Genomic DNA, 57,671 nt, shown 5'->3' with positions numbered 1-57,671 from the left:
ATCTAAATCTTGCAATAACTCTTCTGCGTAATCTGTAATTTTAAGATAGTATTGATACATTTCTTTTTGTATCACTTCACTCTCACATCTCCAGCACTTTCCATCAATAACCTGTTCGTTAGCGAGTACAGTTAAATCTTTAGGACACCAATTTAATAGGGCTTTTTTGCGATAGACTAAATTTCTTTTCCACATTTTAATAAAAAATTCTTGCTCATATTTACTATATAAAGGGTCGCAAGTCTCTATAACACGTTTGTTAGAGAAGCTTAATCCAAGTGAGAACATTTCTTGTAGCATGGTTTTCATATTAGAATATGTCCAATCTTTTGGATGGATATGGTTTTTAATTGCGGCATTTTCGGCGGGCATACCAAAGGCATCAAAGCCGATTGGGTGTAAAACATTATAGCCATACATGCGATAGTAACGCGCAATCGCATCGCCTATGCAATAATTACGTACATGTCCCATGTGAATAGCTCCGCTTGGATAAGGAAACATTGAGAGGATATATTTTTTTGGTTTAGAGAAATCATTGCTTGGTTCAAAGGCTTTTGTATCCGTCCAAATCTTTTGCCATTTAGATTCTATTGTTTTAGGATTGTAGCTTTGTGTATCATTCATGTTGAATCCTTGTGTAAATTTAGTCGATTACTTGCAAGATAAACCTTATAAAAAGAGCGATTCTACTATATTTTAGCTATAAATTTCTCTTTATGGTAAGCCGTTTATAGTTTATTGTGCCGTTTATTATGTTGTAACCGATTTACAACCAGCAACACAATATTCCCCTAGAATCCAATTGAGTTTACTTATAAAGCAGGGTCAGCAAACTAAGATTCTTCATTGCCCTAAGCAGTCATTTTACCAATCGTAATACTCTATTTCATCAACTTTATGCTATGATAACGATTCAACACATTTTTAAATAAGGATTGAGCGATGAATGTATCCGAAATAAAAGAGATTATTGAACTTTTTAATACTTCCCAAATCCATTCATTAAAGTTAGAGCAAGATAATTTTTCTTTGAAACTTGACAAGAGCCAGAAATCAAAAGAGCATATTCAAGTTCAAGCGACACAAGTACAAGAAGTCCAAGCAATTCCCATTCAATCTACAAAACCTCCAACACAAGAATCAAAAAGCAATCAAGAATCTCTTCCATCTCCTGCAAATTACAATGCGGAGTTTATTACTTCGCCTATGGTAGGCACTTTCTATCGCTCGCCTAGCCCAGGTGCTGCTCCTTATGTTAGTATAGGCGATACAGTCAAGAAAGGGCAAACTATTGGAATCATAGAAGCAATGAAGATTATGAATGAAATTGAGGCGGAATTTGATTGTAAAATCATAGAAATTGAGGTTAATGATGCGCAACCAGTGGAGTTTGGCACGAAACTTGTAATGATTGAACGGGTATAGAGGTGCGCTAATGACAAAGAAAATACAAGAAGTCCAAAAGAAAAAAATACAACGAATTCTTATTGCCAATCGCGGCGAAATTGCTTTACGTGCTATTCGAACAATACAAGAGATGGGCAAGCAAGCTATTGCTATTCACTCTATCGCTGATAAAGATGTGCATTATCTTGAAGTTGCTGATGCGAAAGTTTGCATTGGTGGTGAAAAAAGCGGGGAAAGTTATCTCAATATTCCAGCTATTATGAGTGCGGCGGATCTGTTTGAAGCCGATGCTATTTTCCCCGGGTATGGATTCTTAAGTGAGAATCAAAATTTTGTTGAAATTTGCGAACATCATGGAATCGAATTTATTGGTCCAAGCAAAGAAGTTATGATGATAATGAGCGATAAATCCAAAGCAAAAGATTGCATGAAAGAAGCAGGCGTGCCAGTTATTATAGGGAGCGATGGTCCGTTAAGAAGCTATAAGGAAGCCTTGAGCGTTGCCGATAAGATTGGATATCCTGTGATTCTTAAGGCTGCTGCTGGTGGTGGTGGCAGAGGTATGCGAGTTGTTTCCGATAAAGGATTATTAAAGAATCTATATCTTGCCGCGGAGAGCGAAGCATTAAGTGCTTTTGGGGACGGTACAATCTATATGGAAAAATTTATCAATAAACCAAAGCATATTGAGGTGCAGATTCTTGCTGATAAGCATGGCAATGTTCTACACATTGGCGAGAGAGATTGCTCTATGCAGAGAAGACAACAAAAGCTTATTGAAGAAACCCCTGCTGTAATTTTAAATGATGAGGTGCGGCAAAGACTTTTAGAGACAGCCATTAAAGCAGCAAAACATATTAATTATGTGGGTGCTGGTACGTTTGAATTTCTCTTAGATTCCAATAATAAAGATTTTTATTTTATGGAGATGAATACGCGATTGCAAGTTGAGCACACTGTAAGTGAAATGGTCAGCGGACTCGACATCGTTGAATGGATGATACGTATTGCCGAAGGAGAAAAGTTGCCTAGTCAAGAATCTCTTACATTTAAAGGGCATAGCATTGAGTGCCGAATCACGGCAGAGGATCCTGAGAAGTTTTATCCTTGTCCGGGGAAAATTACTGAATGGATTGCACCTGGTGGAGCCAATGTGCGTTTAGATACGCATGCGTATGCGGGGTACACTGTGCCTATGTTCTATGATTCTATGATTGGTAAGCTTGTTGTATGGGGTGAAACAAGAAAACAAGCCATTGCGAGAATGAAGCGAGCTCTAAAAGAATTCTCTATACAGGGTATTAAAACAACAATTCCCTTTCATATTAAAATGATGGATAATGAAGATTTCAAGGATTCTAAGATTTATACAAAATATCTCGAGACTGAATATAAGTTGGGCTAATCTTTTACGCAGATGCTTTAATCTGTTTTTTATTTGATTTTCTTGATACTCTCTAGGGTAAGTTTATAGCAATAATACATTAATTTGATTTATTGTATGATTTGTTGGTTGGTTTGGTATTCTGTGTTTACATGTGGGTCAGAATTACCTTATAACAATCTCAAATTGGAATCATAGATTCGGCATATAGAGGGGCATTATGATGCAATATTCCTTGATACAATCCCGAGAAAAACAGGTTTTGCAAGCAACCAAGACGTATGGCACGCAAAAGAGGGATATATATATTTCAGTAGGGGATATTAATGGGATAGGTCTTGAACTCATCCTGCGCAATCATAGTTTTATAGTGCAATATTGCAATCCTATCTATTGTGTAAGTTTTGAGATTTTGCAACAAGCAAGTAAATTACTTAATATTTCTTTGCCTACTTCCATGCAGGTGCATACATTGGATTCTTCAGACATAACAATCATGCCTAGCCAAATCACCAAAGAAAGCGGCATGTATAGTTTTCAATCTTTTACATGTGCATTAGAGTTGAGTGTGAAACATAAGGTTGGATTAATCACTCTTCCAATCAATAAACGCTCTTGGAATCTTGCTGGTATTTCTTATGCTGGACATACGGAATATTTGCGAGAGAGATTCCAAAAAGGTGCGATTATGATGTTAGGCTGCAAGGAGCTTTTTGTTGCGTTATTTACAGATCATATTCCATTAAAAGATGTTCCAGCTAGGATTACTAAAGATTCTCTTAAGCAATTTTTTCATGATTTCTATGGTGCTCTTGTTTCACAGCAAATTTTTACTAGGCAATCTAGCGAATATTCTCAACAAACATTTGATAAGGGTAAATTGTATGGGGTAAAAAATATCCTAAAGTCACAGATTTTACATTCTAAATTGATAGCAAGGCTTTTGCGACCGTATAGAGATTCTGCTATGTTAGATTCTAAACATCATTTACACCAAGATTACGTCAAAGATATGTTACCTAACTATGGGAATATTGATAAGATAGCCGTTTTAGGGCTGAACCCCCATGCAGGAGATGGAGGTGTGTTAGGCAATGAGGACTTTCTTATTGGTGAATGTATTCAAGAAATTAATCAAGTATTGCAAAAAGAAATCTTTGTAGGACCGATTGCTCCAGATTCTGCTTTTATTCCACATAATAGACAAAAATATAGAATCTTTGTAGCTATGTATCATGATAGTGGATTGAGCGCGCTTAAAGCGTTGTATTTTTATAAGAGCATTAATATTAGTTTAAATTTGCCCATTTTGCGCGTGAGTCCAGATCATGGTACAGGCTTTGATATTGCGTATCGGAGAAAATCCGTTGTAGATTCTCGTAGTTATCTCGAAAGTGTTTATTTTATTGTGTCCCACATGTAATTATTACTTTCACATTGTTATTAAGTCGCGTTTTGTAAGGATTTACAAGAGAATCATAATAGATAGATGAATAGGGTAAGTCGAATTTATGTGTTCTATGTAGAATCATTTGTTATATTCTAATGCCTTTTAAGGTGCTTTTGTATTTGTTCTGTCTTTTGCGGAATGTTAGGAATAAGCGTTAGATTCAATGTAGTTTATTGGAATCACCACGATAAGGATTGATACGGTGTAAAGTTGTGGTTCTATGTTTGCTGTTTGTACTGTAATGGAGAGTGTTGAGAATTAATTTCTATGTTTATTGAAGTGTTGTTTTATTCTGATAAGTATTATGAATTGTGCTATACAAATATTTATTTGACAAATATTTGAAATAATGGAGCATTAGGAATAGAATTTGTAAGAGAATCATTGGCAGTTATGACATTCTATACTTCTGTCTATAATATCATTTTTGAGCTCAGGACTTTCACTTCGTAAATAATAAGTTGATTTCAAGCCGAGTTTCCAAGCAAGCATATAAATATCATGAAGCATTCTGCCATTTACCTCATCTATTTTTACAAAAATATTGAGGCTTTGTCCTTGATCAATCCATTTTTGACGCACAGCCGCCACTCGCACCAAGTCTTGTTGGTTGATATTGTAGGCAGATTTATAGTATTGCATTGTTTCAAGATTAAGGTTAGGTGCTACGACTTTAATCATACCGCTAAGATTTTCTTCAAACCATTTGATTTTATAAATAGGCTCGATAGTTTGCGTTGTTCCTACAAGAATGCTAATAGAGCTCGTAGGGGCTATTGCCATGAGATACCCGTTTCGTATTCCATTTTTCCTAACTTTATTTCGTAAGCCATTCCAATCAAAACTAGGCTTTCTGTTAGATATGGCTAACGTTTGGGAGTTTGCTTTGTCAATAGGAAAGATTCCTTTGCTCCAATTTGAACCATGATAGGACGGATAGACGCCCCTTTGTACTGCTAAGTCGCTACTTGCATTAATGACGTGATAGCTAATACATTCCATTATTTCATCAATTTTTTCTATATGCGCCTTGCTTCCCCAATGGATTTTCTGGGTGGCGAGCATTTCAGCTTCGCCCATGACACCCAAACCAATAGAGCGATTTTTAATGTTAGTTGCTTTTACTTTGCGATTAGGATAGAAGTTCAAATCGATGATATTATCTAAGAGTCGAATAGCGATAGGGACTACCCTTTGTATATCCTCTTTTGTATGGATGCGACTAAGATTAATACTTGCTAGATTGCAAACTGCTGTTTCTCCTTCTTTTTGCACCCGTTGTGTGCTAAAAATCTTTTTGCCTTGTATAAAGTCAATACTTGTTAGTTTATTTGCTTTTTTAGTGATTCCATTGTCAAGTTGTACTTCATCAAATTCTTCGTAGTGCTGCTTGCTACCGTCTTCAAATTCTATTTCGACAATATAGTGGCTAGGTTCTGTATTTTGGAAAATTTCCGTACATAAGTTTGAGCTCCTGATAATACCGTTGTGGCTATTGGGATTTGCCTTATTTGCATTGTCTTTGTAGCATAAAAAAGGCATACCGTTTTCAAAGCAGTTTGTCAGAATCTTCTTCCATAGTTCTTTTGCTGGCATTCTATCAACGACTAAATCTCTATTTTGTTCAAATTCAAGATACTTCTTCTTAAATTCATCACCATAAAGATTAGTAAGTTCTCTGCACTCATAGGGGTCAAAGAGAGACCACATACCGTTATTTTCTACTCTTTCCATAAAAACATCACATATCCATAGAGCTGGAAATAAGTCGTGAGTCCTCCTCCTTTCTTCGCCGCTATTTTTTCGTAAATCAATAAAGTCATTGACATCTCTGTGCCATATTTCTATGTAGGTCGCAATAGCACCTTTTCTTGTGCCTAGCTGATCAACTGCTATGGCAACATCATTGGTAATCTTTAAAAAAGGAATAATGCCGCCCGCTGCATTCTTGTGTCCATCGATAAAGCTGCCAAGCCCTCGAATTTGAGAGAAGTCCCAGCCAATCCCCCCACCGTATTTACTAAGTAATGCCATTTCTTTATAAGCATCAAAGATACCTTCGATATTATCTGGAGTACTACCAATGTAGCATGAGCTTAATTGATGTCTTGTAGTTCTAGCATTCGCAAGTGTGGGAGTTGCACACATAACTTCAAACTTAGAAATCATATCGTAGAATTTAATAGCCCATTCATTGCGATTTGTTTCATTTTGCGCTAAAAACATTGCAATAGCCATAAACATTTGCTGCGGCAGCTCGATTGGTTCATTGTTAGAATCTTTGAGCAAATATCTATCGTAAAGAGTTTTGATTCCTAAATAACTAAATTGCAAATCTCTGTCTGGAACTATTGTAGAGTTAAGCAAATCTAGATCATAGAGATCTTTTAATCCTTTGAGAATCTTTCCCTCTTTCTCTGCTATTTCGAAGTATTCTCTTAGATGATTGTAGCCTGTGAAATGACTTACTTTGTGATATAAATCATAAAGGAATAATCTTGCGGCGACAAAAGTCCAATTTGGACATTCAACATCAATCTTGTCCACAGCCGTTTTGATTAATGTTTGTTGGATTCCCACTGTAGTAATGCCATCTTGAAAATGTATCTTTGCATCAACTTCCAATTCGCTTTGACTTGTTCCTGATAAATTTTCTACTGCGCTTGAAGTGTGTTTTTGAATCTTGCTAATATCTAGCTCTTCTATGCGTCCATTTCGCTTAGTAACCGTTTTTACTTTCACAGCACACCCTTCAAATAAACTTTACAATTTCGTCTAAAGGCATACGCAATCTCTTGCTTTGTTGCATGGCTCTATATCCCAAGCATAATACAAGACTCACTTGTTCTTTAAAGGTATCTATTTTCAATAGAGATTCTATCTGCGCTTTGTCAAATCCTTCTATCATGCACGAATCGATACCCAAAAATGCTGCGTGATTCATTACTGTTGTTGCCATAATATAGGCTTGATGCGCACTCCAGAGTCCGAGTTTCTCAATATCGCTGATATATCCCAATTTTTCCAACTTTCTTTTGCCATATCTCTCTTCAGCATAATGTTTAATTTCTTCATTGCTTTTCACTCTTCTAGCAAATTTTTCTAGGATATAGTTAGTTTGTGGCAACATATCTACTTTTAGGGAAGTAAAAACAATGACTTCTGATGCTTGCGTGATTTGGTCTTGATTCCAGCAGGTTTCTTTAATACTCTTTCTCATGTTCTTTGTCTGTACAATAAGCATACGTGTAGGCTCTAAACCAAATGAGCTAGGACTTAGCCTAGCAGATTCCAAGAGAGAATGGAATACATTAGAAGGAATTTTTTTATTTTCATCAAACTTCTTACAGGCAAAGCGAAATCGCATAGCTTGTGAAAATTTGTCATGTTGTTCTGTATAAGATGTAGAATGATGTTGCATAAATAACTCCTTTTATTTTATAAAAATAGAGCGAGATTGTAATACATTTTAGCTTAAAAGAATTTGACTGATTCGTAAAGATTTAGATTTTTCTTAAAAACGTAAAAATCTAGTTAATTCTTTATCTTAAGTAACCAAGAAAATGTTATAATGAGGTAATCTCAAAATTAAGGATAGAATATGTCGAAAGTGGTTTCTTATTGTGTATTTTCAGGACTTTTTGCACTTGGTTTAGGCAGTTTATCGTTAGCTGCTAGTGATCCCGCTGCCATTATTGCTAAGCAATGTAAAACTTGTCATGGGGCAAAAATGGAAAAATCTTATCTTAATAAAACAGCGGTTGTTAACACTTTGAGTAGTGAAGAGATTAAAAAAGATATGCTTGAATATAAAGCAGGCACACTTAATCGATACAAAATGGGTAGTACGATGAAAGCACAAATGGCGAAATTAAGCGAAGAGGATATTGAAGCTTTAGCGAAGTACATTCCTACACTTAAATAATCCATATTGAAATTATAAACTTATGATTTGAGTATTGTCTTAATTTATTAGAATGATAATAGTTGAGTCATAAGTTTCTTTATAATAGCCGCAATTCATACTAGATTCCTCCAATTTAAATTACAATTTTTACTTCTAAGTTCTGTTCTGCAAGTTTATATATTACATTCCAATAAGGTTAGAATATGGATTATAACTATGTTATACAACAAGCAATTATTCCACAGCTAAAAATAACACAATTCAAAAAGCAAGAAATACCGCAAGACATGTTGGGTAGAACTTTGGCTTATAGTTGCTTTTTACCTCGACTATCAGATACGGCATATCTTTATCAAAACTTCCGTTATACGCAAGAGAATCGGTTACCACATAAAGCCCTATCTATTTCTTTGCAAGCCCTATCATTATTGTTGCAAGATTCGGTGATACAACAAACAATATTTGATTCTGCAAATCATGAGCAGATGCTCTGTGTTTTTTTGGAGAATACACCAATCAATTATCATGAAACAAATGACTACACAATGATTGATTCTATTGGAATATTGCGTCGACTTACACCATTATTTGTTGCACAGAGTGGAGTGATTATAGAAACTTATCAAGTTTTAGAATCTGCTATTGCTGGTGCTGATATGGTTGTTTTAGATTCGGTGTTTTTACGTGCTTATGCTCTCTTTGTGTGTCTTGCAAAGCCACATTTATCTGACTTGCAAGATTCTTATGATTCTATACATAGCAAAGAATCTATTTTATCTAATTTGCTTACTACTCACACGATTCTGCCTGAACACTATAAAGAACATAAGAAAATTCTTGAGAAAAACTTTAACGAACTTGTGGTAACCGCTATGAATCTGGGTTTAGTACCTATTGTGAAGATTCATACTCAAGAAGACTTGAAACTACTATTAAGTTTAAAGCACCCTATTGATTGTGTTATTACTCCTCCAAACTTTATCTCGCTTTTGCCAAATACCTATTTGCTTTTTAGCCATATCGCCTATTCCAATGCAACAAAAGAGAAGAGTACACAAGATAAAAATTACGAACTTTCGAAGTTTTGTCAAAGATATTCCGGTATAGATATGGTTATAGAATCTTTTTAAATGGTTAGATTTAAGATCACGAAGAATTAACAAAAACTCAATAAAATTCCTATTATTATAATCTAAAAATTAGTAATTAGGAATCTTATGAAAACCTTTAGTATTGTGCTAGTAGGACAACCAAATGTTGGGAAGAGTTCATTAATTAATGCCTTGAGCGGTGCAAAAATGCGCGTGGGTAATTTTAGTGGAGTAACTATTCAAAAAGCAGAAGCCAAACTTACCTATAAGGATTATCAAATCAATATTATTGATTTACCGGGCACATTTTCTCTTAATGGTTATACTATGGAGGAAAAGGTTTGTAAGGAATTTTTATCAAATGATACTTATGACATTATACTCAATGTTATAGATTCTACAAATTTAGAACGTAATCTCATTCTAACTCTGCAGCTCCAAGAATTTCAAAAGCAGCTCAAAAAACCGCTCTTTATTGCATTAAATATGATTGATGAGGCAGAGGCGGATGGATTAGAAATCAATTTACAAGCTCTTAGCCAGAGATTGGGATTGGGGGTTTGTGCGGTTTCTTCTACTAGAGAACAAAATCTCAATACGCTTTTAGAATCATTAATTGCCCTCTATGAAGAGCAAGAGAATGCCCCAGCACATACGAGTCGTAACTATTTACCGCATTCTGTGCGTTGGGGTGTTGTGGATTCCACAACCAATTCTCAAGGTGCTCTTAAACCTATTGCTATTACTAATCAGATTGCAAGTTATGCAAGAGAGCTTGCAAGTTCCGTACAAAAGCTATCAGAGCTGCGGGCACGTAGTACAGCAAAAATAGATTCTGTTTTATTGCATAAGCTTTGGAGTATCCCTATTTTTCTTTGTGCAATGTTTCTTGTTTTTCAAATTAGCTTTGTAGTGGGAAGTTTTTTTCAAGGGTTGATAGAAGATGCTGTAAGCGTTATAGTCGTATGGAGCAAAGAACAGATACCCAATGCCTTTATAGCCTCTCTTGTTGGCGATGGTATCATTAATGGTGTTGGCACAGTGGTGAGCTTCTTGCCTCTTATTGCGACATTATTTTTAGGATTAACTCTCCTTGAGGGGAGCGGCTATATGTCCAGAGTAGCTTTTATGCTTGATGGATTGTTTTTTCGTTTTGGCTTGCACGGTAGGAGTTTTATACCGCTTGTTATGGGGTTTGGCTGTTCTGTACCTGCATATATGGCGACAAGAACATTGCAGAATAGGAGAGATAAACTCCTTACACTTTTTATTATAGGTTTTATGAGTTGTAGTGCTCGTCTTCCTATTTATTTACTTTTTGTTGGTGCTTTTTTTGCCCCTCAATACGCGGCGATTGTCATGTTTAGTATTTATATGGGCGGCGTACTTATTGCTTTGCTTTTAGCATGGGTACTTAAAAAGCTTGTTTTTCGTGGAGAGAGCGAACCTTTTGTTATGGATATGCCACGATATAGAATGCCCACTCTCAAAGTGATATGGTTTAGCGTATGGAGTAGAAGCTATATGTTTTTGAAGAAAGCCGGCACAGTTATTTTAGCTGGTGCTATTCTTGTTTGGGTTTTGGCTACTTTTCCGCAGAGTGAGGAAATAGAGCAAGAATATGACGAAAAAATTGCAAACATAGAGAATCTTGATAAACATTTGGATACAAGCGAATCTTTTTTAGTGGATTTTCAGACAGATTCTCAACCAATGCTTACGGATAAACAATCCTTACAGAGCGAAGAAGCACAAAACCTAATTGCACGATTAGAAAAAGAAAGACAAGAAAGACAGCTAGAATATAGTTTTGCTGGACGTTTGGGGCAAGCTGTTTATCCTTTTTTCGCGCCATTAGGGTTTGATTGGCGGTTGTCTGTTTCTCTTATTACGGGTTTTGCAGCAAAAGAAATGGTTGTTACAACCTTAGGCGTTCTCTATGCTTTGGGAGATTCTGTTGAGAAAAATGAGGCAGAAAGTAAGGCATTACAGGAGATATTACGTTCGCATATTGCTTTACCGGGGGCGGTTGCTTTTATTTTGTTTATTATGCTTTATATTCCTTGTGTTGCAGCTAGCGCAACATTTGCCTATGAAAGTGGCAAGAAAATTTATCTCCTGTATCTTTTATTGTTTACGACATTAGTTGCTTATGTATTTGCATTTATCGGGCATGAGATTACTTCGTGGTTCATAGAATGACAACTAAAACAAATAAAGTTACAATGTTATGTGGGATAGATGAGGCAGGTCGAGGATGTGTTGCGGGTAGTTTGTTTATGGCAGCAGTGATTCTTCCTAGTGATTGTATAGCTGATTTTGCGTTATTGGGGATAAAGGACAGCAAGAAGTTAAGCTTTGCAATGCGCAATGAAATCGCACAGAAAATAATGACATATCTTAATTTACATCGGGGATTCTATAAAATTATTCAATATGATGCCAAGCAAATTGATAGTTTGGGATTAAAGCATTGTTTAAAAGAAAGTCTGCAAGAGCTCTATCATTTTGCAATACAAAAGGATTCGCACTCTATTATCTTTGATGGCAATACAAATTTTGGCATAACGAATGTGAGCACTTTAATTAAGGGAGATAGTCTTAATATTTTGATTGGTGCGGCTTCTATTCTTGCAAAGTTTTCTAAAGATAAAGAAATGCTTACATTACATGAGATTGTTCCACAATATGACTTTAAGAACAACAAAGGATATTTAACAAAAACACATAAGCAGAGAATCTTAAAATTTGGTTATTGTGATTTTCATCGCAAAAGCTACCGAATCTCTTTTGAATGAAAAATTATTGTGTTAATGCTAGGATAAGCTGCGTAAAGTCCTCGCTGTCATTGAGGCATTGACATACACGATAATCTTTAATTCCTACTGAACTAGCGAGCTCGCGATATTGCATGCAAAGCTCATAAAGTGTTTCGGAATTGTCAATGCTAAAGCTTAACGGATAAACTATAATATTTTTAGGGGCGTGTTGTTGAATAATATCTTGTGTATTTGGTTCTAACCATTTTACAGGTCCGACTTTAGACTGATAACTTAAAGCAATGTTTTGGAATCTTATTCCTCTCTTTTCAAGTGCTTGCTTTAGGGAATCTTTGCTTTGTTCGCATTCATATTGATAAGGATCGCCTTTTTTGATTCGGCTAATAGGGATAGAGTGCGCAGAAAGAATGAGTACAAAATCTTGCGGGTTTGCATTACTTAGATTAGTTTGTAAGGTATTAGCAATGGCGTCTATATAGAGTTTGTGGTTGTGATATCTCTCAACAATTGTTATACAGGGTTGAAAGGCAAGTTTCCTTAGTGAGTTCAGTGCGTCATTAAAAGAGGAAAGCGTCGTTGTAGTGCTGTATTGTGGATACATGCTAAACAATATAATATCAGAGATACCTTTATCTTGGATTTCCCTTAATACATCATAGCAAAACGGTGGAGAATAGCGCATAGCGTAAGTATACAAGGTAGATGGATTCCTTGCTTGCAGCTTTTGTGTAAGCGAAAAAGTGATTTTTGCAATGGGACTACCGCCACCTAAAGCCTCATAGATTTTTTTACTTTTTTCAATACGACTATTAACAATAATATTCCCCAATAACGAGCGAAATAATGTATTTTGAACGTTAAGAATACAAGGGTCAGCAAACATATTTTTAAGAAAACTAGAAACTTCTTGTAGACTATTTGGTCCTCCCATATTAAGCAGAATAACGGCATTTTTGTATTGCATACCAATCCTTATTGATTTATAAAGCCGAAATAATAATGCAAAAAGGTTAATTGATTTTTGAATAGACGGAGACTCTTTAAATGGTTGATTCTTGAAGATGCCATACTAATCGATGAGAAACTATTGTAGCAATAATTGGAAATTTCCTTATTAATACTATTGCCTACTTTCCTTTTGCTCTTTTGCGCATATTTGGCTCTAATATTTTTTTTCTTATTCTAATATTTTGCGGTGTAACTTCCAGAATTTCATCGTCTTCAATCCATTCTAATGCTCGCTCTAACGTTATATCTCTTGGCGGTACAAGCTTGATTGCTTCATCGGCTCCGCTACTACGCATATTTGTTAAATGCTTTGCCTTAATAGGATTGACATCAAGATCATTATCTCTGCTGTGTTCGCCAATAACCATACCTATATAGACTTTTGTTTGTGGAGTAATAAAGAGCACGCCTCGTTCTTGGATATTAAAGAGTGAAAATCCGGTTGCTTCACCATTTTCCATACTTACCAATGCGCCATTTTTACGTGATTCTACATTGCCGTTGAATGCACGAAATTCTAAAAAGCTGTGATTCATCACGCCTTCACCTTTAGTGTCGGTTAAGAATTCACTTCGATAACCAATCAATCCTCGTGCTGGAATCTCAAATTCTAACCTTGTATAGCCATCATTCATAGGATTCATTGCTTTCATTTCAGCTTTCCTTCGTCCTAGTCGTTCAATGATATTTCCGCTAAAATCTTGAGGCGTATCAATCACTAAATGTTCGAAAGGTTCGCATTTTATACCGTCAATTTCTTTGATAATTACTTCAGGGCGAGAAATGCTAAATTCAAAACCTTCTCGCCTAAGATTCTCTGCTAGAATCGTAATTTGCAATTCTCCTCGTCCAGAAACGCGAAATTTCCCTTCCCCCATTTCCTCGCATCTCATCGCGATATTTGTTTGCATTTCCTTTAATAAACGGTCTTTGAGTTTATTGGCGGTTACATGTTTGCCTTCTAAGCCTGCTAGTGGGCTATCATTCACGGCAAAATACACACTCATTGTTGGCTCTTCTAAGTGCATTGGGTCAAGCGGCATGGGATTATTTGGATCTACGATAGAATCTCCCACATCAATAACGTTAAATCCTGCAACAGCAACAATATCACCTGCTTCTGCGGATTCTATTTCTGTTCGTGCAAGTCCTAAGAATCCAATAAGCTTAGTGATACGTCCGCTCTCTTTTTCACCATCGCTTTTTGCAAGCATAACGTTTTCATTTTTTTTCACACGTCCGTTAAACACTCTTGCAATACCAATTTTCCCTACATAATTATCATAATCCAAAGTAAAAATTTGCATTTGCAACGGATTATCGCTGCTGCCACTTGGAGCTGGGATATGTTCTAAAATTGCCTCAAAAAGCGGCTCAAGATTCTTTTTTTCGTCTTCTAGCTCCTTTATTGCATAGCCATCACGTGCAGCGGCATAAATTACAGGAAAATCAAGCTGAAAATCATTTGCATCCATAGCTACAAATAAGTCAAAAACCTCGTCAACAACCCTGTCTGGTTCCGCGGCAGGTTTGTCAATTTTGTTAATAACAACAATAGGACGGATTCCGAAACTTAAAGCTTTTTTGACAACAAATTTTGTTTGCGGCATCACACCTTCTTGCGCATCAACAAGCAACAAAACGCCATCAACCATTTTCAGAACACGTTCAACCTCTCCACCAAAATCAGCATGCCCGGGAGTATCAATAATGTTGATTTTTGTGCCTTTGTATTTAATAGCCGTGTTTTTGGAGAGAATGGTAATTCCACGTTCTTTCTCTAAATCATTAGAATCCATGACACGTTCATCAATTTGTTCTCTTTGACTGAAAGTGCCAGATTGAGTCAAAAGTCCGTCGACTAGTGTTGTTTTACCATGATCTACATGAGCGATAACAGCGATATTTCGTATGTTTTGCATAGATATTCCTATCTCTGAAAGAATTAAAAAATCGAATTCTATCTAAATTAGACTAATTATTTGATAATAAACAAACGTTAATATTCACTAGATAGCATGTAAGAACGGAAAATATCTTTTAAGCATTGGATTGTGTGCTACAATTTTGTTTTGATTGAATAGTGAGGAGGAATACTATGGAAATTAAACTTGCCAAGCAGTCATTAAAATCAGATTCTATTCAAGAGAGCATAACATTAGAGAGAATGGCAGAAATTGTGAACAATAATGACAAACGTGGCGCAATATTTTATTTAGATAGAGAGAATCCAGAAAAGAATTTAAAGAAAATTGAGAGTTTCTTTAAAAACAAAGAACGTTCAACGATTATTCGAGAGTTGAAAATCAGCATGGATGAAAAGGATTATATTTACGAGATGCATATTTTGTAATGTTGTTGGACTTTGCGAATTGCTAAGTAAAAAATGAAATCTCAAGAATTTTTGAAGTGATTTATTGTTTGATTTAGAATCATATAGATTCATAACTGAATCAATGTTTCATATTTGTCAGATTATCAGGCAAAACTCCAGATATACGCGGCATTTCGTAATGAACGATAGAGTTTATACAAACTAATATGATTTACAACATGTTATAAGAAGATTTATTGCATTTCGAGAAGTGAGAAGATAGTGGTTATTTCAACAGAGTTGGGACATTATGAAGCTTTACATTGAGACACTTGGTTGCGCTATGAATGTGCGTGACAGCGAACATATTATTGCAGAGTTACAGGAAAAAGAAGGTTATACTTTAACTCCAAATTTGAATGAAGCGGATTTGATACTCATTAATACTTGCTCTGTGCGCGAAAAACCAGAGCAAAAGCTTTTTAGTGAAATAGGGCAGTTTGCAAAACATAAAAAAGAAGGTGCAAAAATTGGCGTATGCGGATGCACGGCAAGTGCTTTAGGGCATGAGATTCTTAAAAAATCTCCGCATGTAGATTTTGTATTGGGCGCAAGAAATATTTCTAAGATTACAAGTATCATTCATACACCAAAAGCAGTTGAAGTAGATACAAGTCACGATGATAGTATGTATGTCTTTTCGGATTCTAAACCAAATGGTTATAGGGCATCATTAAATATTTCCATTGGTTGCGACAAGCAATGTGCCTATTGTATCGTGCCTTTTACACGCGGTAAAGAGATTTCTATACCTTTTACGTTAATCTACGAAGAGGCACAAAAGCTCGTTGCAAGAGGAGTAAAAGAGATTTTACTTTTAGGGCAGAATGTTAATAATTATGGCGTTCGTTTTAGCACAGCGCAACCAAAAATTAACTTCACTATGCTTTTGCAAGAGTTAAGCAAGATTGATGGCTTACAAAGAATACGTTTTACAAGTCCACATCCATTGCATATGAATGATGTATTTTTAGATGAATTTGCGAATAACCCTAAGATTTGCAAGAGCATTCATATTCCGTTGCAAAGTGGTTCTAATAAGGTGCTTAAGCAGATGAAACGCGGTTATACGCAAGAATGGTATCTTAATCGTATAGCCTACCTTAAAGAAAGAGTGCCAAATGTCAGTATTAGTACGGATATTATTGTGGGCTTTCCTGGTGAATGTGATGAAGATTTTGAGGAAACTATGAAAGTTTTAGAATCTGTACGTTTTGATACGTTATATAGCTTTATTTATTCTGCTAGACCTAATACTTTGTCTCATTCGTGGGGTGATAAAGACAACGTCCCAAAGGATATAGCCAAACAAAGATTAACAAGATTGCAAAACAGACATAGGGAAATTTTGCGAGAAAATAGTCAAAATGAATTAGGCAAAAGGCATACTATACTTATTGATTCTAATAAAAGTTCATTAGCGGATACTTTTAGTGAAGGGAAAAGCGATACAAATAGGCTTGTTAGAATCCAAAATGAATTCGTTGATATAGGGGAAATTGTGGATGTTGTCATTACCGAAGTGCAAGGTGGCACGTTCTATGCAAAATTACTTTAATTACATACACACGTTCATATCATAATTAACATGATGCATTATTTAGCCTTGCGAGTACTGATAGTTTGTGCGCTTCTAAACCTTCTTGCTGCGCTAATGCAGCGCAATCTGCAGCGAGATTCTCTAACCCGCTTTTAGAAAAGGAAATAAGAGAGCTATTCGTGCAGAAATGTTGTACTCCTAATGGGGAAAAGAATCTAGCACTTCCTCCTGTTGGCAACGTGTGATTTGGTCCAGCCAAATAATCTCCAATAGCTTCTGGCGTATAATGTCCTAAGAATATCGCACCTGCAGCTTTGATTAATGGTAAAAGAGTATAAGGGTTTTGCGTAATGATTTCTAAATGTTCAGGTGCTATCTGATTCATTAAGGAAGCCGCTTCTTCTAAATCTTGAGCAACAATAATTGCACCTCTATGGGTAATGCTTGTAGTGGCGATTTGTTTGCGGCAAAGATTGACAAGCTTCTCTTCGATTTTTCTCGCTACTTCCCGAGCAAGCCTTGCATCATTAGTAATGAGTAATGAGCTCGCCATTTCGTCATGTTCGGCTTGAGAGAGCATATCGATGGCGATAAAATCTGGATTTGCACTAGAATCCGCAATAATACCAATCTCACTTGGACCAGCTATCATATCAATGTTAACTTCACCAAAAACTAGCTTTTTAGCAGTTGCAACGAAGATATTTCCAGGTCCACTAATGCAATCAACTTTTGAGAAGATAGTAGTCCCATCATTGTCTTGGAGACCATAAGCAAGCAAACCAATAGCTCCTACTCCACCAATCTTATAACATTCTGTAATTCCACAAAGATGTATGCTTGCTAGAAGTGTCTCGCTGATTTGATTGTTTGGAGTAGGAGTTGTCATAATAATTTCTGGCACTCCTGCAACTTTCGCGGGAATGGCATTCATGAGTAGGGAGCTTGGATAAAATGCTTTGCCTCCCGGGACATAAATTCCTGCTCGCGATACGGGTAAAACTTGCATGCCTAAAAGATTCCCAAATTTATCGTGATGAATGAAGCCTTTTGGTTTAGTCAGAATGTGAAATTCATAGATTCTTTCAAAAGCAGTTTGCAAGCTTTTTCGCAAATGAGAATCAAGCTTTTTATAGGCATCTTCTGCAAGATTCCTATCTACTCGCAAGTCTTTCAGGCATGTTGGATTCCATTTATCATATTTTTTTACTGATTCTGTAAGAGCAGTTTCGCCTCTTTGTCGTATGTCTTGCAATGTCGCGAGAACTTCAGGAATGAGATGATCTATATCGCTTTTGGCTCTTAAAAGGATAGTGTTAAAATCTTGTGCAAAAGTAGGATTCGTTGTGTCAAGTAATTTAATCATTAGTATTCCTTGTCTTTATTTGTTATTAGGGTGTCCATTAAAGTTGCACAACAATAAACACTCATTTAGGCTATTCGCAACTTCTATAATTTTACTCAAATACGATAAAATTTCGCAAAATATAATTAAAGGGTTATCTATGATTGCAAATCTTATGCAGCCTAGCGAAATATCTTTTAAGGAAATTACACTTTGTGATAAAGAGATAATTTCTACATATTTGCGACAAGATCCGTTTATGATTTCCGATGTGAGTTTTGGAAATTTATTTCTTTGGAGGCTTGCTCGTAAGATTGAATTTGCAATTATCCATGAATGCTTAGTTATTAAAACGACTTATCCTGACAAAAATCCTTTTGTTTTTTTTCCAATAGGAGCAGGCGATAAGCATTTGTGCTTGCAAGCTTTAAAACATTATTGTGATTTTTTGGCAATTCCTTTAGAGTTTCATTCGATAGAGCAAAAAAATATTGCCATATTACGTGATGTTTTTGGGGATATACAACCCGTATTTAATAGGGACAGAAGTGATTATATCTATCTTACAAAAAATCTTATTAGCTTATCGGGTAGAAAATACCACAAGAAGAAGAATCATCTTAATCGGTTTTTTGAAGAATATAAGGGGTTTAGTTTTGAAGAAATAGATTCTAATAATCTCTTAGAGTTACAAACAACATGGAATCTGTGGTCGCAAAACTACACCGATGAGGGCTTAATCAATGAGGCGGAAGGCATTCGTAGTGCGCTACAAAATTATGGGCAGCTTGATTTTAAAGGAGGATTATTACGTTTTGATTCGACAATTATCGCCTTTAGCTTTGGTGAAATTATTTCTGATACGTTTTGCGTTATTCATATAGAAAAAGCAGACATTAATTACCGCGGTGCTTATCAGGCTATTAATCAGCAACTTTTGCAACATTGCTTTGCACATGTTACGTATGTTAATCGTGAAGAAGATTTGGGTATTGAGGGGCTACGTAAAGCAAAGATGTCTTATAATCCAGAGAGTATTTTAGAAAAATATGAAGTGATTATAACTACTTGAAATCTATTTATATATAGCATACTTTTTGCTAAGAAAACAACAAGATTCTTAATATTTCATATTTGCTTATATATTTTATGCAATAATTTCTTTCCTCGTTCGACTGCCGGTTGATTGTAAGTGTTTATTTCAAAAATGCAGCCTACGGCAGAAGTGAGCAATTCATAGTACATTATTAATGCGCCGATATTTTTTTCATATAACGAATCAAGTTGTATTGAATCTATTGGTAAGTTATCTTCTTGTAAAACCTGCATGGTAGCAAGTCTTTGTGTGGCGAGTAATTTTGCAAATGATGTAGCGTTTACAAAATTTGTTGCTTCTAATTCTTGTATTTTTATGTCAGGGATAACCAGCTCATTATAATAGTCTTGATTGATACCAAGAAAGGTAATAGTTTTGTCTCTTTTCCCCTCTAGGATTAATTGCAAAAATGAATGTTGGTCTATGCTGCCTATGAGGCTAATGGGTGTTAATCCTATATTGGTATTGTAGATATTGGTTTTACCTAAACTTTCTCCCCATAGCTGCATATACCATAGATTAAAATTACAAAATGAACTTGAGTATGAAAAAAGAATATTCATAGGCAATGAATCATGATGTTTCGCCATGAATATTGCTTTTTCTAAAATATGTTCTTCTTGTCTTGCAAAAAAAGAATCTTGCAAGATTTTAGCACCTTCCAATATTTCCTCAACTTTATAGCCGAGTAATTTTAAAGGCACAATACCTATTGCACTCAATACACTGAATCTTCCTCCAATATTTTTATTGATAACAATGGTGTAAATATGGTTTTGTTTTGCCCATTGTAGTAATGGAGAATCTTTATCTGTGATAATCAGTAGACGTTTTTTTAGTGAAGATTCCAAGAGGTTGTATCGCCACACGCAGTATTTCATAAGAGAAATAGTCTCTATTGTCATTCCAGACTTAGAAATAACAATAAAGAGACTTGTGTGAATGCAAATCTTCTTAAGTGATTTTTGGATTTTTAGTGGGTCCGTGTGTTCAAGGAATTTCAGTGAGATATTGTTTCTGTGTGGCAAATGGTAGAGCATGGTTTCAATGGCTTTCAGCCCCAACGAGCTACCGCCTATTCCAATAATAATGATATGACTTATATCTTTGAGTATTTCAGCGTTTGCCTGTATATACTTGGTAGAATCTTGCAGTGCCTTACGTTCATAAGGGAGATTGTAGTAGCCACTTTTTTGTGTTTGTCTTTCATCTTTGATTCTTTCAAAGACTTGTTCTTTTTCTTGGGTATTAGATGTTGTTGTAAAATGCAAGTCAAATTTAATCACGAAGCACTCCTTTGTAAATGGGAAGTAATATTTTACTAAAGAAATTGAGATTTCATATATGGTAGGGATTGAGTTGCAAGATGATTTAGTATTGAATTTTGTATTGGTGGTAAGTTAAATTAACAAAAGTTAAACGAATTGCAGATCTAAATTTAGATTCTGTTAATATTACCTTAATGGAAATTAGTATAAAATCTGTTACTAAATTTTAGTTTAAGGTAGATAGTATGAGCGCAGATAAGATAGCTACATCTGCTTGGCATAAAGCAAGTTGGAGAGATTTCCCCATTAAGCAGCATCCTTGCTATGTGAATAAGGAGAGTATAGAATCTGTTGAAAGAGAGTTAAGTAATTTCCCTCCATTGGTTTTTGCGAAAGAGGCAGATAGTCTTAAAGACAAGCTTGCAAAAGCTAGCCGTGGTGAAAGCTTTTTATTGCAAGGTGGTGATTGCGCAGAAAGTTTTTCGCAATTTAGCACGAATGCTATTCGCGACATGTTTAAGATTATTTTGCAGATGAGCGTGATTCTTACTTTTGCTTCGAGTCGTCCTGTTATTAAAGTTGGTCGATTAGCAGGACAATTCGCCAAACCACGAAGTAACGATGTTGAAGTAATTGATGGTGTGAGTTATCCAAGTTATCGCGGAGATTTGATTAACTCTCAAGAGTTAGATAAAAGAGAACCAGATCCTTTAAGATTACTAAAGGGTTATCATCAAAGTGCCAGCACGTTGAATCTGTTGCGTGCATTTTCTCAAGGCGGTTTTGCTAATTTAGAGCAGGTCCATAATTGGAATCTGGGCTTTGTTGCAAACAATAACTTTGGGAAACGTTATGAAGAATTGGCAAGCCAAATTGAGAAATCACTGCGATTCATGAATGCTTGCGGTATTGATACTCAAACCACTAGGCAGCTTAAAGAGGTGTCATTCTATACCTCACATGAAGCCTTAGTGCTTAATTATGAAGAGGCACTTACTAGGCAAGATTCTTTGAGTAAGGATTGGTATGATTGCTCCGCGCATTTTCTTTGGATTGGTGAGCGTACACGCGATATTGATCATGCACACATGGAGTTTTTACGTGGAGTAAAAAATCCTTTGGGCGTGAAGATTGGTCCTAATGCAACAAAAGACGATCTTCTTAAGATTTGCGATATTCTTAATCCTTTGAATGAATGTGGTAGGCTTACTTTTATTGTACGTATGGGGGCAGATAAGATAGAGCAGAGGTTTCCTGCATTATTACGTGCGGTTTGTGAAGAAGGGCGAAATATTGTCTGGAGTTGTGATCCTATGCACGGTAATACAAAAGTAGCAAGCAGCGGATACAAAACACGTTCTTTCACGGATATTGTTAGCGAAATTAGGAGCTTTTTTGCTATACATAAAGCGCAGGGCAGCATTGCTAGTGGTATTCATCTCGAAATGACTGGAACAGACGTTACAGAGTGTTTAGGTGGTGTCCAAGATATTAATGAATCTAGCCTTCACAAAAATTATCATACACAATGCGACCCACGTTTAAATGCTACACAGGCTTTAGAATTGAGCTTTATGTTAGCTGAAATTTTACAGAAATAATTTTGCTAATAGATGATTGTAAGTTTAATCCTAGTATGATTTATATGATTCTTAAAAGTAAGTAATCTTTAATCGCATAACAAAGTTAATATTCTTAAGTAACAATTATTGAATTTGTTGTTAGCCACTTTTAAGATAATAGATGATCTTGGCATATTCCACAGAGCTAAGGATTTCAATGAAATATTCCATACGTTAAGCTATGCGTCTTTTATATGCTGAAGTAGCAATTTTGCTTTATTGATGTCTTGTGTAATTTGCGCCTTTAAGTCCTCTAGTTTTTCAAATTTTTGATTATTACGTATTCTTTCAACAAAGCTTATCTCGATAATTTCTCGTTTTGCGATTTGTATTGTAGCATTTTCTATAACATGACACTCAATACAGAATTGCTTATCCGTACTTAATCGATTGCCAACAAATATTACGGTTTTATAGGTTTTTTTGTTAAAAAAACACAGACCCGCATAAACGCCATATTTTGGCAACAAATAGAGTGTCGTTGCAACGTTGATGGTGGGATAGAGTTTTTCTCGCCCGATACCTTGACCTGTTATTACTAGTCCTTTGATTGTATAGAATCTGCAAAGCAGGGTATTTGCATTGGTTATATCTCCATATTTTATAAGTTCTTTGATGATACTCGTGTGAATGGGCATGTCGTTACATTTTTGAGATTCTAAGATAATAACCTCTACCTGCGATTTCCCCATACTTGTAAGCAGTGGTTTAATATCGGAAGTGCTGCTTATTCGATTCTCTCCAAAACAAAAATCATAACCTACAATTATTCTCTGTAAGTTTGGCAAAACATGAAAGAGTAATTCAAGAAATTGCAGTGGGCTGTATGACTTAATTACATCAAACCTTAGACGATAACACGGCACTTGTGTATATTTTTCGCGTTCTTGTGGGGGTGTGATAAATGGTGGTTTGACTTGAGCGATACTAAGAGCCAATCCATTATCGCCGACTAAACTAAGGAGTTTGATATGGGCTTTGTGCATAGCATCGAACTTACCAATGGCGATTGAGTTATAGGGTAGTTTAGAATTGGCAAAAGATAAAAAACTCTTCATTTCCAGCCTTTCCTTTCACTTGTGATTGTTCAACATATAACAAGGTTGCGCCATAGTTTTCTAAAAGAGATAATATTGACAAAAGAGACTCTTTAATGGCTATTTTGTCAGTAACAACTCCTTTTTTATCACGTTGTGCGAGCCTCCCGACTTCAAATTGTGGCTTAAAGAGTAGAAGCAAATGATTGCTTAAAGAATATAGAGAATCTAAAATATTACGTAAGGAAATGAAACTCACATCACAGGTAAGCATAATAAAAGGTTTGGTTGTGTATGGTTGTTGCGAATTAGATGTAATATGCCTTGCATTATGGATCGCACAGAGATTTTGCAACGATTGGAATCTTGGTAATTTTATGTCGCAATCTCTAGAATCTCGCAGTAAAGATATTGTCAGCAAAGATTCTAACCAGAATCTTTTATGACTGCTTAAATCACGAATATCGAGATTTTCTAGTGAAAACACACGCATATTCTCTTTAAGATTTTTGTTGAGCTGCATTGATCCAACATCTTGCGCTATTACAGAATGCGCTCCTTTTGCCAGTAGCACTTGAGTAAATCCTCCACTACTCGCGCCCACATCAAGCACTATTTGATTGGCAATAAGATTGTCTGTAATGTATTGTTTTATGTTAGCGATTTCTTTTGAATGATTCTGATGAATGGTGTGGCACTCGCTTATTGTATATGGTTGAAGTTGATAGTGAATATTAGCTGTGATATGAGATTGTTTGTTGTTGTACTTGATTATTTTTCCACTGCTATTAGAGATAGTGTCAAGGAATCTTTGTAATTTTAACGCAGCTCTTGAATAGTATAATTCTCCTGCAATGAATGCCTCTTGCGTAAGGGTAACAACGTCAGTTTTTGTAACGCAATAAGCTGGTTTAGTGGTTTTTTGATTATTCACATAGACAAAAGATTCTGTAATCATATCGTGTGCTTTATGCCTTGAACATTTATAAGTAGTGGCTATATATTGATCTAAACGCATGCTTAATTTTGGATTCCATTAATTGATGCAATTGGCTATCATTGAAAAGAACTATTGCAGAATTTCTATAACTTCTTCGTCTTTGGAAAGGGAAAACTTCGTATACCAATTTAACATAAAATGACTAAGAACCAATATTTGCCAAGGCAACACAAAAAAATTTATGATTGGAAGATATAAAGGGATAAATAGCACACCATTGAGCACCGTGATTGGCATAGCATTATGTTGTAAAAAGATTTTATATTCGCTATCAGACATGATGTTTAGGGCTATTTCGTAATTCAAATTTACACAAAAGAAACGAAAATAGAAGAATATACTTAATATCATGCCGATAAGCCCCAGTCCAATGAGATCCAAAAGCGAACAAAACATTGATAGAATCAAAAATTTCAATAGAGTTTTACTAAACATTACAGCCGAGAGTTTAAGTGATTCTAAGAAAGAAGGAGGGTTGAGCAATGTGGAGGGGTAAAATTCTCTTTGAGTAAATTGTACGATTATTGGGGCAAAGAAACAAGTAATAATAAGAGAGATGACACCCACAACAAACACAATAAGAATAGTTATACCGATGAAAGCAAATAGACAAAGAACAACATAAACGCACGTGTTAAGTAGTCCGTCCTGCACGGCATAGTTTAACCACATGGCGGGGAATTTTTGCAAAAACCAATTGAAATGATACAGGCTAGTAATGAATAATGCGACATACAGGCAGGCAATAAAAAACACTGGAACAATACTTAGAGCTAATATTTTGGGATGTTTAAGACTTTTAAACGTCATAGCAAAAGGTGTTTGTAAAAAGGCGAAGAAATTCCGTGAATTTATACTGTTGCTTGTGAAATATATCATTACTTCTCTTGGTGTCCTGATGCTCAGTGGCAAAATAAATTTGCAATAATTACAATTAAATTGTATCATTATACCTCAAATAAATGCCTAAATTTCCCTTAACGATAGGAAAAATTAGCAAACCTTAACAAAACTTTAAAATGTAGAATGAGGAGTTGTAATGTCTATGAGTTTTTTAAGAAATTCGTTACAAAAAGCAACGTTAGCAAGTTGTATTATGTTCCCAGCCTTGCTAGGGGTAAATTTATATGCTAAAACGATTGTAACCGTTGATGGGATAACTATTTCCGATTCTGTTTTTGCTGCTCTTAAGCAACAAAATCCCAATTTTAATTATGAGGCGTTGCCCGAAGCTCAAAAGCAGCAATTTTTAGATGAGATTATTAATGCAGTTGTTGTTGCCAATACTGCAAAGAAAGAAGGAATGGATAAGAGCGAAGAGTATAAAATGGCAAATTTACAATTACTCTATCAATTGTGGTTAAATAAACAAGCTGAGAATCTTGATAAGACGGTAAGCGTTACAGATGAAGAAGCACAAAGATTCTACAACAATAACATTACTTTCTTCATTACACTTAATGCAACACTAAGACATATTCTTGTGGCAAAGGAAGATGAGGCGAAAAATATTATTGCGGAAATTGGTAAAGTGCCAAAGAATAAAACGAGAGAAAAATTTTCTGAACTTGCTAAAAAGTATTCTATAGATCCTAGCTCAAAAGAAAAAGGAGGGTTAATTGAAAATATGAATCTTAATGATCAGAATATTGCTCCAGAGTTTGTACAAGAAGCAAAAAAAATGAGTGCCAATTCTTACACAAGAACACCAGTTAAAACAAGATATGGTTACCATGTTATTTATTTACAAAAAATTGACCAGCCCGTTACAGAGCCTTTTAGCAAAGTTAAAACGCAAATTATACAATTGCTAAAACAACAAAAAATGCAGGAAATTGTGGCAGAAAAAGTAAAAAAAATGAGAGCTTCAGCAAATATCACTTATCCAAAATAGCGATATTTAATGGAGATTTTCGATTTAAATGATTTTTAGATTATTGATGCCTATCGTAATTTTATGAAAGTTATAAAATAATTCGGGCAGTATAGATTCAAAAGTATTGTGGGTGAAAGAATTTTATGAAAAAAGATGTTACTGTGCTACAACGTGTTCTTAGTGCTAACGATAAGATAGCAAATATATTACGAGATATTTATCGTGAGCACAATAAATATGTTATTAATTTAATGAGCAGTCCAGGGAGTGGGAAAACTAGCCTTTTAGAATCTTTGAGTGATACTGATTTAAAATTTTGTGTAATTGAAGGTGATTTAGAAACTAATCGTGATGCTGATAGACTCGAGACGAAAGGCATTTTGGCAAAACAAATCACTACGGGAGAAGCCTGTCATCTTGAAGCTAAGATGATACAAACTATCTTACCCTCTATTATCGCTGATGTGAGGTTTCAAGCTAGCGATTTTATATTTATTGAGAATGTAGGAAATCTTGTTTGTCCTGCTAGTTATGATTTAGGTGCAAATGTCAATGTCGTATTATTAAGTGTCCCAGAGGGAGATGATAAGGTATTAAAGTATCCTTCCATGTTTTTATGCGCAGATATAGTTTTAATAACAAAAGCAGATATGATTCCGTTTTTTGAATTTAGTGTAGAAAGAGTGAAACAAGATTTAAAATCTTTACGTAATGGTATAGAGCTTATGTTAGTAAGCAGTAAAGAGATGTCAAGTATTGCAACATTGAAACAAAGATTCCAGAAGTTTGCCCAAGATGGCTATATTTCGAATCATATTTATCGTTAAGTTTGCGATGTCTAATTGTATTTGGGAGCAATGCAAAAGTTCGTGATGGGGTTACAAATTTTGTAATTGCAGGCATGGAAGTGTGAAATTACTAGAGCTAGTTTTTGTTTTATATATTTGCTCGCTTCTATCACTGGGAGTGTGGATACCACTTAGTCTTATAAAGGCAAATGATAATCGATCTGCACTTACAACTTTGTATGCCCTTAAACGTACTCGTATGTTGGCACTTGTGGATAGTTCATATTTTGGACATATTGATTTAAAAGATCATTATTCTTTTAAGAGGGTGGATAGACAAAGACTGCTAAGGCAATACGAACCTTTTTATTGGCAGTTACAATTTCATACAACAGGTATTTATACGAAAAATAGCCTTTCGATTTACAGAGACACTCCTAGGTTTGCGGAAACAACAGATTTTGATAGACGACCTTTGGCTGGTGATATTGTTGCGTTAAGTGTTGCTAATTCCCAGTGTTTGAGCGGTTATAATAATACCAATATCGCTCAACGTTGCAAGAATAATGCTCTCTTTGATTTTCGCTTAGGTGAGAGTAATAAATTACAAACTTTACGGTTAGCTTCCCTCTCTTCTTGTCAGGAAAGAGATACTTTTCGGTTTTATTTCAGTGATATTTCAGGGATTCTATGCGGGAATCCAATACATAAGCCAAAAGGCATACAAACCATTCAGGTAGCAAATTTTTACATTCTTCTCAATCCACAAACGGGTTATGCTTTTATACGTTAGTTATTCTTGAGTATATAAATTTTAGTTTCATAGAGCGATTAAGATCTTTAGGGCATTTGTTACATAAAGTAAAAATGACTATAAAGTTATAAATGATTTATGAAATTTGTAATTTACTATGTATGAAAATTGTTACACTAATACTTGAAGACAAGTAATTGTCGCATTCTACTAACTTAGTAATTTGGGAGGAAATAATGAGCAAATATATTGATAGTGGCAATGTTTTTAAGTCTCGATATGAAAATTATGTTGGCGGGAGATGGTTGCCGCCGGTGGAAGGAAACTATACGCAAAATAAAAGTCCTATTAATGGTAAGGTGCTGTGTGAAGTGCCATTATCAAGCGAAAAGGATATTGAAAACGCTCTTGATGCTGCACATGGGGCAAAGTGCTGTTGGGCAAAAACAAGTGTTGCCGAACGTTCAAAAATACTTTTAAAGATTGCTGATAGAATCGAAGAGAATTTAGAAAAAATAGCTCATGCGGAAACTTGGGATAATGGAAAACCCATTCGAGAAACTTTAAATGCAGACATTCCTTTAGCGGCTGATCATTTTCGTTATTTTGCGGGATGTTTGCGTGCGCAAGAGGGTGCTATATCTGATTTAGACCATGACACTGTAGCCTATCATTTTCATGAACCGCTAGGGGTAGTTGGACAAATTATTCCCTGGAATTTTCCTATTCTTATGGCAGCTTGGAAACTTGCTCCTGCATTAGCAGCGGGGAATTGCGTAGTTCTTAAACCGGCTTCTGCTACGCCAGCTAGTATTCTTGTCTTGTTTGATATTATTGGTGATTTGTTACCTAAAGGTGTGGTTAATATTGTCAATGGCAGTGGGGGCAAAATAGGCAAGCATTTAGCGACAAGCCCAAGAATCGCAAAAGTAGCCTTTACTGGCTCTACAAGTGTCGGGCGACAGATTATGCAATTCGCTACGGAAAATATTATTCCTTGCACTTTAGAGCTTGGCGGTAAATCTCCTAATATTTTCTTTGAGGATATTTATGACTATGAAGATGCGTTTCTTGATAAGGCTATCGAGGGGCTTGTACTTTTCGCTTTCAATCAAGGAGAAGTTTGCACTTGCCCAAGTAGAGCTTTAATCCATGAAAAAATTTATGATAAATTCATAGAAAAAGTCCTTAAAAGAGTTGAGGCAATAAAGGTAGGTTGCCCATTGGATCCTACTACTATGATGGGTGCTCAAGTCGATGAAAATCAAGTGAATACAATTTTGAATTATATTAAGATTGGCAAGGAAGAAGGCGCAGAATGCTTGATTGGAGGCGAAAGAAACAATCTCGGAGGAGATTTAGCAAATGGTTGTTATATCAAGCCCACTATCTTTAAAGGGCATAATAAAATGAGAATCTTCCAAGAAGAAATTTTTGGACCAGTGTTAGCTTTAACAACTTTTAAAGACGAAAATGAAGCAATGGAAATTGCCAATGACACTATCTACGGTTTAGGTAGTGGTGTCTGGACAAGGGATATTAATCGAGCTTATCGTTTTGGTAGAGGCATTAAGGCAGGCAGAGTATGGACAAATTGCTATCATGCGTATCCGGCACACGCTGCATTTGGAGGCTACAAACAATCAGGTATTGGTAGAGAAACACATAAAATGATGCTTGAGCACTATCAACAAACCAAAAATATTTTGGTGAGCTATTCTATCAACAAATTAGGGTTTTTCTAATTCTTACTATTGAGGGGTTATATCATTTACAATTAGGCATATTATTTATTATACATTCGGGGATCTTCTTTATTGTAGATTGGAGCTTGAAATAACGTGTAGTTATTTCTTGCTTTAGTTATTGCCGTCGCTCTCCTTCTTAATTTGACATTTTTAAGTATATTATAAGCGCGTTTTAAATATAGTTGTAGAATCTTCTATTGTGCATACTAAACGTGTAGTATAAAAGGAGTAGTCATGATGGATATTATCCAAAAATTAGAAATTATTTTAAATCAAGGATTGTATGGACGTGATGATGAAGTCCGTTTGGCTCTCTTGTGCGTATTGGCAAATAAACCTTTGTTTTTGTATGGACATGATGATGTTACTGAAATCAAAACCCGTTTTGATGCACTTTTTGGGGAAACTTTTATTAAAGCCAAAGTTTGTTATTCTAATGTGCTTAAGGAAAAATATAATATCAATAAATATACCGCTTATTGTTTTTTAGGGAATCATACTGATAGTAACTTTCTTTATAAGTATTTTTTTTCTGCTAATTGTAGTAATGTTGTGGAAAGGCTTGGACAATTTCGGGCGGAAGCACAAAAACTTAAGAAATATTTTCAAGAATATGATTTTTCAAAATTCTGGAATGACGAAAATAAAAATATAGCCATTAATTTTATAGAATCTCTTGTTGCCCATGTCGCGCGTTTGTGCAATCAAGATGCAGGAAGCTCTGCTGATAAGGCTAAAATTTTGATAACAAATATTTCCGATAAACATTTTAAAGATTTTCTGCATCTTTTAGCAATCAATCTTATTATTAGCAATAGAAAGATTCTCAGCCCGATGGATTTTGGTATGTTTTATTATTGTTTGCGTGATTGGGCTGACGCATTAAAGTACCTTGAAGAAACAATTTGTCTTTCGTTATCAAATGCGTCTATACCTACTTTTGTATTTCATAATGCGGAATGTGAAAATGAGCTTAAAAAGCAGTTTCTTACAGGATATGAGCAGAATGTCAGTGAATTTCCTTATGGTGAATTTATGGTGTATGTACCCTATTCTTCATCTCCTAATCAATCTCCTCACGAAATATTTCTAATAATTCAAGATTTTCATAAATACTTTCAGGATATTTCACAAACGGACCATCATCATGATTTAGATGAGGATTTTCGAGAATTAGAATCCAAGGAAGATATTTTTAAACGAGCGCAATTAGAGGAAATCGAATTAAAAGAAGCACAATTGGCGCAAGTGCAATTAAAACGTTCGGCTTTTAAAACGGTGAAAGATGGCTTAGACGAGAGACTAAAAATCGTAATAGCTAAAGAGACAGAGTTACGCGAGCAAAGAGAAGCACTTGAAAATAAATGTAAGGATTCTAAGATAGCTGGACAAAAGGAAGGTTATGAATTGCAAATAGCAGAAGTCAGAGCAAAAGAGAATCAATATAAAGAAGTACGCTTGAATTTAGAGGGGCAGCTGCAAGAGGCTAGGAATGTTTTGGAAGATAAATTACGTCATACTAAGGAGATTTTAGAATCTAAAATTCAGGAATTGCAAGTGAAAGAAGCAGATGTGCAAGAGGTTAGAACAAGGGTGAATGCAAGGTTAGCTAGCCTTAAGAGCGATGTTAATATACGACTAAAAAAAGCAAAAGGTTATGCCACACAATTACGTTCTCTTGTTGTAACTTTAAACAAGATTATCGAATCTTGTGATAAGCAAATGCAAAATGTTTCAAAACCAAACCCCATTTGGGCTAATCCATTGAAATTACATGTTGCTGGATTACACAAGATTCAAAAGAATTTGCCTAGTATGATTCGAGTTTTTGAAACAAAAATTAAGCAATACGAAGAGAATATGCGTAAAAGCTTGCAAGTATAAAAGAGATATAAAAAGGTATAAGGGAATATCATTCAATAATGAGTTTTTGCATAAAGAGTTGTTTCATGGTAGGAATGGGTGCTTATTGATGACTTTTTAAGAGAATGGATATTGATAAATCAAGGAATCAAATATAAGCTTAGTATTTATTATAAAGCATTGAAGCAGAGTGCTTTGATAAGTTTAGAAGAATGAATGTGAATATAAAATGTAACAACGATAAGATTTTATAGTTTATTTATTGGAATCCCTAGGCAAAGCTTTTACAGATTGTTACTTACTCTATGGTTATTTTCAATGTTATTTCACCTCTTTTTCATTGATATTCTTTGTAAAATTATATTTCTCTTCATATTTTAATGAATCCAATTCTTTATGGAGCTTTTTATATGCTTTTATAACATTTAATACGGCAGCAGCTACCCCGTAGCCTAGTCCCACCCATATTAGCCAATAATGTCCAGTGAGTTTATAGAGACCATAGCCTAATCCTAGTCCTAAAAGTATGGCTATTACCATGGATATTCCAAGTGATAAGTCATTTGCTCCTTTTACAACTTGACGTATCTTGCTATCTTGAGGTTTTGATTCCATATCGTTTTTTTGCATTTATAGTCCTTTTTGAATAACAAAATGTTTGCTTCTTTCTACCCCACGGAAAATACACATAATATTTTTTTTATTAGAATCATAGTAAAGGAAAGCTCCTTCTAGCATATAAGGCCAAAGCATGTCGCATGTATCCGACCCAGATATAAAACCAATAATGGCAAGTAAAAAAGTATCGTGGGTAATAAATAACTCCATATTTTCAGAGTCATTTTGGAAAACGTACCCAAATAATATTTCCATACTAGAGTGTAAATCTCGCATACCGGGCAGTTTTTCTCCTCGTAAAAAAGCAGACATAATAGCATGCGCTGATTGTTGTTTAAAAAGTTTTTCTGCCTCCGTAATATTGGTAATGTAGCATTCTGCTAATACGTTTGTTGGAATAATATCAAGATGTATATTATGTGTGTTTGCATAGCCTTGTGCAAAATATGTTGCAGTTTGAACGCATCGCTGAATATGGCTTGTAAAGATTCGTTCGATTGAGAATTTACAATGTTTGCCAAAATGCTCTGCAAGCACTTTTCCTTCTCTAGTTAATAATACGTTAGTTCCTACTTCTCCCTTGCGAATATCGCCGCGTAAGGAATGCCTTAGAATCATTTTTGCATTTTTTGGAGAAATTTTCGCGCTTTGTATAAAATCTTCATAAATTGAGTAAATCATTAGCGTCCCCAGTTAAAATTTGTTCATTGGGATTCTACAATAGTTTTATCTTTTCGGGAATTTTATTGTTTTTGATAAGCAAAAGCTATAACATTATCTACCATTTATAGACTATTTTATCCGATTTGTAATTATCAGATTTTTTATAGCTTGCTATAATAATACATAACTTGATTGGAGGAGAGAGCTTTGGCAGATACACGCCTATTTTTCTTGTCCACAGCATTATTGAGCGTAGCTATATTTATGAGTTATTCGCTTTCTTCTTATGCGGTTATTTATTATAACTATGGACAATTTCACTTTTTATTTCGAGAATTATTTGCGGGATGTTTAGGCATAATTATTATGTGGGGATTATCATATTTTAATCCAGATAGATACCTTCTGACGCTTGGGCTGATTCTCATGTTCGCCTCTTTGGTTGTGATTCTTATTTTGCCATTTTTACCTGATAGTTATGCGACAAGTGCGGGTGGAGCAAAAAGATGGTTAAGATTGCCTAACTTCTCTCTTTCTCCATTGGAATTTTTTAAGATAGGCTACATTATTTTTATTGCGTGGAGTTTAAGTAGAAAATTTCAAGGCGGAAATACTCTTTCTTTTTTACAGCAATTAACTATTGTTGTTCCTCACTTGTTTGTATTTCTTATTGTTACTATGATTATTTCTGCATTGCAAAATGACTTAGGACAAATCATTCTCTTAGCGATTGTTTTTATTGCCATGTTGATATGTGCAGGAGGACGATTTTCTCTTTTTACTTTAACATTAGGGGTTATTACTACTGTTGGGACTATCCTTGTTATTATTAGCCCTCATCGGATAAAAAGAGTACGCGAATGGTGGATAAATATAGAAAACATTATTCATTCCTATGCGCCAAACTTTTCTTTATTGGGTGAATACAATATGGATATTGGAGGACAAGTTCAGAATGCTACTTATGGTTTTCACTATGGCGGGCACTTTGGTTCTGGTATAGGACAAGGCATCGTTAAACTAGGATTCTTAGGAGAAGTGCATACAGATATGGTATTGGCAGGTATTACAGAAGAAATTGGCATTGTGGGGCTATTTTGTTGTGTACTGCTGTTTTTTCTCATATTATTTAGAATCTTAAAAATTTCTTATCGCTTAAGAAGCTCTTTTTATCATCTTTTTTGTGTGGGCGTTGTATGTTTGTTGGGATTTAGTTTCTTTATTAATTCATTTGGCGAGGCTGGTATTATTCCAATTAAAGGTATGGCTGTACCTTTTTTGAGCTATGGGGGTAGCAGTCTTATTTGTTGTTGTGTTCTGGTAGGGCTTGTTTTGTCTTTATCTAGACGTGTTGATTTGAAATAACAATCAACGGGCAAGTATTAGTTTTTTTATTATAAAATAGTGCAATTTGCATCAAGGAGAGATTAATGTTTCATGAGTATCGAGAAGAAATTAGCCAATTAAAGCAGCATAATGCCCATTTTGAAAAAATTTTTAATGAACATAATGAATTAGATCAGAAAATAAAAAATGCAGAGGATGGAATCACTCCTATAGGGAATCAAGAAATTGAGATTCTCAAGAAACAAAAGTTACACTTAAAAGATCAAGTGTATGCCATGATTCTGGATTATCGTAAAACACATAAGTAAAAGAACAATAATTTTTATTTAATTCTGCAATAATCTATTGTTATATAAAATCACTTTCGAATTACATTTCATAAACGAATGTTATTGCCTCAATATAATTTCTAGTAGTTATTTTCTCTACTTGGAATAGGAATCATTATGGGTTATGGAATTTAATAATCCTGCATAACTAAGATTAAATTAAACATAGCGAGAAGAGGTTCAATTATTTGCAAGATAAACTGAAGAAGCTCATTGAGTTAAGTGGGAATCGATATTTCTTCTGCGTTTTTGTACTAGTGTATTTATTGGGCGTTATTTGCTTTGCAAATTTTGGTGTCATTGATGATCATACACTAACAAATACATTGTTAATTGATAAGAGTATTCCTATTCAGCATCATATTATGATAAATATTGGGAGGTTTTTCCCCCTAAATGGGCAAGATTTGAATATTTTGAGTTTTATATTTGCAGCTAAACCCATTGTATTTTATACTTTTAACGCGGTGTGTATTGTCATTGTGATTATTGCCTTACACTATGTTGTTTGTGGAATTACAGAACATATTTTAAACTCTATGAATGTTGTAGTTACACAGCAAATGCTGAAATGCGTTGCTGCTTTTTGCATCATTCTTTTGCTTATTGCGCCTGCTTTTATACAAAGTTACTTGAGATTGTTTGTTCCTGAACGTATGGAATTTGTATTTTTAAGCTTTTTTCTGGCTTGCTATACATATATTCTGCGCATGAATAATAATGCAAATACAAGCATTCAAGCATTTATTGTGCTATTTATTGGAATCTGTTGTGCTAACATCGCGCTTTATTACAAAGAGACTACGTTTATCCTTTTAGGTGCTTTTGGATTTTGTCATTTGATTGCTTACTTGTTATTTTCAAGCAACAAAAATGGTAAATTGATTCTATTCGATATAGCACTTGTTCTTTCGAGTTGTGTTTGGGTGATAGTCTATTATCTTATTGTTTTTAGTCAAAAGCAAACAATGGAAAGATATGGTGGACAATTTATCCATGAATCATTTAAGATTGTATCTAAGATATTTTATACATTATGGAAAATATTTCTCAATGAGACATTTCTCATGGTTTCTTTGATTCTATGTTGTAGTTTTTTGCTAGTTACATTGATAAAGAAACGGTATGTTAATCCTCTTCTTGTGGCATTGACACTTGCTAGTATGGCTTTTATTGCTGGATACGTTGTATTGGGAATTTTTCCTGCTAATCACTATATGCTGCCTTGTTATATTTTTGCTTTACCGCTTTTTTGTGTGAGCATACTTTTTGCAAGAAATTTATTGGTATATAGGTGGTTATTAATTGCTTCTGGAGTATATTTTATTGTAGCAGTCTTACCTAATTCTCTGCTTCTGTTTGGTCATTATAAGCTTGTTCCCAATAATTTTCAAAACTGCGTACGTTTTTTAAGTGAGTATACAATGAGCCATCCACATACAAAGATATATCTTAAGGATATTAATCCTGTAGCTGGAGTGGAAATTTATGTAAGTTTTGATCGATGGTTGAAATTTTACGGTGCACAACATTTCGATTTAGATTCAGTTAATATGTATGATCCCTCTAAACAATATAATGCAGGCGATATTATTGTTGTGCCGTATGCTTATAGTGCAAGCATACAGGAGTTTCTCTCGAAACCATCTAACTATGAGTTGCTTTATGCTTCTCCGTATAATGTTGATATACCCAATCTCTCATTGAGAAACCTGATTCGTCTTGTAAAGTATCAAGTGAAATCAAAAAATGTCAAAAATGTTGGACAATTTTCAGATTATAGTTTTTATGTTGTTAAAATTACGTAAAAAACAGTGCATACTGATATTAATCGAACCTATTGCTAATATTCGACTTATAATAAATGATAAACTTTCATAATTGGAAGGTTATATCTAGAATACCTTGAGAGAATTCTATATTTGGGAAAATATTATGGTGAAAATGTCGGTATCTCTGAATCCTGCTATTTTTGGAGGAAAAGGTTTGTTGCATAAAGATATTAATTATAAAGATTCAGTTGATACATTATTAATAGAACCGCTGCTTTCAGGCAATGCTTATTATGTTGATATAATTAATTTTTCTGCACTGCATTCACATGAGTTACTTAATAGATATGATGAGTTTGGTCTTAGTAGGGACATTATTAACGGATACGTTAATGATTATGATATGTTCTTAACTCCTTATGTTGTGCAGTTCGAGTTCCGTTATCAACAACAATTTCTCGACAATATTAAAGATTTGTCTGCAAAAATGTCTTTATCTAATCATTGTGATAATTCAATCCGTGATTTGAGGGATTTACGTACATTTCAAAATCCCTGTATAGCATTTGGCGATTTTAGTTTGAGCTATATTGACAAAGAGGGTTGGTATGGTATGTCTGATGTTTATTGGGATTTTTTCGAAGTCATTCGATTGGAGCATTCGCGTATGATTGCACATAAATTAAGAAAGATGTCCTCGTATCTTTACTTTTCTTTTGTGGATTCAGAGGACGAACCTGTTGTGAAGCTTTATTCGGATTTTCGCGACTATCGACTTGTTAGTTACGATAAAAAACCATTAAGGCAAATTAGTAGATTGTTAGTTAACACCAAGAGACATACCTTTGCTACTTATCAAGTAGAGCCATTAAGTCCTATGGCATTATCATATTACAATCGCTTATTTTTTCTTGTGAAGCAGAATCCAGAAGAGAATCATTATGCTTTTATCGTTTTTTTTAGTGAAGAAGAAATTAGTAGAATTGCCGTTCTTAAGACATGGGCTTGTGCAGAGAAATAAATATTCATAATGTGAAAAATCGGTTGTTATTGTTAGAAGAGGCACTTAATATATTTCTTCGTCCCCAATAGTATCTGTGAGCAAGTCAACTGGCGTGAAGATTCTACGTAGGATATTGAATGGTGCTTTTATAATGTCTGCGGCTAAAGTAATATGAACTTTAGGATCGCTGTATTTTCCTAGTAAAATAAGATTAGTGCTAATTTGTCCTTCTCTCCCAAGTATCAAATATCCGATAATTGGAATCTTATTAATAAATTTGCTTAGATTTTTTATTGTAGAGATAGTCAGATTCATATTCATTTCTTGAGAATCTTTGTCGATAATGCCCCAACCATTTACGTCCATTGAAGGTCCAAGTAAAAAAATATTTTGTAGCCCTATATAATCATTATTCATAGCAAATAAGATTTTTCCGTAGTTAATTTGATAGCCTTTAGTCGTGATATGTGGATTCTTAAAAATAAATAGAGAGGGAACGGTGTCGATTAACGAAAAAATATTTTGCATTGCTTTGAAATTTGTCAACGATGTATTTTGGAATTCTGTTGAACCATTCAAGATTCCATCGCGATAGAGTAAGTCTAGGCTAAATATCCCATCTTCTAAGATTTTTTTTCCGTCTCGTGTAGAAGTTAGAACGGTATTCAGGAAATCTCCGCTGAAATTTTTTGCATGCAAGCTTACATTATCTTTAATAATATTAGCATTAAAGATTCCTTTCCCATATTGCCCGTCAATAATGATTCGCTCGTCAATAAAACGTGCGGTAACGAAATCAAAAGGCATGGTATAGCCCAAAAAAGTAAATTGTAAATTTTCGCCTAGAATATTGAAATCTATTGGATTGATTTTCATTTTCTTGCGCAATTTGTTTTTTATAGCTATAAGTTGCATTTCTTGTCGGATTGCTGCTTCCGAATATGGCAAATCTTCTTTCTTTTTGTCTTTGAATAATTCTACTAGGAATGGAATCTTTGAGGAATATGCTTCGTCTAAATCAATGCGATAGCCTTTTATACGAAGCATGCTTAAAGAATCTTGACTTTTAAAATCAAGATTGGAATTAGCCGTGATTGTTAATGCTCCATCTTTTATTTTTCCTTTAAGCGTCAGAAAGGTAACTCTTTGATGTGAGATTGTGTAAAGTGGATGCTCTAATTGTGTAAGATTGAGCACAAATTCCGCTTGAAGCAATCCGCTATTGATATGTTGATTGGTTGTTTTATGTGGCGAGCTATTTGCAGAGTTAAGAATAATGTGCGTACTTTTTGTCTCTGTTTGAACATGGGTTTGTGTTGTATGTATAAGTTCTTTTTTGTTTATCGTATTGTCATTATTACGTAGATTTGTTTGAGTGGTTTTATTGTTGTAGGGAATTTGCATGTTAAAATTTCCGTGCGCCAGACCGTAATAACGCGCCAATGGAGAAAACTTAAGTATTTTTTCAATATTTTCTATTTTGATAGTAAGGTTCCCGTTAGATTGCGATAAATATAAACTCAATGCAGGAATATTCAAGGATATTATATCGTTTGCAAAAGATAAAGATAAATTGAGACTTGTGTCTTTAATACGTAAGAAATCGTGTTCTAAACTTAATCCTTGTTGTTCATTTTGGATTTGTTGAAGTGCTAGAGATTCTAGTTCTTTGGTACTTAATTTTTTAAATGGTCTTGTTTTTTTTGTTCTAATTTTTAGTTCGTCCCATACAGGGTTGTTCTTAAGCTCTTTGAGGACGTTTTCATCATTTTTTGCTTTGTTCTCTTCTTTAGAGATGTTCGCTATATTTTCTTGTTCTTTTATGCTAAGGTGTGGCGGAGTGTTGCTTGGCGGTAAGGCACTATTATGTAATTCTATTTCGCTTTTATCTATTGGCATTGAATCGTGAATAGTAGAGGATTGTTTATCGTGTTGAGACAAAGGTGCATTGACCCGTGAAATAGTGTATCCGTAATTTTTAAGAGCATTTTGTATATTTTTGTTTTGTAGAGAATTATTGGCATATTTATCTAAATAGATTCCATCATGTTGCATAACATTAGTCTTATGAAGCAATGTTTGTTTATCGTTTAATTGCTCGCGATTGTTGTTTGTTTGTTCATTGTTAAAGACATAAATATTATTTGTATGCAGTCGGCTTTCATAGATGTAAGTATTTGCACGTAGTGTTTTTTGTTGCAAGTCTAGCAATACATTAATATCCGCAGTTACAATGTCTTTCCATTGCACTTTAGTGCCATTAATATATATAAAACTCTGTTTAGGCGTAATATCTAATACTACATTTAATTGATGGGCATTTAATGGAATTTTAAAGACGGATATATTTGTTGATTGTGCTTGTATCAATCCTTGCACAGAGAAAAGATATTCTGTTACACGCTTTTTGTTGTGTTCGATTGAGATTTTGAGGTGAAGATTCGTGGTTTTGTTGTTTTTTGCATAGAAAGTACGAAGAGATTCGTTTGTAATTGTAGTATCGGGATTTAGTTCAAGGATTCTGTCATACAAAGAAGAAGTTTTTGCAGTCAGTGAAGACGTATTATTGTGTTTGGAGTCTGTTACTCTGGATTTTTTAGAATCTTGTTGTGTTTTATCGGAGGATTCTTGGCTATAGGCAGTATGTGTATTAATTGCTGTAGTTACCGTATTCTCTGTATCGTGTATGGTTTGTTGTATGGTGGCAGAATTAAACACCTCTTTTTCTTGTTGCATATAGATGTTTTGTTTTTGGTTTTTTGCAAGGGATTGTTGTGTTACTGGCAGTGAAATACCGTAACTTTCGAGAAGTTTGTTTAGGTGAGAATCTAATCGCACATTTGTTCCATTTAGAGAAATATAAATATTTGCATTTGGCATGTTGGCAATTAAAACTTCTGAACCATGCAGATTCATATTGGCAAATGTCGCATTCAAAGGAGTAATTTTGAGATTCGCATCAGCAAACTCCAGTAATACTTCTGGCGAATAAATGGGTGTTACTTCAGGATTCAACGTTACTGCTGCATTGTTTATGCGCATTTTTGCTTTTGTATTATGCAAAAGACTTTGTGCAATATCATTAATATGTATTGTTGTATCAAATTGCGTGAGCTCTATGGAATCATATTTTACTTTTTTATACAACCAATTTTGTAGTGTTTCTCTTAGCGATGGGTTTTCCAAATCATCAATATATGGTTTGATTGACTGAAGATTCTTAAGTATGGCACTTGAGGCACTAAGATTTATTTTTTGGAAATCTGTTATGCCGCTTGCCTTTACAATTTCTTGGGATTGGATAACTATCCCGCAGTTAAAGAGCAACTCTTTTTTTGGAATGACATAGATAATGTTACCGTTCATTGCGGCAGGATGATTCTTAAAAGTGAAAGTGTTGATTTTAAGATGAATATTATTTTGGTTGTTTGTTATGCTTAGATTCGCATTAAATAGCGGTGTATCTAGTTTATAGTTTGCATTATTATAATAAATCGAGATATGTTCATTATTTGCTAGCATAATATTTTTTAGCTCTAAGGTTTCAAAATAACTTAATACATATAGAGTACGTTGGATGTAAGTCGTAGTTTTTTGTAGGATTTCCGCAGTATTAGAGGTTGATGTTGTTGCAGTAGAGTTAAAGTTGCTTATATCCACATTATCTGCCCGCAGTGTTAGTTTTTCATTTAATTGGAAGAATACATTTTGCATTTTGATGGGACCAAGTGCAATATGTGAAATGCTAATTCCCTCTCGTAAGATTTTGTATCCTGCAATAAGTAGAATGGAGACAAGTAGCATGAAAGTCAGTGTACGCACAGCAGGACGTCTTTTACGTTTGCTAGGGGGTTCGCTAGTAAAGATTTTAGGCAAGCCTCCCGTATTGCTGTGTTGCGATTTTGTTTCTTTTTGTGTATTATTAAAGAGAAAAACAGATGTAGAAAGGCTTGAAATGAGTTTTTTATTCATAGTTGCTTTGTGCATTTGTTGCTTTGTATTATGTTGCATTGTTATAAGGGGGGTTATATGTTGCAATAGTGCTAAGGTAATGTTAGAATCTTCTGCAGATTCAGATTCTTTGTACTTAGAATCCAAATCAGGTGCTTTTGAGGAAGAAGGTTGCTGTTGTCCGTTGTTAGTCAATACTAGATATAGTGATTGGTGCGCTTTACGATTTTGCTCCGCTAGAGTAAGTTGCTCTGTTTTTTGGCAAGGTGCTGCAAGGGCATTTGTATGGTTGAAGCTTAACTTTTCGCCGTTTTCGCTTGCAGGAATTTGTAATATTGTTTGCGGATCTGTATTGGTTTTATTACTCGGCATCTGTTTTTATCTTATTGTTCCTATGAAATCTGAAAGAGTGATATTTATTCCCATGGGTTCAGCAAAAAATATTATAACATATTTGCAAAACAAAGGCTATGACATTAATCGCTATGATGTTTACTTGCTTCGTTTGATGGGTAAGCCCCAAAGTGGTTGGATTGAGATTCCAGCACAATATATACAGTCTAAAATTCCTCATCCTATTGTAGATTCTACGTTAGAGAATGTTGATGTAAATTTTGATATTTTGCTTACAAAAGCTAGTTTTCTTTATGCCCTTACAACCGCAAAGGCAGCCACAAAAAACATAACGCTTATACCCGGTGAAACCAATTATTTTTTATTGCGAGATATTGCCAAAGTCTTTCAGTTGGATATTCAAAAATTAGAGAGTTTTTACGCGCTTTATGCGCCTTATAGCGATGGGGTTATTTTAGCAGACACTTATAGTTTGCCTTATCATGTTAGTGAGGAGTTTGTTATTCGGAATCTTATTGAACATTCGTTAAAAAAGCACAAGGATTTAGCCAATGAATTGCTTGGATATTATGATGAGCAGTCTTGGTTTCAGATTATAGCGAAAGCATCGATTATTCAAAAGGAGGCTGCTAATATAAAGGAAATGCCACTAGTATCAAGCGTGATTGATAATCGCATTGCAAAAAACATGCCTCTTCAAATGGATGGCTCGCTTAACTATGGAAAGTATTCGCATATTCGTATCACTCCAGAGAGAATCCGCAATGACACAAGTGAATTTAATACTTATAAGTATGTTGGGATTCCAAAAACACCAAGCGGCAGCGTAAGCATAGAGGCTATTAAGGCTGCTATACTTCCAGCTAACACAAATTATTTATATTTCATGAGAAATAAAGATGGCGTACATGATTTTACCCACAACTATCAAGAACATCTTAGAAATATTAGCAAGGCAAAAAATTAACACTTATTATAAAAAATGTGAAATTTTATAACATTTAAATTTTCTTTAAGTCAATTTGTAAGAAAATTTTGCTAATCAAAGCGAAACGCAAAATCTGAAGCTTTAATAGATTTATCACTTACTTTGCAATTCCTTTGTGAAAAATAGGAGAATCAGATGAACATACATGAATTTCAGGGAAAGCAGGTTTTAAAAAAATATGGTGTAGCTGTGCCAAGAGGCCGTATTGCAAATAATGGTTACGAGGCTAAAGCAATTGCAAGAGATCTTGGTGGCAGTGTATGGGTTGTAAAAGCACAAATACATGCAGGCGGAAGAGGAAAGGCTGGTGGCGTAAAGCTTGCAAAGAGTTTGGATGAAGTAGCAACCTTGACAGATTCTATGCTTGGAATGACGCTTGTTACCCATCAAACAGGTCCAACAGGAAAGAAAGTTGGAAAAGTATACATTGAAGAAGGCTTAGATATAAAAAAGGAATTTTATATCGCTGTGGTCCTTGATAGAGGGTTAGAATGCCCTATTGTCATAGCTTCGACAGAAGGTGGAATGGAAATAGAAGAAGTCGCAGAAAAAAGTCCTGATAAGATTATTAAAGTTGCAATTGATCCCACTATTGGATTCCGTTCATTTCACGCATTAGAATTAGCACTTGGACTTGGTCTTACAAAAGAACAGCAAAAACCTTTTAGTAAGTTTGCAAAGGCACTTTATGATGTTTTTATTAATGAAGATGCAGAGCAAGTAGAGATTAATCCTATGATTCTCACAGGAGATGGAAGTTTCTTGGCACTTGATGCTAAGCTTGGTTTCGACAATAACGCATTGTATAGGCATTCAGATATTGTTGCTATGCGAGATTTTACAGAAGAAGAGCCAAGTGAGATTGAGGCAAGTGAGAGCAATCTAAGTTACGTGAAGCTTGAAGGTAATGTTGGCTGTATGGTAAATGGGGCAGGGCTTGCAATGGCTACAATGGACATCATTAAATATGAGGGTGGACAGCCTGCTAATTTCTTAGATGTTGGCGGTGGTGCTAATCCGCAAACGGTTGCTAAAGGATTTGAAATTATCCTCAAAGACAAAAATGTTAAGGCTATTTTTGTCAATATTTTTGGTGGTATCGTGCAATGCGATAGAGTTGCAAACGGAATCATTGAGGCAACAAAAATAAGTAGCGTTGATGTTCCTGTTGTGGTGAGACTTGACGGTACAAATGCAGAGAAAGCTAAAGAGATTCTCAAAGGTGCAGGCATTAAGAATCTTATTGCAGCAGAGAATTTAAGAGATGGCGCGAAAAAAGTTGTAGAAGCAGCGAAATAAGTGTGTAAAAATAATATGTTAAGGACAGGATATGAGTATTCTAGTAAATAAAAATACAAAAATAATCGTTCAGGGTTTTACCGGTAAAGAAGGTAGTTTTCATAGTGAGCAATGTTTGGCTTATGGAACACAAATTGTTGGTGGAGTAACTCCAAATAAAGGCGGAACACAGCATCTCAATAAACCTGTATTCAACACAGTAAAGGAAGCAGTGAATAAAACAGGTGCAAGTGTAAGTATGATTTTTGTGCCACCGGCTTTTGTGGCTGATGCTATTATTGAGGCAGCAGCTAGTGGCATTAAGCTCGCTGTTGTTATCACAGAGGGTGCGCCAACAAAAGATATTATGTTTGCAAAGATTTATGCAAAGAAGCAGGGTATGGATATGATAGGGCCAAACTGTCCGGGAATCATTACAAGTGATGAGTGTAAAATTGGTATTATGCCCGGTTTTATTTTTAAGAAATCAAATACAAATATTGGTTTGATTTCTAAAAGTGGAACTTTAACCTATGAGAGCGCAAATCAACTTGTTCAGCAAGGATTAGGCATTTCGACTGCTGTTGGAATAGGCGGGGATCCTATTATCGGATTAAGTTACAAGCAAATTCTCCCAATGTTCGAAGCAGATTCTGAAACGAAAGCTATTGTTATGGTAGGTGAAATTGGTGGAAGTTTGGAAATTGATGCCGCCGCTTTAATTAAAGAGCAAATTAAGAAACCTGTTGTTGCATTTATTTCTGGTGCTACCGCACCCAAAGGAAAAAGAATGGGGCATGCAGGAGCGATTGTAAGCGGTGGAAAGGGCACTGCAGCAGAAAAACAAGAAGCACTGCGAAAAGCAGGTGTTATTGTTGCAGAGAGTCCAGCAGAAATTGGTTCAACAATGAAGAAGCTAATAGGCTGAACTATGTATCGAAACCTTAACCCAAAATTAAGAAGGAGAAGATAATGTCGGATATTTTAATGCCTGAAAATACCCCTGTATGGGTGAATGAGGCACGTTGTAAGGCTTGTGATATTTGTGTTTCGCGATGTCCAGCTGGCGTATTGGCAATGCAGCTTGATGCGCACAAAGTATTGGGCAAAATTGTAAGAGTTATGTACCCACAAAGCTGTATTGGTTGTATGGAATGTGAACTCCACTGCCCCGATTTTGCTATTACTGTTGCTGACAGAAAGAAGTTTAAATTTGCAAAAACAGATAAGGTTGCGCAACAAAGAGCAGATAAGATTAAAGCAAATAGATTTATGGCTATTGAGGAGGGCGTGAATAATGCGTGAAGTGATTACGGGTGGCAATGAACTTGTCGCGATGGGCGCGATTGATGCGGGTTGTAAATTTTACGGTGGTTACCCAATCACACCTAGTTCAGATGTGATGCATGAAATGGCGCATTTATTGCCACATCATGGCGGTAATTTTATCCAAATGGAAGATGAGATTAGCGGTATTTCAGTTGCACTTGGAGCATCTATGAGCGGTGTGAAAGCAATGACAGGAAGTTCTGGTCCAGGGATTTCATTAAAAGCTGAACAAATTGGTTTGGGTTACATGGCAGAAATTCCATTAGTGATTGTCAATGTTATGCGCTTGGGTCCGTCAACAGGGATGCCAACAAGAGTAGGTCAAGGGGATGTTGCCTTTGCGAAGCATCCAACGCACGGAGATTATAAGTCTATCGCTTTGGCACCAGGTACATTAGACGAGGCTTATACACAAAGCGTAAGGGCATTTAATCTTGCTGAAGAATTTATGCAACCTGTATTTTTATTGCTCGATGAGACTTTAGGGCACATGTATGGAAAAACACAATTACCAGACTTAGAGGAAGTACAGCAAAATAATAAAATCAGAAAGCAGTTTAATGGGGATCCTAAAGATTATAAACCCTATGGCGTAGGTCCAAATGAGCCAGCCGTGCTTAATCCTTTCTTTAAGGGGTATCGTTATCATATTACTGGCTTGCATCATGGAGCAATAGGATTCCCTACCGAAAATGCTGTAGAAGGGCAAGCATTAATTGACAGATTATTTAGCAAGGTTACGAGTCGTGCAGATTATTTGAGCAATAATGAGGAATTGTATCTTGATGATGCAGAAATTGCTGTTATTTCTTATGGAAGTGCAACTTTAGGTATTAAAGAAGCTTTGCATGAGTTAAGGAGAACATCTGAAATTAAAGCGGGATTGTTTCGACCTATAACAATATGGCCAAGTCCAGAAAAAGAAATTAAAGCTTTAGGCAAGAGATTCAAGAAGATTCTCATGGTTGAACTAAATAAAGGGCAATATTGTGAAGAGGTTGAAAGAATATTGGGTCGCAAGGTAGAATTTATGGGACGTGCGAATGGAAGAACCATTTCCCCTAATGAAGTGATTGAAAAGTTACGTTCTATGAAATAATTATATAAAGGAAGAAGAATGGCTTTTAATTATGACGAATATTTACGTGTTGAAAAAATGCCAACACTTTGGTGTTGGGGTTGTGGTGATGGCGTTATATTAAAAAGTATTATCCGCGCTATCGATTCGGTTGGTTGGGATATGAATGATGTTTGTTTGGTAAGTGGTATTGGTTGTAGCGGTAGAATGAGTTCTTATGTAAATTGCAATACTGTACATACTACACATGGAAGAACACTTGCGTATGCCACTGGCATTAAGCTTGCTAATCCCGATAAACATGTTATTGTTGTAAGTGGCGATGGAGATAGTTTGGCTATTGGCGGAAATCATACTATTCACGCATGCAGGCGAAACATTGATATTAATCATATTATCGTTAATAATTTTATTTATGGCTTGACAAATTCTCAAACATCGCCTACGACCCCAAAGGGTTTTTGGACGGTTACTTCTCCGGGTGGAAACATTGACAATCAGTTTGATATTTGTGAACTAGGTATAGCCGCTGGCGCAACTTTTGTTGCAAGAGAAAGTGTATTGGATCCTAAGAAAATTGAGAAAGTTTTCATTGAAGGATTTAAGCACAAAGGTTTCAGTTTATTTGATATTAACTCTAATTGCCATGTGAATCTTGGAAGAAAAAACAAAATGATAGAGGCTACAGATATGCTTAAGTGGCTCGATTCTCGGATCTTACCAAAACGTAAGTATGATGAGTTAAGTCCCGAAGAAAAGAAAGATAAATTTCCTACTGGAATATTAAAACATGATACACAAGCAAAAGAATATTGCGAGGCGTATGCCGAATATAAGGTAAAAGTAACTGCAAAAAAAGGAGGGCACTAATGGAACATCAATTACGTTTCACAGGCGTTGGCGGACAAGGTGTTTTGCTAGCTGGTGAGATTCTTGCGGAAGCTAAAATACTTGGCGGTGGTTATGGAGTAAAGGCATCTACTTATACTAGCCAAGTACGTGGAGGACCAACAAAGGTTGATATTTTACTTGATAAGGATGAGATTCTTTATCCCTATGCAATGGACGGAAATATCGATTTTATGTTGTCCGTTGCGCAAATGAGTTATGATATTTATAAGTCAGGTATTAAAGAGGGTGGTATTGTTGTATTAGAACCAAATCTTGTGAAACCAACTGATGAAGATAGGGATGTATTTAGAATTTATGAGATACCAATAATTACTATTGCCAAAGAAGAGGTTGGGAATGTTGTAACACAAAGCGTTGTCGCATTGGCGGCAACTGTTGCTTTTACAAATTGTGTTGCTGAAGAACTTGTTATAGAGACTATGCTCAGTAAGGTCCCTGCAAAGGTTGCTGAAGTTAACAAAAAAGCCTATGAGCTTGGTAAAAGATATGCTCTTGAGTGTTTAAGTAAGGTCCCTGCATAATTTTCATATACCCATTTAGAATCTTTGTATGAATTTACAAAGATTCTAAATACTCACTTCTTTCCTTATACCTATCGCTTTTTAATTTATGAAGTTTTATAATCTTAATGCAAAAGGATTAGATATGACTACGAATTCTACAATAAGTTTTGAAGAAGCAAAAAAAATCTTTGAAAGACCTTTTATGGAGTTGTTGGCTGATGCACATAATGTGCATATTAAGCATTTTCGAGCAAACACAATCCAAATTAGCACCTTATTGAGTGTAAAGACAGGGGCATGTATTGAAGATTGTGCGTATTGCGCACAATCAGCACATTATCAGACTTCTATACAAAAGCACAAATTGTTTGATACAGACACGATAGTAGAATTTGCCAAAGTAGCCAAACAAAAAGGGAGTCATAGATTTTGCATGGGAGCATCAGGTAGAAGTCCTAGCGACAAAGAATTAGATTCTCTTTGTGAAGCTATTATAAAAATTAAAGCGATGGGACTAGAGACTTGCGCGACACTTGGTTTATTGACAGAATATCAAGCACAGAAATTAAAAGAAAGCGGATTAGACTTTTATAACCATAATATAGACACTTCGCCAGAATTTTATCCCAAGATTATTAGTACACGTACATTACAGGATAGACTAGACACAATTCAAGTCGCACGTGATGCGGGGCTTAAAATATGTGCGGGAGGCATTATGGGCATGGGAGAAACCAATGAAGATAGAATTAATATGCTCGTAGTATTGGCAAATTTCCCTATTCCCCCAGAATCGATACCTATTAATCACTTAGTTAAAATACCAGGTACGCCATTGTCTATTAATAAAAGTGGAGATTCTAAAAATAACGATTCTGTTGATACTATTGATTGTTTTGATTTTGTACGAATTGTTGCACTTGCCAGAATCCTTATGCCGACTTCTTATATTAGACTTGCAGCAGGGAGGAATGCTATGAATGATTCTCTACAAGCGTTATGCTTTTTTGCTGGAGCAAACTCTGTATTTTATGGAGAAAAGTTGCTTACTACAAGCAATAACACCACATATCAAGACGATATGTTATTTAGCCGATTAAATCTCCAAAAAGAGTATTTTACAGAATCGAGCGTATAACTGCTCTGCAACTAGATACAGACGCATTGAATACCTTGTGTAAGTAAGATTGCTATGTAAGATGTTCCTGTTGCATGTTTTATATGGGCATAACGCGTATATTTTCTGCTAGATGTTGCTTTAGCACTTCTTCTATTGCATAAAGAGTACCTGTTGCGGCACTTGCACATCCATCACATGCACCCATGTAACGAATATATATATCAATGAAATTATCACTTGAATCTTTAATGTCGAGAATTTCCATATCACCACCATCCATCATAAGCATCGGACGAATGTGTTCATCAATAGTTTTGTCTACTGCTTTAACTTTTTGCGCAATAGTCATATCTTGGAAGAGAAGCTGATTGTTTGCTGATAGATTTGCTCTATTTTTCAGCAGTTCCCTTTCAATTTCGTTTCTTACATCGGCTAAAATATCTACCAGATAGTGCTCTCTTTGTTCATGTCCTCCTGCACGAATACAAGATTTACAGAATCCACCAGCTTTTGTGTATTGCGTGATTTCTTCAATCGTTTTTAGATTATTGAGCTTAATAACTTCTTTGATAGTTGAGAGGCTCACTCTCGCACACTCACATACGATGATTTCTTCTTCAAAATCTTCAGCATTTTTTCCTAAATAAATTCCCGCTGCTTTTTTGATTACATCATAAGCCATTACAGAGCAATGCATTTTTTGACCGGGAACTGCAGGAGTATCAGGATTATCGCGAAGAGCGTATTCAACGTCAAGATTTGTGATTTTTACTGCCTCTTGAACCTTTTTACCAAGACACAGTTCTACCATCATATCTGAACTTGCAATGGCTGTTCCACAACCGAAACTTTTAAATTTCGCATCAATAATTTTGTCATCTTTGTCTACAAGCCAATAAAGACGCACTGCATCGCCGCAAGATTCTGCGCCATAATCGGCTACAACTAGCTTTGCATCTTTTGCTTCTGCATCTTTTTGGGTAAGTACACCCAAGTGTGTAGGATTGTCCATTCGTTCACTAACTTTGTTAGAGTAGGCGTCCCAAAGAGCACCGCCAATTAAATCATTTTTTGCCATTATCTTTCCTTAAATTTTATGTTGGGTTATAGAGAAGTTACGCAATATATGAACTAGAAATATTACGTAAGCGTGAGACGGCTTTTTTAAAGACTTCTATTGTATAGTCAATTTCTGCTTGAGTAGTGAAACGACTAAGTGAGATTCTAATCGCCGTATGCGCCAATTCTTTATCTGCACCAATAGCTACCATTACAGGATTAGCTTCTAGATCTTCACTAGCGCATGCGCTTCCAGTGGAGGCAGCAATTCCAGCCTTATTAAGATCCCACAACATTGCTTCTCCTTCAATACCACGTAAACTTATTAACGTGGTATTGGGCACACGATGGATTCTATTGCCGATAACAAACACATCTGGAATTTGCATAAGGGCATTTTCTAAAGAATCACGAAGTTTTTTTACAATGGAATTTTCAAAATCTAAAAAGTCAACAGCAAGTTTCATGGCTTCTCCCATGCCTATAATGTAGGGGACATTCAGAGTTCCACTGCGCCTACCACGCATATGTTCACCACCATGCAACAAAGGACTAAGTGCCACTCCTTCGCGAATATATAGTCCGCCAATACCTTTTGGTCCATGAAATTTATGGGCACTAAAACTTAAAAAGTCAACATTTGATTCTTGCACACATACAGGAATCTTACCGATAGCTTGGACGGCATCGCTATGAAATAACACTCCTTTTTCTTTGCAAATTGCGCCTATTTCTTTAATGGGGAAAATAAGCCCTGTTTCATTATTCGCCCACATGATACTTACCAAAGCTGTTTTATCGGTGATTGCTTTATTGACTTGTTGCGCAGTAATCATGCCATCGCGATTGATTGGCAATCGCGTAACTTCTACCCCTAAGCTTTCTAAAAAAGTGCAGGTTGCGCTAATTGCTGGATGTTCAACTTCTGTTGTGATGATGTGGTTTTTATTTTTGTTGTGGATTGCATCAAAATATACTCCTTTTAGTACCCAATTGTTTGATTCTGTGGCACAACTTGTGATAATGATGTCATCATTATCACTTGCATTAATTCCCTTGTAGAGTTTTTCAAGTGCATCTTGTATTGCTGGATGTGTTTCTGTGCCATATTTATGAAGACTGTTTGGATTGCCAAACTTTTCACAAAAATATGGCTGCATTATGTCTTTTACCTTTGGGTCTATCATTGTAGTCGCGTTATTGTCTAAGTATATTCTTCCTTGCATTATTGGACTCCTCAATTGTTAAAAATGTTGCCAAGTTTTTGTTTTTAAATAAAGTGATTATGTAGTAAGTTGAAAATATACCAAAATTTAAGGTGCTTTGATGAAGAATTAGATTAACTATACTCGCTAAAAACTCTAAATGTGTAGTTATTTTACACATTTAGAGTTTTTAGCTCAATATAAAATAAATGTCAGTTCATATTTCAGAAATTAGTGGGTAGCTTGTATAATCTGTTAAATTCTTCAAAGAAAGATTCTAATTTTTGATTATCTTTTATTCCTTTTTCATTCTCAAAGCCCGAGCAAATATCAATTAACATGGGATTAAGCGTTAAGATGTCTGCAAGGTTGGTTTTGTTGATTCCTCCAGCTAGCCAAAGATTGTTTTGGAAATGCGGAAAAGATTCTGTCAGTTGCGAAAGCTTTTTTCTATCCAATAAGTTATTTTGTCCTTCACTGCTATCCCATAGTATCCATGTTTGTGATGTATGAATGTTATATGCGTGAGAGGAATTATGTCTGTTATTGTTAAGGAAAGATTCGATTTTTAATGCAGGATAATGAGGAAAATAATGAGTCGGACTAGAATCTTCTTTTGTAATGTGAGAGATATTATGTAGCTGCAATGCATCTAACATTCCTAGTTCGAGTAGTTCTAAGCCAATTGCTAAAGAGTTTGATAGTACTACACCAATTCTTAATGGTGGTATGATTCTGATACTAGGGTCTTGCATATCTCCATCATAGTATTGATGCAGCTTTTCATTTGCTTTTTGCACAAAATCTTTATCGACAAATCTGACACTTTTCTCTGTAAGAATGAATCCTAGTAAGTCTGCTTTGGGTATGGCAGCTTCCAAAAATTCTAAATTGTTAATACCACATACTTTCACTAAAGGAATTTGTGTGGGCAAAGAAAACGTATTACTATTTCGCCTAGAGTCCTTAAAAGAATTTGCGATTTGATTTGTAGGAGATTTTTGTAACTTTTGCCATATCTGATTTTTATTATAGGATCTTAGGAGTAGCTTTTGATAAAAAGGTTGATAGGTTTGTGGTTGTGCCATTTTTAATTCATGGGATTGCATACCGACGTTGATTGCACCTTGTTGCAGTGCTTTATGGAAATCACTAATGCTTGTATTGTGGACTTGTTTTGAATCTATTTGAGGCATAAGTGAAGAGACTAAGAAACTTCCACAAAGAATACCCGCAAAACCGCTATTGGCAATCATAAAGCATTCGCTTGGACTATGAATACCTGATTCAAAGATAACAGGAATATGCTGCGGAATCTTTGCACGCAACCTTAACGCATTCATTTGGTTAATTTGAAAATTGCGTAAATTTCTTGAATTAATTCCTATGATAGCCTTTTCTAAGTTGAGTTTCGCAACACAATCCCACTCTTCGTCATTATGGACTTCAATCAGAGGAGTGAGGTTGAATTTCAGAGTCTCTTTGTAGATTTCTTCAAAGTCTTTAAAGTTATTTAAGAATATTCCTGCAATAAGCAACACCATATCTGCGCCAGCAAAATAACTGTTTGCAATTTCCTCTTTCTGTAAAATAAAGTCCTTGCGTAAAATGCAACTATATGGGAACGTAGTCTTGATATTTTGCAGATCTTTAAGGCTGCCTTGAAAGTAATCTTCTTCACAAAGTACAGAGATGGCATTAGCACCTTGTTTGAGATATTCTCCGACAAGGCTTAAGGGATTGGGTATAGAAGCGATTCTACCTTGTGTAGGGCTGGCGCGTTTAATCTCTGCTATGATAAAAGATTCTGGATTGTTTGTACGTATATTGCGGATAGATTCATTATTGATTTGTGTGGTAAATGATATATTGCTACATGCGGATAATGGCATGTTTCTAGTATGCAATAAACTAGGTTGTATAAGAGGTACATTGCGTTCATTGGAGATATTGTGTCCTAGGTTGCAACCTAAAGAGCGCATTTTTGCTAGTTTGGTTTGGCAAATTTTCTCTAATATTTCTATATCACTAAATTGTTTTTTGGATTGAATAGACATAGCAAACTCTCGTGTAAATGTTGCATTGCAAATATTGATTATAATGTTCGTTGTTTGAGAACTTCTTTGAAAACTTCAATTTCATCTTGTACCACGATGTCATTAAAACCATCTAACATAATACCGCATTCATAACCTTTTGTAACTTCTTTGACATCATCCTTGAATCGTTTTAAGCTTGAGATTTTGCCATTCCATATTACAACACCGTTGCGCAACAGGCGTACGTTTGAGCTTTTTTCTACTTTTCCATCAAGCACTATACAACCAGCAATCGTGCCAAGTTTTGTAACAGTAAAGGTTTCACGAATACTAAGCATACCAACAACTTCTTCTTCAGTGATTGGGGACATAAGTCCACTTAGTAAGGCTTTCATGTCGTCTATCAAATCATAGATGATCGAGTAACTTTTGATAGTGATTCCTAGATCTTTTGCAAGATTTTTTATTTCACTTGTAGGACGGACGTTAAAGCCTAAAACTATACAATTATTGCTTGTGTTTGCTAGATTAATATCACTTTGTGTGATTCCGCCAATTCCAAAGCTAATAATATTAATTTCAACTTCTTGATTATTTAATCCCTCAAGACTTGCTTTAATCGCTTCAAGACTTCCTTGTGTATCTGCGCGTAAAACAATGGGAACATTTTTAATTTGTCCTTTTGCAACCATAGAGCTTAATTCATCAAAAGTAACTTTTGTGCTTTTGCTTAGCTGTTTTTGACGTAAGTACGCATTACGTTTGTTTGCCATTTCTCGCGCAATAGAATCATTTTCTACAACCTGTAATAAAGCCCCAGCTAGTGGTACTTCAGAGAGTCCTGTGATTTGTGCAACGCCGCTTGGTTCAAGTTGCGTGATAGACCGTCCCGTATCGTCTCTTAATGTTCTTACTTTGCCATAAGCTGTATCAGCAACAATACATTGTCCGATTTCCAAGACGCCTTGTTGCACGATAATAGTTGCTACCGATCCCTTTCCTATCTGTTGACTGCCTTCTAAGACAATAGCTTTTGCCTTTGCTTTTTTGCTCGCTTTTAATTCAAGAATCTCTGCTTGTAAAAGGACGGTCTCAAGTAACACATCAATCCCTGCACCGGTTTTAGCACTAATAGGAATGAATTCATATTCACCACCCCAATCCATTGGCGTAAATCCGAGCTCGGCACATTCAGATTTGAGTTTATCTGGGTTTGCCCCTTCTTTATCCATTTTGTTCATGGCAATAATAATTTGTACTCCAGCTGATTTTGCATGATTTAACGCTTCAATGCTTTGTTGTTTAACACCATCATCTGCAGCAATCACTATAATGGCAATGTCAGTTACTTGTGCGCCACGACTCCGCATTTGCGCAAACGCTTCGTGCCCTGGAGTATCAATAAAGCTAATCCATTTATTGTTTTTTTGTACCATGTATGCCCCAATGTGCTGCGTGATTCCCCCCGCTTCACTACTTGCTATGCGAGAATTACGAATATAGTCAAGCAATGAAGTTTTCCCATGATCAACATGCCCCATAATTGTAACAACAGGGGGTCTTTCAACCAAATCAGATTCCACAATTTCTTCCTGATCATTATATAATGGTATGTTTTGTTGTATTGTTACGTCAATATTGTATTCGCTAGCGAGAATCTCAATGGTATCTTTATCTAAAAAGTCATTTTTTAATACTTTCATACCAAGTAAAAAGAGTTTGCCTAAGACATTTCCTAATTCAAGGTTGGCTTTTTCTGCAAACTCATAGACTCGAATCTCTTCAGGCAAAACAAGTGAAGTAATAATATTGTTGTTACGTTTTGCTTTTTGATCTCTATTTCTTTTGCTTCTTCCTTTTGATAATCTTGCTATAGATCCTTCTTTAATCCATGGACTATAATGGTTTACTTTGATTTTGTCATCTATTGGATTTTTTTTATTTTCTTTTTCTTCAAAACTCTCTTGGGGCACTTCATACATATCAATCAGCATGATTTCATCTTGTTCATCATCGTAATCGCTAATGCCCATGTCTCTTTCCATATTAATGACATGAGAAGTGTGCTTCTGTTGTTTAGCGGTTGGCTTCTCTTTTTTCTTTTTGATTTTACCTTTGTGTTCCGTGTGTTTTAAACTGTCAAGAATCTGTGCCGAGTCCCTTTCTTTTTTCGGATTATTTGTTTCTGTTTTATCATTTTTACTAATTACTCGAATAGAGCTAATTTTTGGTCCCTTATTTATATCTTTAGGATCAAATCCTTGTGGTATGGTATGAATATCTTGAGGATGAGCAGTGGGATAGTCAGAGGTCAGTGATGCAACATTTTCTTGTTGTTTGGCTTCAGAATCCTTATTGTCGTTTTGTATATTCTGGGATGATTCTGATGATTTTAAACTATGTTGCAATGTTGTTTGTTTGTTTGTTTGATGTTTTGTGGAATCGAGTATTGCTTTTTGTGTGCTGACATTAGATAATTCTTGCCCTGCGGATGTGTTTCTGCCTTTACTGACAATTTGAATCTTTTTTACTTCTTTTGTTTCTTGTGGTACAGCAATAGAGTTTATTTCGGATTTTGTTGTAGCAGTTGGGTTTATTTCCTTAGTGTGTTCATTATTGACTTGAGAATCGTGCGTAGAAGATGATTTATACGTAATCTCTTCTTGCATTTGCGCAAAGTCTTGGGAATCCTTGTTTGTTTCGTTACTTTGTGATGCGTCTAGCATAGGCTGTATATGTTCTTGCTTTTGCTTGTGAACTTTTGTTTTGTTCTTGCTTGGTGTTTTAAAGTTGCTTGGCAGTTTACCCGTAGTAATATATTCGTAGAGTATACTTGCTTCCTCTTCTGTGAGGTTTGTTGTAACATTGCGTACTTTAAATCCTATTTCTTTTGCTTTCTCTAGCACTTCTTTTTCTTTTGTAGTTGCTGCTTCTCGTGCTATTTCTCTGATGCTTGGCATATTTGCGCTATCTCCTTAAGTTGTTCCTCGATATTATTAGTATTGTTAATGTATCGTTTTATATGATGAATTGTTTTTGGTTTAGTAAGACATTCATTACATATATAAAAACTTCTGCCACTTCCATTATATGGTACAAGCTTAGATTCTTTTGCCTTAAATCGTATGAGTTTCCACTGTAATAGTCGATTTTTACATGCTATACACATTCGAATGCTTTTTATAGCATAGAATCTCGCTTTATATTCCCTTTGATTTGCTTTCAATACATACTATCCTTTCTCAAGTTTTATTCCATCGTTGTCAAAATCTACGCATATAACACGAAATTTAGGGAATTGTATTTGCAATTTTTGTGTTAATTTTTGTGCTTCTTCGGTATAGCAGAGATTGAAAATCGATGAACCACTTCCTGATAAAGAACTCATGAGCGCACCATTATCTAGCGCAAATTTTTGCACATTGAAGAGAATGGGGAAAGTTTGCATACGTTGCGATTCGTGCAGTTTATCTTTCGAACTTTCCTTAAGCATATCCCACTTGTGTAGGGCAAATGCAAGACTTAACACGGAGGAACGTGAAAGGTTATATACGCAGTCTTTTATATTATAGTGCTTAGCTAAAATATTACGAGATTTTTTTGTAGACATGGAATGATTAGGGATTACTATAACAGCTTTTATGTTGTTGGGGATTCTTTGCCTAATAGACATTACATTGTACTCATTGTTCATACCACTATATATGAGGCTTGCGTTAAATCCACCCATAACAGTCGACGTAATGTTGTCTGGATGTTTCTCATATTGCAGGGCAAGATTAAGAACTTCTTGTTTATTGGGTATTTTCTCTGCCATTTTGAATGCAGAGAAAATCGCTCCTACAATAATTGCACTTGAAGAGCCAAGTCCTCTTGAAATTGGTATTTTATTGTGGAATGTGAAGTTAAAAGCAGATTTACCGCCTAAACTTGTATAAATTTGTGTAAAAATTCGCACAAACATATTGTTTTCTATGAATTTAGGGCTTTGTTCACCCTCACCACAGACTTTAATACATTGTTCTTTTGATTCCACAATACTAAAGTGATTTCTGAAATTAAGAGACAAACCTAAGCAATCAAATCCAGATCCTAAATTCGCACTTGTTGCTGGCACAGAAAAATGCAAGTCTTATCTCCTTGTAAAATCTTTAATCAAATATAATATTATTATAGCAAATATTGAGTATTTTACTTTGTATTTGACCTATAAATAAAAAAGTGCACAAAAAACAAATAATCCAATATTGAAGATGCAGCAAAACGCAAGTAAAGCAACAAATCCTAATATTTTTATCCACCATAAATCTGAACTCAATATTCTAGTTGATAGGGTATTCTTATTGTATTTTTTTTTGCGTTTGTTGGGTTTATTGGATGCCATGCTAAGAATATAAAGGATGAGTATAATGGTACAGCTAGCAAAGCTTAAAATAACTTGAGAATTTAAAGAGAGATTGAACGTTTCTTCATCAATATGATTCTGTGCGAGCAATAACAAGGTAATGACACACGAAATGATCCACGCGATTAACAAGCGTAAATTAAATATTCTGTATTTTGAAAAAACATATACCAAGAGACATACGCAACAAAACATCGCAACTACAATACCATACATTAAAGGAGCAGATTGCAATATTACTGAAATTTTAGCGATATTTACTGCATGAGAAATAGAATATAATGTATCCATTACCATCCTTAATACAGCGCATTAATTAGGTATTGAGGTGTGTTAAACTAACTAATAGTCATTTTTTATTTATGTGTTGTGTCAAA

Annotated in this window: 49 protein-coding genes (2 of these 49 cut by a window edge); 28 read left to right on the top strand and 21 right to left on the bottom strand. The window is 35.2% G+C overall.

Annotated elements, in window-relative coordinates; translation table 11 throughout:
- Window positions 1-627, bottom strand: the 5' end (the start) of a protein-coding gene (gene leuS / locus CQA66_RS03975) for a leucine--tRNA ligase (RefSeq protein WP_104762400.1). Its footprint begins 1,842 nt before the window's first position; the window shows 627 of its 2,469 coding nt (coding positions 1-627); its start codon is at window positions 625-627; its stop codon lies off the left edge, out of view.
- A gap of 318 nt (window positions 628-945) precedes the next feature.
- Here leuS and accB point away from each other — a divergent pair, with 318 nt between their 5' ends.
- The 3 genes from accB to CQA66_RS03960 all read left to right on the top strand — a co-directional run bounded on the left by accB (window position 946) and on the right by CQA66_RS03960 (window position 4,217).
- A complete protein-coding gene (accB, locus tag CQA66_RS03970; protein ID WP_104762401.1) occupies window positions 946-1,428 on the top strand; it encodes an acetyl-CoA carboxylase biotin carboxyl carrier protein in 483 nt (160 codons plus the stop codon).
- 10 nt (window positions 1,429-1,438) lie between these two features.
- Complete coding sequence (locus tag CQA66_RS03965; protein ID WP_104762402.1) at window positions 1,439-2,815, top strand: acetyl-CoA carboxylase biotin carboxylase subunit; 1,377 nt, start codon at window positions 1,439-1,441, stop codon at window positions 2,813-2,815.
- A gap of 199 nt (window positions 2,816-3,014) precedes the next feature.
- The gene (locus CQA66_RS03960; protein WP_233707662.1) at window positions 3,015-4,217 is read left to right on the top strand and encodes a 4-hydroxythreonine-4-phosphate dehydrogenase PdxA; all 1,203 of its coding nucleotides are present in this window, start codon (window positions 3,015-3,017) and stop codon (window positions 4,215-4,217) included.
- Between the two features lie 408 nt (window positions 4,218-4,625).
- On the opposite strand, the gene CQA66_RS03955 is transcribed toward CQA66_RS03960, so the two are convergent.
- Complete coding sequence (locus CQA66_RS03955) at window positions 4,626-6,986, bottom strand: ribonucleoside-diphosphate reductase subunit alpha (RefSeq protein WP_104762403.1); 2,361 nt, start codon at window positions 6,984-6,986, stop codon at window positions 4,626-4,628.
- Between the two features lie 10 nt (window positions 6,987-6,996).
- On the bottom strand, window positions 6,997-7,665 hold the full coding sequence (locus tag CQA66_RS03950; RefSeq protein WP_104762404.1) for an NAD(P)H-dependent oxidoreductase: 669 nt from the start codon (window positions 7,663-7,665) through the stop codon (window positions 6,997-6,999).
- 180 nt (window positions 7,666-7,845) lie between these two features.
- Between CQA66_RS03950 and CQA66_RS03945 the strand changes: the two genes are divergently transcribed.
- From CQA66_RS03945 to CQA66_RS03930, 4 genes are all read left to right on the top strand, one after another.
- Window positions 7,846-8,169, top strand: a complete 324-nt coding sequence (locus CQA66_RS03945) for a c-type cytochrome (protein ID WP_104762405.1) — start codon at window positions 7,846-7,848, stop codon at window positions 8,167-8,169.
- A gap of 185 nt (window positions 8,170-8,354) precedes the next feature.
- Window positions 8,355-9,281 carry a hypothetical protein gene (locus CQA66_RS03940; protein ID WP_104762406.1) on the top strand — a complete coding sequence of 309 codons (927 nt, stop codon included), beginning with the start codon at window positions 8,355-8,357 and terminating at the stop codon, window positions 9,279-9,281.
- Window positions 9,282-9,368: 87 nt separating this feature from the next.
- Complete coding sequence (gene feoB, locus CQA66_RS03935; protein WP_104762407.1) at window positions 9,369-11,444, top strand: ferrous iron transport protein B; 2,076 nt, start codon at window positions 9,369-9,371, stop codon at window positions 11,442-11,444.
- Window positions 11,441-12,040 (top strand): ribonuclease HII, encoded by a 600-nt coding sequence (locus tag CQA66_RS03930; protein WP_104762408.1) that lies wholly within the window; start codon window positions 11,441-11,443, stop codon window positions 12,038-12,040. Before feoB ends, CQA66_RS03930 begins: the two co-directional genes overlap by 4 nt.
- A 4-nt stretch (window positions 12,041-12,044) precedes the next feature.
- On the opposite strand, the gene hemH is transcribed toward CQA66_RS03930, so the two are convergent.
- Both hemH and typA read right to left on the bottom strand, forming a co-directional pair.
- Complete coding sequence (hemH, locus tag CQA66_RS03925) at window positions 12,045-12,986, bottom strand: ferrochelatase (RefSeq protein ID WP_104762409.1); 942 nt, start codon at window positions 12,984-12,986, stop codon at window positions 12,045-12,047.
- Window positions 12,987-13,149: 163 nt separating this feature from the next.
- The gene (gene typA, locus CQA66_RS03920; RefSeq protein ID WP_104762410.1) at window positions 13,150-14,952 is read right to left on the bottom strand and encodes a translational GTPase TypA; all 1,803 of its coding nucleotides are present in this window, start codon (window positions 14,950-14,952) and stop codon (window positions 13,150-13,152) included.
- Between the two features lie 176 nt (window positions 14,953-15,128).
- On the opposite strand from typA, the gene CQA66_RS03915 reads away from it, so the two are divergent.
- Both CQA66_RS03915 and miaB read left to right on the top strand, forming a co-directional pair.
- Window positions 15,129-15,383: an HP0268 family nuclease gene (locus CQA66_RS03915; RefSeq protein WP_104762411.1), complete on the top strand. Its 255-nt coding sequence runs from the start codon at window positions 15,129-15,131 to the stop codon at window positions 15,381-15,383.
- Window positions 15,384-15,654: 271 nt separating this feature from the next.
- On the top strand, window positions 15,655-16,962 hold the full coding sequence (gene miaB / locus CQA66_RS03910; protein ID WP_104762412.1) for a tRNA (N6-isopentenyl adenosine(37)-C2)-methylthiotransferase MiaB: 1,308 nt from the start codon (window positions 15,655-15,657) through the stop codon (window positions 16,960-16,962).
- Between the two features lie 25 nt (window positions 16,963-16,987).
- Here miaB and hisD read toward each other — a convergent pair whose 3' ends face one another.
- Window positions 16,988-18,310, bottom strand: a complete 1,323-nt coding sequence (hisD, locus tag CQA66_RS03905) for a histidinol dehydrogenase (protein ID WP_104762413.1) — start codon at window positions 18,308-18,310, stop codon at window positions 16,988-16,990.
- Between the two features lie 139 nt (window positions 18,311-18,449).
- On the opposite strand from hisD, the gene CQA66_RS03900 reads away from it, so the two are divergent.
- Window positions 18,450-19,361, top strand: a complete 912-nt coding sequence (locus CQA66_RS03900) for a DUF2156 domain-containing protein (protein ID WP_233707663.1) — start codon at window positions 18,450-18,452, stop codon at window positions 19,359-19,361.
- Window positions 19,362-19,417: 56 nt separating this feature from the next.
- On the opposite strand, the gene CQA66_RS03895 is transcribed toward CQA66_RS03900, so the two are convergent.
- The gene (locus tag CQA66_RS03895) at window positions 19,418-20,671 is read right to left on the bottom strand and encodes a glucose-6-phosphate isomerase (RefSeq protein ID WP_104762414.1); all 1,254 of its coding nucleotides are present in this window, start codon (window positions 20,669-20,671) and stop codon (window positions 19,418-19,420) included.
- 227 nt (window positions 20,672-20,898) lie between these two features.
- On the opposite strand from CQA66_RS03895, the gene CQA66_RS03890 reads away from it, so the two are divergent.
- Window positions 20,899-22,254, top strand: a complete 1,356-nt coding sequence (locus CQA66_RS03890; protein ID WP_104762415.1) for a class II 3-deoxy-7-phosphoheptulonate synthase — start codon at window positions 20,899-20,901, stop codon at window positions 22,252-22,254.
- 200 nt (window positions 22,255-22,454) lie between these two features.
- Here CQA66_RS03890 and CQA66_RS03885 read toward each other — a convergent pair whose 3' ends face one another.
- The 3 genes from CQA66_RS03885 to CQA66_RS03875 are packed head-to-tail and all read right to left on the bottom strand — an operon-like array spanning window position 22,455 to window position 25,191.
- Window positions 22,455-23,333, bottom strand: coding sequence for a bifunctional riboflavin kinase/FAD synthetase (locus CQA66_RS03885; RefSeq protein WP_104762416.1), 879 nt, complete (start codon window positions 23,331-23,333; stop codon window positions 22,455-22,457).
- Window positions 23,302-24,330, bottom strand: a complete 1,029-nt coding sequence (locus CQA66_RS03880) for an SAM-dependent methyltransferase (RefSeq protein ID WP_104762417.1) — start codon at window positions 24,328-24,330, stop codon at window positions 23,302-23,304. Before CQA66_RS03880 ends, CQA66_RS03885 begins: the two co-directional genes overlap by 32 nt.
- A gap of 51 nt (window positions 24,331-24,381) precedes the next feature.
- Window positions 24,382-25,191 carry an EI24 domain-containing protein gene (locus CQA66_RS03875; RefSeq protein ID WP_158656993.1) on the bottom strand — a complete coding sequence of 270 codons (810 nt, stop codon included), beginning with the start codon at window positions 25,189-25,191 and terminating at the stop codon, window positions 24,382-24,384.
- A gap of 160 nt (window positions 25,192-25,351) precedes the next feature.
- Here CQA66_RS03875 and CQA66_RS03870 point away from each other — a divergent pair, with 160 nt between their 5' ends.
- The 5 genes from CQA66_RS03870 to CQA66_RS03850 all read left to right on the top strand — a co-directional run bounded on the left by CQA66_RS03870 (window position 25,352) and on the right by CQA66_RS03850 (window position 31,362).
- A complete protein-coding gene (locus CQA66_RS03870; protein WP_233707664.1) occupies window positions 25,352-26,206 on the top strand; it encodes a peptidylprolyl isomerase in 855 nt (284 codons plus the stop codon).
- A gap of 125 nt (window positions 26,207-26,331) precedes the next feature.
- Entirely contained in the window at window positions 26,332-27,015 is a 684-nt protein-coding gene (hypB, locus tag CQA66_RS03865) for a hydrogenase nickel incorporation protein HypB (RefSeq protein WP_104762419.1), read from the top strand.
- 82 nt (window positions 27,016-27,097) lie between these two features.
- Window positions 27,098-27,769 carry a hypothetical protein gene (locus CQA66_RS03860; protein WP_104762420.1) on the top strand — a complete coding sequence of 224 codons (672 nt, stop codon included), beginning with the start codon at window positions 27,098-27,100 and terminating at the stop codon, window positions 27,767-27,769.
- Between the two features lie 197 nt (window positions 27,770-27,966).
- Window positions 27,967-29,475 carry an acetaldehyde dehydrogenase ExaC gene (gene exaC, locus CQA66_RS03855; protein WP_104762421.1) on the top strand — a complete coding sequence of 503 codons (1,509 nt, stop codon included), beginning with the start codon at window positions 27,967-27,969 and terminating at the stop codon, window positions 29,473-29,475.
- A 237-nt stretch (window positions 29,476-29,712) separates the two neighbouring features.
- Window positions 29,713-31,362: a hypothetical protein gene (locus CQA66_RS03850; protein ID WP_104762422.1), complete on the top strand. Its 1,650-nt coding sequence runs from the start codon at window positions 29,713-29,715 to the stop codon at window positions 31,360-31,362.
- Between the two features lie 300 nt (window positions 31,363-31,662).
- Here the strand turns inward: CQA66_RS03850 and CQA66_RS03845 are convergent, their stop codons facing one another.
- Complete coding sequence (locus CQA66_RS03845; protein ID WP_233707665.1) at window positions 31,663-31,971, bottom strand: AtpZ/AtpI family protein; 309 nt, start codon at window positions 31,969-31,971, stop codon at window positions 31,663-31,665.
- Complete coding sequence (locus CQA66_RS03840; RefSeq protein WP_104762423.1) at window positions 31,972-32,640, bottom strand: histidine phosphatase family protein; 669 nt, start codon at window positions 32,638-32,640, stop codon at window positions 31,972-31,974. It lies immediately after the preceding gene.
- A gap of 189 nt (window positions 32,641-32,829) precedes the next feature.
- Between CQA66_RS03840 and CQA66_RS03835 the strand changes: the two genes are divergently transcribed.
- From CQA66_RS03835 to CQA66_RS03820, 4 genes are all read left to right on the top strand, one after another.
- Window positions 32,830-33,987, top strand: a complete 1,158-nt coding sequence (locus CQA66_RS03835; RefSeq protein WP_104762424.1) for an FtsW/RodA/SpoVE family cell cycle protein — start codon at window positions 32,830-32,832, stop codon at window positions 33,985-33,987.
- A gap of 65 nt (window positions 33,988-34,052) precedes the next feature.
- On the top strand, window positions 34,053-34,277 hold the full coding sequence (locus CQA66_RS03830; protein ID WP_104762425.1) for an HP1242/YdcH family protein: 225 nt from the start codon (window positions 34,053-34,055) through the stop codon (window positions 34,275-34,277).
- Between the two features lie 209 nt (window positions 34,278-34,486).
- Window positions 34,487-36,106 (top strand): hypothetical protein, encoded by a 1,620-nt coding sequence (locus CQA66_RS03825; protein ID WP_104762426.1) that lies wholly within the window; start codon window positions 34,487-34,489, stop codon window positions 36,104-36,106.
- A gap of 127 nt (window positions 36,107-36,233) precedes the next feature.
- Window positions 36,234-37,091, top strand: a complete 858-nt coding sequence (locus CQA66_RS03820) for a hypothetical protein (protein WP_104762427.1) — start codon at window positions 36,234-36,236, stop codon at window positions 37,089-37,091.
- 45 nt (window positions 37,092-37,136) lie between these two features.
- Here the strand turns inward: CQA66_RS03820 and CQA66_RS03815 are convergent, their stop codons facing one another.
- Window positions 37,137-41,396, bottom strand: a complete 4,260-nt coding sequence (locus CQA66_RS03815; protein WP_104762428.1) for a YhdP family protein — start codon at window positions 41,394-41,396, stop codon at window positions 37,137-37,139.
- A gap of 52 nt (window positions 41,397-41,448) precedes the next feature.
- Between CQA66_RS03815 and CQA66_RS03810 the strand changes: the two genes are divergently transcribed.
- From CQA66_RS03810 to bioB, 8 genes are all read left to right on the top strand, one after another.
- Window positions 41,449-42,345, top strand: coding sequence for an endolytic transglycosylase MltG (locus tag CQA66_RS03810; RefSeq protein ID WP_233707666.1), 897 nt, complete (start codon window positions 41,449-41,451; stop codon window positions 42,343-42,345).
- 156 nt (window positions 42,346-42,501) lie between these two features.
- Window positions 42,502-43,665, top strand: coding sequence for an ADP-forming succinate--CoA ligase subunit beta (sucC, locus tag CQA66_RS03805; protein WP_104762429.1), 1,164 nt, complete (start codon window positions 42,502-42,504; stop codon window positions 43,663-43,665).
- A 31-nt stretch (window positions 43,666-43,696) separates the two neighbouring features.
- Window positions 43,697-44,572: a succinate--CoA ligase subunit alpha gene (gene sucD, locus CQA66_RS03800; protein ID WP_104762430.1), complete on the top strand. Its 876-nt coding sequence runs from the start codon at window positions 43,697-43,699 to the stop codon at window positions 44,570-44,572.
- Between the two features lie 44 nt (window positions 44,573-44,616).
- Window positions 44,617-44,949: a 4Fe-4S dicluster domain-containing protein gene (locus CQA66_RS03795; RefSeq protein WP_104762431.1), complete on the top strand. Its 333-nt coding sequence runs from the start codon at window positions 44,617-44,619 to the stop codon at window positions 44,947-44,949.
- Window positions 44,942-46,072, top strand: coding sequence for a 2-oxoglutarate synthase subunit alpha (locus tag CQA66_RS03790; RefSeq protein ID WP_104762432.1), 1,131 nt, complete (start codon window positions 44,942-44,944; stop codon window positions 46,070-46,072). The genes CQA66_RS03795 and CQA66_RS03790 overlap by 8 nt, the downstream gene beginning before the upstream one ends.
- An 18-nt stretch (window positions 46,073-46,090) precedes the next feature.
- Complete coding sequence (locus CQA66_RS03785) at window positions 46,091-46,921, top strand: 2-oxoglutarate ferredoxin oxidoreductase subunit beta (protein ID WP_104762433.1); 831 nt, start codon at window positions 46,091-46,093, stop codon at window positions 46,919-46,921.
- On the top strand, window positions 46,921-47,484 hold the full coding sequence (locus CQA66_RS03780) for a 2-oxoglutarate:acceptor oxidoreductase subunit OorC (protein ID WP_104762434.1): 564 nt from the start codon (window positions 46,921-46,923) through the stop codon (window positions 47,482-47,484). The genes CQA66_RS03785 and CQA66_RS03780 overlap by 1 nt, the downstream gene beginning before the upstream one ends.
- A 124-nt stretch (window positions 47,485-47,608) precedes the next feature.
- Entirely contained in the window at window positions 47,609-48,604 is a 996-nt protein-coding gene (gene bioB / locus CQA66_RS03775; protein ID WP_181882232.1) for a biotin synthase BioB, read from the top strand.
- Window positions 48,605-48,683: 79 nt separating this feature from the next.
- Here bioB and CQA66_RS03770 read toward each other — a convergent pair whose 3' ends face one another.
- The 8 genes from CQA66_RS03770 to CQA66_RS03735 form a co-directional block, all read right to left on the bottom strand.
- Window positions 48,684-49,664 (bottom strand): iron-sulfur cluster assembly scaffold protein, encoded by a 981-nt coding sequence (locus tag CQA66_RS03770; RefSeq protein ID WP_104762435.1) that lies wholly within the window; start codon window positions 49,662-49,664, stop codon window positions 48,684-48,686.
- Window positions 49,665-49,701: 37 nt separating this feature from the next.
- Window positions 49,702-50,871: a NifS family cysteine desulfurase gene (locus CQA66_RS03765; RefSeq protein ID WP_104762436.1), complete on the bottom strand. Its 1,170-nt coding sequence runs from the start codon at window positions 50,869-50,871 to the stop codon at window positions 49,702-49,704.
- Window positions 50,872-51,074: 203 nt separating this feature from the next.
- Window positions 51,075-52,907 (bottom strand): phosphoribosylanthranilate isomerase, encoded by a 1,833-nt coding sequence (gene trpF / locus CQA66_RS03760; protein ID WP_104762437.1) that lies wholly within the window; start codon window positions 52,905-52,907, stop codon window positions 51,075-51,077.
- A 38-nt stretch (window positions 52,908-52,945) separates the two neighbouring features.
- Window positions 52,946-55,849 (bottom strand): translation initiation factor IF-2, encoded by a 2,904-nt coding sequence (gene infB / locus CQA66_RS03755; RefSeq protein WP_104762438.1) that lies wholly within the window; start codon window positions 55,847-55,849, stop codon window positions 52,946-52,948.
- On the bottom strand, window positions 55,828-56,115 hold the full coding sequence (locus tag CQA66_RS03750; RefSeq protein ID WP_233707667.1) for a DUF448 domain-containing protein: 288 nt from the start codon (window positions 56,113-56,115) through the stop codon (window positions 55,828-55,830). Before CQA66_RS03750 ends, infB begins: the two co-directional genes overlap by 22 nt.
- A 6-nt stretch (window positions 56,116-56,121) precedes the next feature.
- On the bottom strand, window positions 56,122-57,018 hold the full coding sequence (thrB, locus tag CQA66_RS03745; protein WP_104762439.1) for a homoserine kinase: 897 nt from the start codon (window positions 57,016-57,018) through the stop codon (window positions 56,122-56,124).
- A 78-nt stretch (window positions 57,019-57,096) separates the two neighbouring features.
- Window positions 57,097-57,585, bottom strand: a complete 489-nt coding sequence (locus CQA66_RS03740; protein ID WP_104762440.1) for a hypothetical protein — start codon at window positions 57,583-57,585, stop codon at window positions 57,097-57,099.
- Between the two features lie 58 nt (window positions 57,586-57,643).
- Window positions 57,644-57,671 carry the 3' portion of a motility associated factor glycosyltransferase family protein gene (locus CQA66_RS03735; RefSeq protein ID WP_181882231.1) on the bottom strand. Its footprint extends 2,024 nt past the window's final position, so 28 of the gene's 2,052 nt are visible here — the last part of the coding sequence; the start codon falls outside the window, past its right edge — the gene reads right to left on this strand; its stop codon occupies window positions 57,644-57,646.

The organism is Helicobacter aurati (genome assembly GCF_003364265.1).
Lineage (GTDB): Bacteria > Campylobacterota > Campylobacteria > Campylobacterales > Helicobacteraceae > Helicobacter_A > Helicobacter_A aurati.
This window is presented reverse-complemented; position numbering and strand designations above follow the sequence as displayed.

What these genes read in the sequence shown, in the direction of transcription:
- accB (WP_104762401.1), top strand. Translation starts at nt 946, where the DNA reads ATGAATGTATCCGAAATAAAAGAGATTATTGAACTTTTTAATACTTCC.
- CQA66_RS03965 (WP_104762402.1), top strand. Translation starts at nt 1,439, where the DNA reads ATGACAAAGAAAATACAAGAAGTCCAAAAGAAAAAAATACAACGAATT.
- CQA66_RS03960 (WP_233707662.1), top strand. Translation starts at nt 3,015, where the DNA reads ATGATGCAATATTCCTTGATACAATCCCGAGAAAAACAGGTTTTGCAA.
- CQA66_RS03950 (WP_104762404.1), bottom strand. Translation starts at nt 7,665, where the DNA reads ATGCAACATCATTCTACATCTTATACAGAACAACATGACAAATTTTCA.
- CQA66_RS03945 (WP_104762405.1), top strand. Translation starts at nt 7,846, where the DNA reads ATGTCGAAAGTGGTTTCTTATTGTGTATTTTCAGGACTTTTTGCACTT.
- CQA66_RS03940 (WP_104762406.1), top strand. Translation starts at nt 8,355, where the DNA reads ATGGATTATAACTATGTTATACAACAAGCAATTATTCCACAGCTAAAA.
- feoB (WP_104762407.1), top strand. Translation starts at nt 9,369, where the DNA reads ATGAAAACCTTTAGTATTGTGCTAGTAGGACAACCAAATGTTGGGAAG.
- CQA66_RS03930 (WP_104762408.1), top strand. Translation starts at nt 11,441, where the DNA reads ATGACAACTAAAACAAATAAAGTTACAATGTTATGTGGGATAGATGAG.
- hemH (WP_104762409.1), bottom strand. Translation starts at nt 12,986, where the DNA reads ATGCAATACAAAAATGCCGTTATTCTGCTTAATATGGGAGGACCAAAT.
- typA (WP_104762410.1), bottom strand. Translation starts at nt 14,952, where the DNA reads ATGCAAAACATACGAAATATCGCTGTTATCGCTCATGTAGATCATGGT.
- CQA66_RS03915 (WP_104762411.1), top strand. Translation starts at nt 15,129, where the DNA reads ATGGAAATTAAACTTGCCAAGCAGTCATTAAAATCAGATTCTATTCAA.
- miaB (WP_104762412.1), top strand. Translation starts at nt 15,655, where the DNA reads ATGAAGCTTTACATTGAGACACTTGGTTGCGCTATGAATGTGCGTGAC.
- hisD (WP_104762413.1), bottom strand. Translation starts at nt 18,310, where the DNA reads ATGATTAAATTACTTGACACAACGAATCCTACTTTTGCACAAGATTTT.
- CQA66_RS03900 (WP_233707663.1), top strand. Translation starts at nt 18,450, where the DNA reads ATGATTGCAAATCTTATGCAGCCTAGCGAAATATCTTTTAAGGAAATT.
- CQA66_RS03890 (WP_104762415.1), top strand. Translation starts at nt 20,899, where the DNA reads ATGAGCGCAGATAAGATAGCTACATCTGCTTGGCATAAAGCAAGTTGG.
- CQA66_RS03885 (WP_104762416.1), bottom strand. Translation starts at nt 23,333, where the DNA reads ATGAAGAGTTTTTTATCTTTTGCCAATTCTAAACTACCCTATAACTCA.
- CQA66_RS03880 (WP_104762417.1), bottom strand. Translation starts at nt 24,330, where the DNA reads ATGCGTTTAGATCAATATATAGCCACTACTTATAAATGTTCAAGGCAT.
- CQA66_RS03875 (WP_158656993.1), bottom strand. Translation starts at nt 25,191, where the DNA reads ATGATATATTTCACAAGCAACAGTATAAATTCACGGAATTTCTTCGCC.
- CQA66_RS03870 (WP_233707664.1), top strand. Translation starts at nt 25,352, where the DNA reads ATGTCTATGAGTTTTTTAAGAAATTCGTTACAAAAAGCAACGTTAGCA.
- hypB (WP_104762419.1), top strand. Translation starts at nt 26,332, where the DNA reads ATGAAAAAAGATGTTACTGTGCTACAACGTGTTCTTAGTGCTAACGAT.
- exaC (WP_104762421.1), top strand. Translation starts at nt 27,967, where the DNA reads ATGAGCAAATATATTGATAGTGGCAATGTTTTTAAGTCTCGATATGAA.
- CQA66_RS03850 (WP_104762422.1), top strand. Translation starts at nt 29,713, where the DNA reads ATGATGGATATTATCCAAAAATTAGAAATTATTTTAAATCAAGGATTG.
- CQA66_RS03845 (WP_233707665.1), bottom strand. Translation starts at nt 31,971, where the DNA reads ATGCAAAAAAACGATATGGAATCAAAACCTCAAGATAGCAAGATACGT.
- CQA66_RS03840 (WP_104762423.1), bottom strand. Translation starts at nt 32,640, where the DNA reads ATGATTTACTCAATTTATGAAGATTTTATACAAAGCGCGAAAATTTCT.
- CQA66_RS03830 (WP_104762425.1), top strand. Translation starts at nt 34,053, where the DNA reads ATGTTTCATGAGTATCGAGAAGAAATTAGCCAATTAAAGCAGCATAAT.
- CQA66_RS03820 (WP_104762427.1), top strand. Translation starts at nt 36,234, where the DNA reads ATGGTGAAAATGTCGGTATCTCTGAATCCTGCTATTTTTGGAGGAAAA.
- CQA66_RS03815 (WP_104762428.1), bottom strand. Translation starts at nt 41,396, where the DNA reads ATGCCGAGTAATAAAACCAATACAGATCCGCAAACAATATTACAAATT.
- CQA66_RS03810 (WP_233707666.1), top strand. Translation starts at nt 41,449, where the DNA reads ATGGGTTCAGCAAAAAATATTATAACATATTTGCAAAACAAAGGCTAT.
- sucC (WP_104762429.1), top strand. Translation starts at nt 42,502, where the DNA reads ATGAACATACATGAATTTCAGGGAAAGCAGGTTTTAAAAAAATATGGT.
- sucD (WP_104762430.1), top strand. Translation starts at nt 43,697, where the DNA reads ATGAGTATTCTAGTAAATAAAAATACAAAAATAATCGTTCAGGGTTTT.
- CQA66_RS03795 (WP_104762431.1), top strand. Translation starts at nt 44,617, where the DNA reads ATGTCGGATATTTTAATGCCTGAAAATACCCCTGTATGGGTGAATGAG.
- CQA66_RS03790 (WP_104762432.1), top strand. Translation starts at nt 44,942, where the DNA reads ATGCGTGAAGTGATTACGGGTGGCAATGAACTTGTCGCGATGGGCGCG.
- CQA66_RS03785 (WP_104762433.1), top strand. Translation starts at nt 46,091, where the DNA reads ATGGCTTTTAATTATGACGAATATTTACGTGTTGAAAAAATGCCAACA.
- CQA66_RS03780 (WP_104762434.1), top strand. Translation starts at nt 46,921, where the DNA reads ATGGAACATCAATTACGTTTCACAGGCGTTGGCGGACAAGGTGTTTTG.
- bioB (WP_181882232.1), top strand. Translation starts at nt 47,609, where the DNA reads ATGACTACGAATTCTACAATAAGTTTTGAAGAAGCAAAAAAAATCTTT.
- CQA66_RS03770 (WP_104762435.1), bottom strand. Translation starts at nt 49,664, where the DNA reads ATGGCAAAAAATGATTTAATTGGCGGTGCTCTTTGGGACGCCTACTCT.
- CQA66_RS03765 (WP_104762436.1), bottom strand. Translation starts at nt 50,871, where the DNA reads ATGCAAGGAAGAATATACTTAGACAATAACGCGACTACAATGATAGAC.
- trpF (WP_104762437.1), bottom strand. Translation starts at nt 52,907, where the DNA reads ATGTCTATTCAATCCAAAAAACAATTTAGTGATATAGAAATATTAGAG.
- infB (WP_104762438.1), bottom strand. Translation starts at nt 55,849, where the DNA reads ATGCCAAGCATCAGAGAAATAGCACGAGAAGCAGCAACTACAAAAGAA.
- CQA66_RS03740 (WP_104762440.1), bottom strand. Translation starts at nt 57,585, where the DNA reads ATGGATACATTATATTCTATTTCTCATGCAGTAAATATCGCTAAAATT.